A 55,430-nucleotide genomic window follows, 5' to 3' on the forward strand; every position below is an offset into this window, starting at 1 on the left:
GAGCGCTGCCACTATGAGGCCGGCACCTGTCGCGATCCTGCGTGGGGCGAGCAGTTCTGCATGACCGATCATGTGGTTTACCTGTCCAACTCGTCGGGCATCAAGGTTGGCATCACCCGTGCAACGCAACTGCCGACCCGCTGGATCGATCAGGGCGCGTGTCAGGCCTTGCCGATCATGCGCGTTTCGACGCGGCAGCAGTCGGGCTTCGTCGAAGATTTGTTCCGCAGCCAAGTGGCCGACAAAACCAACTGGCGTGCATTGCTCAAGGGCGATGCGGTGGCGGTCGATCTGGCGCAGGTGCGTGACCAGTTATTTGAAAGCTGCGCCGAAGGCCTGCAAGGCCTGCAAGAGCGATTCGGCCTGCAGGCGATTCAGACCATTGCCGATGTCGAACCGCTGGAAATCCGCTATCCGGTCGAGCAATACCCGGCCAAAATCGTCAGCTTCAACCTGGACAAGAACCCGATTGCCGAAGGCACGCTGCTGGGGATCAAGGGCCAGTACCTGATCTTCGATACCGGCGTGATCAATATTCGCAAGTACACGGCTTATCAGCTCGCCGTGCATCAATAAGGACGCCAGCATGCGCACCGAACAACCGAAGATGATTTACCTGAAGGACTATCAGGCGCCCGAGTACCTGATCGACGAAACACACCTGACCTTCGAGTTGTTCGAGGATCACAGCCTGGTGCACGCGCAGCTGGTCATGCGCCGCAACCCGGCGCGTGGCCCGGGCCTGCCGCCGCTGGTACTCGATGGCCAGCAGCTGGAATTGCTCTCGGTGACACTGGCCGATCAAGAACTGTCTGACGGCGATTACCAGGTCACCGAAAACCATCTGACTCTGCAGCCGACCACGGAAACGTTCACAGTCGACACCAGCGTCAAGATTCACCCGGAAACCAACACCGCACTGGAAGGCCTGTACAAGTCCGGCACGATGTTCTGCACCCAGTGCGAGGCCGAAGGTTTCCGCAAGATCACCTATTACCTCGACCGCCCGGACGTGATGAGCAAATTCACCACCACCGTGGTCGCCGAACAGCACAGCTATCCGGTATTGCTCTCCAACGGCAACCCGATTGCCTCGGGCCCGGGCGAAGACGGCCGGCACTGGGCAACCTGGGAAGACCCGTTCATGAAGCCGGCGTACCTGTTCGCGCTGGTGGCCGGTGACTTGTGGTGCGTCGAAGACACCTTCACCACCATGACCAACCGCAACGTCGCGCTGCGCATTTACGTCGAGCCGGAAAACATCGACAAGTGCCAGCACGCGATGACCAGCCTGAAGAAGTCGATGCGCTGGGACGAAGAGGTCTACGGTCGCGAGTACGATCTGGACATCTTCATGATCGTCGCCGTCAACGACTTCAACATGGGCGCGATGGAGAACAAAGGCCTCAACATCTTCAACTCCAGCGCCGTACTGGCCCGCGCCGAAACCGCCACCGACGCCGCGCACCAGCGCGTTGAAGCGATCGTCGCTCACGAATACTTCCACAACTGGTCGGGCAACCGCGTGACCTGCCGCGACTGGTTCCAGCTGTCGCTGAAGGAAGGCTTCACCGTGTTCCGTGATTCCGGCTTCTCGGCCGACATGAACTCGGCCACGGTCAAGCGCATTCAGGATGTGGCGTACCTGCGTACCCACCAGTTCGCCGAAGACGCCGGCCCGATGGCTCATGCCGTGCGCCCGGACAGCTTCATCGAAATCTCCAACTTCTACACCCTGACCGTTTATGAGAAGGGTTCGGAAGTGGTCGGCATGATCCATACCTTGCTCGGCGCTGAAGGTTTCCGTAAGGGCAGCGATCTGTACTTCGAGCGTCACGACGGTCAAGCGGTCACCTGCGACGATTTCATCAAAGCGATGGAAGATGCCAACGGCGTCGACCTGACCCAGTTCAAACGCTGGTACAGCCAGGCCGGTACGCCGCGTCTGGCCGTGAGCGAGTCGTACGACGCCGCCGCGAAAACCTACAGCCTGACCTTCCGCCAGAGCTGCCCGGAAACCCCGGACAAAGTTGAAAAACTGCCGTTCGTGATCCCGGTCGAACTCGGCCTGCTCAACAGCAAAGGTAACGAAATTGCCTTGCGTCTGAGCGGCGAAGCATCGGCGCAAGGCACCACCCGGGTGATCTCGGTGACCGAAGCTGAACAGACTTTCACCTTCGTCGACATCGCTGAACAGCCGCTGCCTTCGCTGCTGCGCGGTTTCTCAGCGCCGGTGAAACTGAGTTTCCCGTACAACCGCGATCAACTGATGTTCCTGATGCAGCACGACAGCGACGGTTTCAATCGTTGGGATGCCGGCCAGCAACTGTCGGTGCAAGTGCTGCAAGAACTGATCGGCCAGCAGCAGAAGGGCGAGAGCCTGAAGCTTGATCCGCGTCTGGTCTCGGCACTGCGCACGGTGCTGTCGGATGAGTCGCTGGATCAGGCGATGGTCGCGGAAATGCTCTCGTTGCCGGGTGAGGCGTACCTCACTGAAATCAGCGAAGTGGCGGATGTCGATGCGATCCATATCGCCCGTGAGTTCGCGCGTCAGCAACTGGCGGAAGGTTTGTTCGAGGCATTGTGGCTGCGTTATCAGGCCAACCGTGATCTGTCGAAGAAAACCCCGTACGTCGCCGAAGCCGAGCATTTCGCTCGTCGTGCGCTGCAGAACATTGCGCTGTCGTACCTGATGCTCAGCGGCAAGCCGGAAGTCCTGGCGGCGGCGCTGGAGCAGTTCGAAAGCGCCGACAACATGACCGAGCGCCTGACCGCGCTGGCGGTGCTGGTCAACTCGCCGTTCGAAGAGCAGAAAGCCTTGGCGCTGGCCAGTTTCGCCGAGCACTTCAAGGACAACCCGCTGGTTATGGATCAGTGGTTCAGCGTGCAGGCCGGCAGCACTCTGCCGGGCGGTCTGGAACGCGTGAAGGCGCTGATGCAGCATCCGGCGTTCAACATCAAGAACCCGAACAAGGTGCGTGCACTGGTCGGTGCGTTTGCCGGGCAGAACCTGATCAACTTCCATGCGGCGGACGGTTCCGGTTATCGCTTCCTCGCGGATCTGGTGATCGAGCTGAACGGCTTCAACCCGCAGATCGCTTCGCGTCAACTGGCGCCGCTGACCCGCTGGCGCAAGTACGACGGCGCTCGTCAGGCGTTGATGAAGGCTGAGCTGGAGCGGATTCGGGCGTCGGGGCAGTTGTCGAGTGATGTGTATGAGGTGGTGAGCAAAAGTCTGGCTTGATGGTGTATTGGCGTCGGTGTTCCAGCGGTGGACCGGCCCTCACCCTAACCCTCTCCCAGAGGGAGAGGGGACTGACCGAGGTGTCTTTGCGCCATACGCCGACCTGAAAGTCCGGAGTCGAACTCAGATTCTGAAACAGATCAAAAGCCCCTCACCCTAGCCCTCTCCCAGTGGGAGGGGACTGACCGGGGTGGATGTTCGAGTTACACCGACGTGAAAGTCCGGAGTCGAACTCAGGTTTTGAACAGCATGAAGATCGGCTCCCTTTCCCCCTCGCCCCCCTGGGGGAGAGGGCTGGGGTGAGGGGGTAAGATGTAAGCCTCAACACAAAGCCCAAGCCATATACATAAAAAACGCCGCATTAATCAATGCGGCGTTTTTTTTTGACTGAAAGTTACTTCACGTCAAACCGGTCCAGGTTGGTGACCTTCGTCCAAGCCGCGACAAAGTCCTTAACAAACTGCTCCTTCGCATCCGAACTGGCATACACCTCAGCCAACGCCCTTAATTGCGCGTTGGAACCAAACACCAGATCCACCCGCGTCGCCGTCCACTTCACGCTACCGGTTTTACGGTCGCGTCCTTCGAACTCATCCGCATCCCGTGACGTTGGCTTCCACTCCACGCCCATGTCCAGCAGGTTGGTGAAGAAGTCGTTGGTCAGCGCTTCAGTTTGCGAAGTGAACACACCATGCCGGGTCTGCCCGACGTTGGTGTTCAACACCCGCAAACCACCGAGCAGCACAGTCATTTCCGGCGCCGTGAGGGTCAGCAGTTGCGCCTTGTCGATCAGCAGCGCCTCGGCTGAGACGGTGTATTTGCCCTTGCTGTAGTTACGGAAACCATCGGCAATCGGTTCGAGGAAGCCGAACGAGTCGACATCGGTTTGCTCTTGGCTGGCATCGGTACGTCCCGGGGTGAACGGCACCGTGACGGAGTGGCCGGCGTTTTTCGCCGCTTGCTCGACCCCGGCATTCCCCGCCAACACGATCAGGTCTGCCAGCGAAACTTTCTTGCCAGCGCCGCCGCCATTGAACTCGCCCTGAATGCCCTCAAGGGTTTGCAGCACGTTGGCCAGTTGCTCTGGCTGGTTGGCTTGCCAGAACTTCTGCGGTGCCAGACGCAGACGACCGCCGTTGGCGCCGCCACGTTTGTCCGAACCCCGGAACGTCGAGGCTGCAGCCCAAGCGGTCGAGACCAGTTGCGACACTGAAAGCCCTGATGCGAGGATTTTGCCTTTCAGCGCAGTCGCGTCGCCGTCGTCGATCAGCGGGTGAGCGACAGCGGGAAGCGGATCCTGCCACAACAGTTCTTCGTTCGGCAGTTCCGGGCCGAGGTAGCGCGACAACGGGCCCATGTCGCGGTGGATCAGTTTGTACCAGGCACGGGCGAAGGCGTCGGCCAATTGATCCGGGTTGGCGAGGAAGCGCCGCGAGATCTGCTCGTAAGCCGGGTCGAAACGCAGCGCCAGGTCGGAGGTGAGCATGGTCGGCGAAAGCTTTTTGCTCGGATCATGGGCGTGGGGAACGGTACCGGCACCCGCGCCGTTTTTCGGAATCCACTGATGCGCACCGGCCGGGCTTTTGGTCAATTCCCACTCGAAGCCGAACAAGTTCTCCAGGTAGTTGTTGCTCCACTTCGTCGGCGTGATGGTCCAGGTCACTTCGAGGCCGCTGGTGATGGTGTCGCCACCCTTGCCGGTGCCGAACGCGTTGCGCCAGCCGAGGCCTTGTTCTTCGAGGCCGGCCGCTTCCGGCTCAGGCCCGACGTTATCTGCAGGGCCGGCGCCGTGGGTTTTTCCGAAGGCGTGACCGCCCGCGATCAACGCCACGGTTTCTTCATCGTTCATGGCCATGCGGCCAAAGGTTTCGCGGATATCGTGGGCTGAAGCGACCGGATCCGGATTGCCTTCCGGACCTTCCGGGTTCACGTAAATCAGGCCCATCTGCACTGCAGCGAGGGGATTTTCCAGATTGCGTTCGCCCTGATCGGTGCGGCTCTCTTCCTTGCCATGCAAATCCGGCTCGGCGACCAGCGTGCCGTCACCGGGCTCCTGCATGGCGGACTTGTCTTTGCCATAGCGGCTGTCGCCACCCAGCCATTCGTGCTCGGAGCCCCAATAGACGTCTTCGTCCGGCTCCCACACATCGGGACGGCCGCCGGAGAAACCGAAGGTTTTGAAACCCATGGATTCCAGCGCAACGTTACCGGTGAGAACGATCAGGTCAGCCCAGGAAATGTTGCGGCCATATTTCTGTTTGATCGGCCACAGCAGGCGGCGGGCCTTGTCGAGGCTGACGTTGTCCGGCCAGCTGTTCAGTGGCGCAAAACGTTGTTGACCGGAACCGGCGCCACCACGGCCATCGGCGGTGCGATAGGTGCCGGCGCTGTGCCAGGCCATGCGGATGAAGAGGGGGCCGTAGTGGCCAAAGTCGGCCGGCCACCAGTCCTGGGAGTCGGTCATCAGCGCATTGAGGTCTTGTTTCAGGGCTTGAAAGTCGAGGCTCTTGAAGGCTTTGGCGTAGTCGAAGTCCTTGCCCAACGGATCGGACTTGGGCGAGTGCTGACTCAGGATTTTCAGGTTGAGTTGATTCGGCCACCAGTCACGGTTCGTCGTACCACCACCGGCGGCGTGGTTGAACGGGCATTTCGATTCGTTTGCCATGTTCGGGTCCTTATCAGGTCTGCTACGGCCGGCTCGTGCCGACTTCGGACTAGTAAGGCTAGACCCGACTTGGAGAGTCAGCTAATAGGCCGACTATTGGAGGCTGATAGGCAAAGTCTTTCAGCGTTTTTCGGAGCACTTCACGGATCAGCCGATAGCGGCTGCCTGCTTGAAACAGGCGTTGTTGAGCCTCTGCAAAAAAACAAAAAGTGAAAATCGGGATGACAGGAAGAAATGTTATTGTATAACATAAAATTCGTTTCATTCTGTTTCTACCAGCGTTAAAGCAAAACGCTGGCAGCGATTCTCACTTTTCAGCGCATGGAAATTCTGCAATGCCTGCCCGTTCTAAACCCTTGCAACGACGCCTCAATCCGTTGGCCGCCGCGCTGCTTTTTGCATCCCCGGTGTTCGCCGCTGAAACCCTCGAACTGCAACCGCAAGTCATCACCGGCAATCCGCTCGGCAGCCAGACACTCGCTTCGCCCTCGACCGTTCTCAGCGGCGACGACCTCACCTTCCAACAGAAGGGCAGCCTCGGCGAAACCCTGAACAAGCAACCCGGCGTGTCCTCGTCGTACTTCGGGCCTGGGGCGAGCCGGCCGATCATTCGCGGTCAGGACGGTGATCGCATCCGTATCTTGCGCAATGGCGTCGGCGCGCTGGACGCCTCGTCGCTGTCTTACGATCACGCGGTGCCGCTGGACCCGGTCAACGTCGAGCGCGTGGAAATCGTCCGTGGTCCGGCAGCGCTGCTGTACGGCGGCAGTGCCATTGGCGGAGTGGTTAACACTTTTGATAACCGCATTCCGACCGAGGCTATCGACGGCATCCGTGGCGCCGGTGAGTTGCGCTACGGCGGTGCCGACACCACGCGCAGCAGTGCCGGCAAACTCGAGGCTGGCAACGGTCAATTCGCCTTGCATCTGGACGCCAGTGCCCGCGAGTTCAATGACCTGAAAATCCCCGGCTACGCGAAAACCAGCCGCGAACGCGCAAACGACGACGGTGATTCGAAAAAGCATCGTTTGGGCAACAGTGATGGTCGCCAGGACGGCGGCGCTGTCGGCGGGTCTTACACTTGGGATGACGGATACGCCGGCCTGTCCTACAGCAACTACGATTCCAACTACGGTTCGCCCGCTGAACAAGACGTGCGCATCCGCATGCAACAGGAGCACTACGCCTTCGCCTCGGAGATACGCAATCTCGATGGGCCGTTCAGTTCGATCAAGCTGGATGCGGGTTACACCGATTACGAGCATCGCGAAATCGAAGCTGGCGAGGTCGGCACGACGTTCAAGAACAAAGGTTACGAGGCGCGGGTCGAGGCGCGGCACCAGCCGTTGGGGCCGTTCAACGGCGTAATCGGTGCGCAGGTCAGCCGCAACGAATTCTCGGCACTCGGCGAGGAAGCGTTTGTACCGCAGACCGATACCGATGCCGCTGCGCTGTTCATTCTGGAAGAGTGGCAAGCCACCGACCGACTGCTGTTCACCCTCGGCGGACGCCTTGAGCACACCACGGTCGATCCGGACGCCAATGGTAACGAGCGCTTCGCCAGCGCCGATCGATCCAGCAGTTTCACCGCTGGCAGTCTGTCGTCCGGTGCGGTGTACACGCTGACGCCGATCTGGTCGGTGGCCGCGACGCTGGGCTACACCGAGCGCGCCCCGACGTTCTATGAGCTTTACGCCAACGGTGCCCACGTCGCGACCGGCACTTATGAAGTCGGCGATGCCGGGCTGTCGAAAGAAAAAGCCGTGTCCAGTGACCTTGCGCTGCGCTTCGACAATGGTACGCACAAGGGCAGTGTCGGTGTGTTTTACAGCCACTTCTCCAACTACATCGGCTTGCTCGGCACGGGCCGAACGCTGAATGACGAGGGCGAAGAGGACGCCGACGGCATCCCGGAATACACCTACTCCGGCGTGCGGGCGCGCTTCAGCGGCATTGAAGCCCAGGACCACTGGAAACTCGGCGAAAGCGCCTACGGCAAGTTTGCCTTGGAGTTGTCCGGCGATTACACCCGCGCGAAGAACCTCGACACTGGCGAAGATTTGCCGCGCATCGCGCCGCTGCGGCTCAACACCGGGCTGCTGTGGGAACTGGACAAGTGGCAGGCGCGCATCGATGTCGAACACGCCAGTTCACAACATCGCGTGCCGGACAATGAAAGCAGTACTGACGGCTACACCACACTGGGCGCCAATGTCGGGTATCACTTCGATGTCGGTCAGAGCCAATGGCTGGCCTTCGTCAATGCCGAGAACCTGACCAATCAAACCGTGCGTTATGCCAGTTCGATCCTGCGCGACATTGCGCCGGCAGAAGGGCGCAGCATTCAGGTCGGCTTGCGGACGACGTTCTGATAATCACTGAAGGCTGCGATCTTTTGATCTCTATTTTAAAAGCAAAAGATCGCAGTCTGCGGCAGCTCCGACACGGGCGTGATCAGGTGGATTGAGCGGTGTCATCCTCCGGCACGTCGTCAAGAATGTCCTCTTGCCCCGGCAGTTCGGTGATCACACTGAAGTCCGTCACTTCAACTGCGCCCAATCCATACCCCAGCAAATGGAAAGAAAACGCTTTGCGCTCTTGCGGGTTGTCGAAGCTGAAGTTCATTTCCAGTGGCTGCTCGGCGGTTGCGACCATCTCTTGCGGCAGACCGATCTGCACGTCCTGTTCAAACTCCTTGGCCTTGAGCTGAATGTACGCGGCCTGCTGTGGATCGACCGAGCGCACGGTCAGGCGTACGCGGGTGTGCGAGCCTTTGGGCATTTCCAGGTACTGCGCGCCGATCAGATTGTCGGCCCAGTCATCGTTGATCTGCGCTTGCAGCGGGATGACGTTGGTGCTGCCGAACTGATAGCGATGATTGAGCGGTGTACGCAGCAGTGACAGGTCGAGGGCATTGGCACGAGCGGCGATCTGCCGGGCCGGGTGGCCGCTGTAGTTGCCTTTGTACGTGGCGCTTTCGGCGATGAAACCGGCGCTTTCGTAGTAACGGCAGCGGCGCGGCATGTCGCACTCGGAGAAGATCCCCTGACCGTTGTGATAGCGCAGTTTGCCGTTGGTGAACGACATGATTTCGCGGCCGCTGTCGTAGTCGCGAAACAGCGAACGACCGCTCAGCGCGGAAGGCACCGGCAGATCGAAATAGTCGAGGATCGAGGTGCTCAGATCAACGTGGCCATACACGCCTTTGTTCAGTCGCGGCAGTTGTTCGTGCTCCGGCGCCAGGGTCAGATTGAAACCCCACGACGAGGCCAGGCGCACGCCGTCGATGCCGTGGGATTCGTCCGAGGTGATCACCACCAGCGTGTCTTTCAGAACGCCCTGACGCTCGAGGCCGTTGAGGAACTGTTGCAGCGCATCGTCGAGATAACCGACAGCGGCCTGTTTCGGCGTTTCGTAGCGCTCCAGATATTCCTCGGGCGCGGAGTAGGGCTGATGGGTGCCGACGGTCAGCAATGTCAGCATCCACGGCTTTTTCTGCTTTTTCAGTTGGCCGACGTAATCGAGCGCGCCCTCGAAGAAGGCCTTGTCATCCTTGCCCCACGGGAACTCCAGATAGTTGCTGTTGCTGAACCACTCCAGGCCATGAGTCGCATCGAAACCGATGTGCGGCATGATCTTGTCTTTGGCCATGAAGCGCAGGCCGGCACCTTGCAGATAGTGCGTGCTGAAGCCGTGCTCACGCAGTTGCGCCGGCAGGCAGGCTTGATTGCGCTCGTTGAGGGTGAGCATCTCCACGCCTTTGGGCGTGCCGTTGTTGAGTTTGTCGTAATCGCCGCAGAGCATCGCGTACAGACCGCGAATGGTCTGGTGCGTATGCAGTACATAATCCGGGGTGTTCATGCCGCGCTCGGCCCAGCGGCTGAGGTTGGGCATCAGGTCTTCCTGATAGTGGCTGCCGATCGCCTCGCGGTTGGCGCGAATGTAGGCACCGGGAATGCCTTCCAGGGCGATGATCAGCACATTTCGCGCTTGCCCCGGCGCGGCCAGCAGTTTTTGCCCGTTGAGGTCGACGTCGGTGAGTCCGGCCATGGCCGGCGCGGGTTCTTCGACATCGCCGTCCAGCCATTCCTCGGCCTGAATCTGCAAATCGGCGACTTCGGTGGCCAGCAACTGGTGCGGCAGGTTGTACTGGCGCCACGGATCCGCTTCGCTCGGCCACAGGTTTTGCGCGCCCCAGTGCGCGGCGAACAGTACCAGCGGCGCGACCCAGACCGCGCGGGGCAGGGTCGGACGCGGCATGCCACGGCCGGCAAATTGGGTCAGCAGCCAGAACACCAGAGCCAGCAGCAAAGTGATGCCCAGCGCCGGGTGCGCCAGCCCGCCACCCGTGGAGTTCTCCACGAACTGCGGATCGATCAGGTAATGAATATCCGAAGGCGTCGGCAGGCGCCCGACGGCGCTGACCAGTTCAGCGGTCGCCACGGCCAGCAAGCCCCAGAACACCAGCACCGGCAAGGCCAGCCACCAGGCACGACGATGCAGCAACACCACCAACAGGCTGCCAATAGCCAGGTCCGACAAATAACCCAACGGTGCCGACCAGCCCAGTGCTGCACGCAGGCACACCGGCACAATCAACACGAGAAAAATCAACGAAAAGAGGCGGGCATACGGCTGCCGCAACCAGTTAAAAAAAGCGCTCACAAAAAAAGACCTTCCAGCCATTAAATCGTCATAAAAGTGTGCGCGATGATACCAAGGGTAGGCTGTCTGATCGCCCTTTTAAACGCGCAACTGATGCGCTGGTGCGGTGGCCTCTGAAGGTGATGGAGTGTCTGCAGGCCTGACCGGCCCACGGGTCAAACGGCAATCGGCGATATTGTCAGCGATGGATTTATTGTTTCAGGCTGTTTAAGCCGCCAAGCCATCACCGGCATCCAATGTAGGCGCTGCGCAACGCTGCGATCTTTTTAAACCTCAGAATCAAAAGGCTCGCATCCTCATTCCGCTCAACAACCCGTGCTATAGATATGCGATAAAGATATTTAATTTCTGTTTTTTATATCTATAAAGTCAGGCCTTTCAGCGAACCACCCCATGCTGCGAGGTTGTCATGGCCACACCGTTCAAACGTTCCGCACTGACTCTGTTGGCCGCTTCTATGGCGGCGAGTGCGTTGTTCAGCACCGGCGCTCAGGCCGAAGGCAAGATCAGCATCGCCCAGCAATTCGGCATCGGTTACCTGATCCTCGATGTGGTGCGCGATCAGAACCTCATCGAAAAACACGGCAAGGAGCAGGGCCTCGACATCAAGGTCGACTGGAACAGCATTTCCGGCGCCACGGCGATGAACGAAGCGTTGCTCACCGGCTCGCTCGACGTGGTGTCTGCCGGTGTGCCGCCGATGCTCACGGTGTGGGATCGCACCAAAGGCAAACAGAACGTCAAAGCCATCGCCGCACTGGGTTCGATGCCCAACTATTTGTTGACCAATAACCCGAACATCAAAACGCTCAAGGATTTCACCGACAAGGATCGGATTGCCGTGCCGGCTGCCGGCGTGGGCTTCCAGTCACGCACCTTGCAGATCGAAACCGCCAAGGAGTTCGGTGACGCGCAATACAAAAAGTTCGACGACATCTCAGTCAGCCTGCCGCACCCCGATGCAACGGCGGCGCTGATTGCCGGCGGCTCGGAAATCAACTCGCACTTCTCCAGCCCGCCGTTCCAGTATCAGGCCCTGCAGAATCCCAACGTGCACAAAGTGTTGAGTTCCTACGACGTGCTCGGCGGCCAGGCGACGTTCAACGTGCTCTACACCACAGAAAAATTCCACGACGAAAACCCGAAGACCTACAAGGCGTTCTACGACGCTTTGGCTGAGGCTGAGAAAATCATCAAGGCCGACAAACCGGCGGCGGCTCAGGCGTACATTCGTGTCGAACAGTCGAAATTGCCGCTGGCCTTGGTCGAGCAAATCGTCAAGGACCCGGAAATCGATTTCACCGTGGTGCCGCAGCGCACCTTTATTTATGCCGAGAAATTGCAGGAACTGGGCGTACTGAAGAACAAGGCCGACAGCTGGAAGGATTATTTCTTTGAGGAAGCGCATGGTGGCGCGGGGAGCTGATAACGCCGGGTCAAGGAGGGAACGCCGTGGGTTGTTTCTGGACAGCGTAATAGCCACTCAGTAGCATTCGAGCCCAATGGATTATCCCTTCGCACGTCGTCCGACGTGGAACGCTCAAGGAATCGACATGCGCGACACCCCCATCGACCAAAAACGAACGGTCGTGACCCAGGTCAACGGCGAGATTCGCTATGAAACCCAGATCAGTTTCAGCTCGATGTCGCTCGTCGATGGCGAAATTCGGGTGCATCGTGCTGAAGGCAATCAGCTAGACATTCCGGTGGCCGGCGCGGACTTCGCTTGGCGCATTGATCTGGATGGCGTGCACAGAGTACCGGTGACGCAGGCAGCGATTGAACCGGTTGAATCGCTGCCTGCCGATGACAGTCTGAAGTTGTTCAACTCGAAAACCGTGTGGATCACACTGGCGCTGTGGTTTTTCGTCAGTTCGGTGTTCGGTTGGCTGGGGATTGTGGCGGCAGGCGGATATCTCGGTTACCAGTGGCGTCAGGTGGAAAAACGCAAGGAACAGTTGGCCAAGGCAACCGTCGTTGAAACCGTGACCCGTTCCGCCTCGGGGATGTCACGAGAAAGCGTGCGCAGGGCTTTGGCCCGCAAGCGTTAATGCATACCTAAAACAAAAAAGGGGCGGCCTGATCATCGATCAGGCCGCCCCTTTTTTATTGCCGCTCAGTCAGATCAGTGCATTTTGCTGTGATCGTGACCTTCCATGTTGGTCAGCGGGCGAACCGGCGCTTTGACCTCGATGGTTTCTTTCTCGCCCTTGGCGTTTTCCACGGTCAGGGTCAGCGGCACGCTTTCGCCTTCTTTGAGCTGACCGGTCAGGCCCATCAGCATCACGTGGTAGCCGTTCGGATCAAGCTTGACGGCTTTGCCGGCCGGCAGCTCGACGAACTTCACCGGGCCCATGCTCATGACGTCGTTCTTCATGGTCATTTCGTGAATCTGCACGTCTTTGGCCACGGGCGTCGCGACGCTGAGCAACTTGCTGTCGCTGTCGGCGGTGAGGGTCATGAACGCACCGCTGGCGGACTGGGTCGGCACGGTGGCACGCACCCAGGCGTCGTCGACTTTGGTCTGCGCCGATGCCTGGAACGCCAGGCCCAGCAGAGACAGACCGATAACAGCGCGTTTGATGTGGTTCAGAACAGGTTGCATCAGCAAACCTCCATAACAGTAAGCAAATCTTCAGTGCATTGTTCTGCCGAAAGCGAAGTGGACAGCCCCAGGCGCAAGCCGCCATTGGAGTCGTAAACGTAACTGGTGGCAGTGTGCGAGATGGTGTAGGTGTCGCCGGCCGGGACTTTCTCGTAGAACACGTCGAATTCCTTGGCCGTGGCCGCGGTTTCCTCAAGCGTGCCGTACAGCGCAACGAAGGTCGGGTCGAAGGCTTTCATGTAGGCGTCGAGGATTTCCGGCGTGTCACGCTCGGGATCGAGGCTGATGAAAATCACCTGCAAACGGTCGCCATCGGCGCCCATCAGCTTCTTGATTTTTGCCGCGCGGGCGAGGGTGGTCGGGCAGACTGCCGGGCACTGGGTGAAGCCGAAGAAGACCATCGGCATCATGCCGCGAAAGCTCGACAGCGTCATGGTTTCGCCGTCGGTGTTCTTCAGTTTGAAGGTGCGCCCCATGATCTTGTTACTCAGATCCTTGCCGTACTTGTACGACAGTTGGCCGCGGGTGTCGCAGCCGGCGAGCAGGCCTAGCCCGAGCACGCCCATTCCCGCAAGCACCTTGCGGCGAGTCAACAAAGCCGTCATCTAATACCGCCTTTTGCAGCCCGTCAGTCAGCAGGACTGGCGGGGGGTTAACCGTAAAAGCGGCGCATGATACCAAACTGCAGGCAGGCGCCGGCCACGGATCGCCGCACGGCACAGGATCGAGCGACAAAAGGTGTAAGAAAAAGTGACGATGGCTCACTGCACGCGTGACGCCTCAATGCTCCAGCCGCCGCCCAGCGCGGTGTATAGATTGACCTCGGCGACCAGTTGCGCGAGGCGATCGGTGATCAGACCCTGCTGCGAACTGAACAGCGAACGCTGCGCATCGAGGAACGTCAGGCTGCTGTCGACGCCGTTCTTGTAACGGTTCTGCGCGAGGTTGTAATAAGTCTGCGTGGCCTCGACCAGGTCGCGTTGCGCCTGCAATTGCTGCTGATACGTACTGCGCGCGGCGAGGCCGTCGGCGACTTCCTGAAACGCGGTTTGAATGGATTTTTCGTATTCGGCCACTGCGACGTCTTTCTGCAACTTCGAATAATCCAGGCTCGCGCGCAGGCTGCCGGCGTTGAAGATCGGCAGGCTGATCTGCGGCTGAAAGGTCCAGGCGCCAGAGCCGCCGCCGAACAATCCCGACAAATCGCGGCTCGACGTGCCGGCATTGGCGGTCAGGCTGACACTCGGGAAAAACGCCGCCCGCGCTGCGCCGATATTGGCGTTGGCCGCTTTCAGTCTGTACTCGGCCTGGAGAATGTCGGGGCGTCGTTGCAGCAGATCCGAAGGCAGCCCGGCGGGCAGTTGCTGCACCAGATCGCTGGCCAGCGGACGGGCGGGCAGGGCGTCCGGCACCGGTGCGCCGACCAGCAAGGTCAGGCTGTTCAAGTCTTGCGCGACCTGCCGCTGATAACGCGCCAGATTGGCCCGTGAGCTGTCGACGCTGGTCTTCGCTTGCGCCTGTTCCAGCGCTGACGATTTGCCGGCCTCGCGGTTGCGGGTGGTCAGGTGCAGGCTCTGCTCATCGGCGGCGAGGGTGTCGCGGGTCAGTTCCAGCAACTCCTGATCGGCGCGCCAGGTCAGGTAGGCGTTGGCGACATTGGCGACCAGACTCAGCTCGGCACTGCGCCGTGCTTCTTCCGTCGAGAGCCAGGTCTGCAAGGCCTCTTCGCTGAGGCTGCGCACGCGACCGAAGAAATCCAGCTCATAAGCGCTGATACCGAGGTTGACCGAGTACGTCGAGTTGATCAGCGCTTTGCCTTGGGTCACGCTCGGCGGCATGCGCTGGCGCAACTCGTTGGCGTTGGCCGACACCGCCGGGAACAGGTCGGCGCGCTGAATGCGGTATTGCGCCTGGAAGGCTTCGACGTTGAGTGCCGCCACGCGCAGGTCGCGGTTGTTGACCAGCGCGCTTTCAATCAGTTGTTGCAGCGCCGGGTCGGTGAACAGCGTGCGCCAGTCCTCGCTGTTCGTGGCCGCTTGCGTGGCTGTCGGATATTGCGCGGCACTGGGTGAAACGGGCCGCTGATACTCGGGAATCAATGAACAGCCGCCCATCAGCACCGCGATGGACAGCAGGGAAAGTCGCAACGTCAACATCGAACTGCCTCATGCATAAAAGAGCGTTGTGCTCAGGCCCCGGCCATCCATTTCGCCAGACCATGACGGCCACTGACGCCGAGTTTGGCTGTGGCGCGTTTCAGGTACGTCTCGATCGAGCTGTTTTTGACCCGCAGCTTTTCCGCCATTTGCGGCACGGTGCCGCCGGTCAACAGGCCGAGGCAGACTTCTTTTTCGCGCACCGACAGGGCGATGTCGCTGATCGCCAGGCGCTCATCGAACACCTGGGCCAACGGTGCCTGATCCAGGTCGGCCAAGGGCTGACGAGGTTGTCTGGCGAGGATTTGCCGGCTGATCTGCGCGTGGTGTTCGATCAGCGGCAGCAGGGTGTCGGACAGACGCTTGAGAAACGATAGTTCGGGCAGGGAAAACACCCGCTGGGTGCTCGGTCGATAAAAGGAAATGACGCAGCGGCGATTGGATGTGCGCGACACCAGATTGCATTGATGGGCGCTGTGTTGCGGGTGACGAGGCTGGAGCGAGGCTTTCAGTTGAATCAGCAACGAGTCGTTCATCTCGATCATTTTCTGCAACAACGGATGATCGTCGGGGCTTTCCAGCGGATCGGCCGGTGCACAGGTCTGCGTCAGACCGGCGCTGCCCAACGGCTTGATATCGACCACGCTCGCCTGACGCTCATCCAGCGTCCACTCACTGAGATCCACTCGATTGACCGGCACCAGCGTGTCGACCAACTGGAACATGTTCGTGGCGAAATGATCATCGCCGGTGCTTGCAATCAGCTCTCCCAGTTGCCAGTAAAAATGCGGGTTTTCCATATTGCGAATACTGCCGGTCAGATTCATATCCTTCATCCCTGGTTCAGAGCCATCACTGAATCGTCTGCCGTCTCTGTAAAAGCCGCCCACGCAGTCATTTCTCCTTGAACATGATCTGGAGCGGGATTTAAGCCTATGGATTTGTCCTACGTCTGTAGGGGAAAACGGGGACACAAAGTGCCACTATTTCTGATTGTTGGCGCCGGGGTTCTGACGGTGTTGATCGCCGGCGTAACGGCGAGAGTGACTGTTCAGTCACGCTCAAGCCCCGGAAAACCGGGTGATGGTGAATTCTGATCGGCAGCGCTCGGGCAAATGGCGGCGCTGGTGTGTGGTTTTTTTCCTACAAGCTTTTCAGTATTTCCTCTGCGAACTTTTAGACAAAGCTTGCGATAAACACGCCCTCAACGTCAGACAGGCGCGTACCCGCGTCGTGGTTGTCCGGGTTTCAGGTGTCATGTCGGTGGCGGGGCCGATGCTTGAATACCGGCAAAATTTCATGAGAAGGATCTTATGCAGCCTACTTCTGCCAACGTGGCGGACGATCTGTCCGTGCCTGTCGAGACATTCCCGCTGACCGCCGCGCAACGGGATATCTGGCTGGACCAACTGAGCCGTGGAGATTCGCCGCTGTATAACATTGGCGGTTACGTCGAACTGACCGGGCCGCTGGATCCGGCATTGCTGCAATCGGCGCTCGAGTCTCTGGTGGCAGCAAATGATGCCTTGCGCATTGTTCTGCTCTGCGACGTTGGTCACGACGGGCTGCCGTTGCAAGGGTTTGCGCAGGCGCTGCCGGTGGCCATGCCGCTGCTTGATCTCAGCGGGCAACCCGATCCACAGGCGGCGGCCCGGACGCTGGTAGAAGCGCAGATGGCGCAGGCCTTTGTATTGAACGGGCACGCGTTGTTCCGCTTCAGCCTGATTCGCCTCGATCAGCATCGCCACTGGCTGGCGGCGCAGGCCCACCACTTGATCATCGATGGCTGGGCATTCGCGCTGCTGTTCAAGTCGGTCGGCGACTTCTATAGCGCGTTGTGCCGTGGCGAGCGCCTGCGTGTGGCAGCACCGTCCTATGTCGGCTTTATCGAAGATGACGCGCGTTACCACCAGTCACCCCGCTATGAACTCGATCAACGCTACTGGCTGGACAAGTACCGCAGTATTCCCGAACCGTTGTTGACCCCCCGTCATCGCGAACCCCTCGACGCTGAAGCGGCGCCTGCTCGCATCCACGTCGAGGCTTTTCCAGCCCTGTTGCACGAGCGCATGAAAAACACTGCGCGGCAACTGCGCGCCTCGGCCTTTCATGTCTTGCTGGCGACGCTGCACGTGTATTTCAGTCGCACTGCCCAGCGTGATGAGTGGGTCGTTGGCTTGCCGATTCTCAATCGCTCCGGTGCCCGTTTCAAAAGCACCTTGGGGTTGTTCACCCAGGTCAGTGCGATGCGCATGAGCTTTGGTCGAGCCTTGTCATTTGGCGAGTTGATCAAGGCCATCGGCGATGGTCTGAAGCAGGATTTTCGTCATCAACGCTACCCGCTGAGCGAGATGAACCGCGCGCTGGGCCTGTTGCGAGAAGACCGCTCGCAACTGTTCGAGCTGTCGGTGTCGTACGAGCAGGACGACCATGACTACCGTTACGGTGAGGCGTCGGGACACTCGGTCAAGGTCTCCAACCAGCACGAGGCAACTCCGCTGGCCATTCACCTGCGCAGCAACCGTTACCACGACAAGGCCTGGCTGCATCTGGTGTATTCCCCGGCCTATTTCACGGCAGACGAGATCGCGTCGTTGACCGGGCGCTTGTTGCTGATACTGGAGCAAGGCCTGGAATGTCCGGACCTGGCGATCGCCGATTTCAACCTCAATAGTGCGGCAGAACTCGCCCGGCTCGACGCTTGGAACGACACCCGAGTCAGTTATGCGCAAGACCCGATGATTCATCAGCGCTTCGCGTCGCGGGTGGCTGAACAGCCGGACGCAGTGGTTGCAACTTATCAGAACCGCACGCTGACCTATGCCGAACTGAACCAGCAAGCCAATGCGTTGGCCCATCATCTGCTGAGCCTCAGTGTACGGCCGGATGACCGGGTGGCGATCGTCGCGCGCAGGGGCCTGGAAACATTGGTCGGGCTGCTGGCAATTCTCAAGGCTGGCGCCGCTTATGTGCCGATTGACCCGGCGCATCCGCCCGAGCGCCTGCGTTATTTGCTCGGCGACAGCGCGCCGGTGGCGCTGCTGACGCAAAGTGATTTGCGTGATCGCTTGCCCGCCACGACGCTGCCGGTTATCGAAGTTGATCGGCGTGAATGGTCGCTCGACGACTTGAGCGATCCCGACGTTGCACAGTTGAGCGCGGCCAATCTCGCTTATGTGATTTACACCTCCGGCTCAACCGGGTTGCCCAAGGGCGTAATGGTTGAACATCGCACGCTGGGCAATCTGGTCGACTGGCATTGCGCGGCGTTCGGTCTCGGTCCGGGGCAGCATACGTCGAGCCTTGCCGGCTTCGGTTTTGACGCGATGGCATGGGAGGTCTGGCCGGCGTTGTGTGCCGGGGCAACGCTGCATTTGTCGCCCGCCAGCGAAGGCAGCGAAGACATCGACGCGCTGCTCGACTGGTGGCGTGCCCAGCCGCTGGACGTCAGCTTCCTGCCAACGCCGATTGCCGAATACGCCTTCAGCAAACAACTCGATCACCCGACCTTGCGCACCTTGTTGATCGGCGGTGATCGTCTGCGCCAGTTCAACCGCGCGCCGGGTTTTGCGGTGATCAACAACTACGGCCCGACCGAGGCCACGGTGGTCGCCACGTCGGGGTTGATCACACCGGGGCAGGCGTTGCACATCGGCAAACCCGTCAGCAATGCCACGACTTACCTGCTCGATGATCAACAGCGCCCGGTGCCGATCGGCATCATTGGCGAGTTGTATGTGGGCGGCGCCGGGGTGGCCCGGGGTTATCTGAATCGTCCGGACCTGACCGCCGAACGCTTCCTCGACGACCCGTTCAGTGTGCAGCCGGATGCGCGCATGTACCGCACCGGCGATCTCGCACGGTGGCGCGCCGACGGCAACCTTGAGTACATCGGTCGTAATGATGACCAGGTGAAGGTGCGCGGTGTGCGTGTCGAACTGGGCGAAATCGAGGCCGCTCTTGCCAGCCATGATGCGGTGCAGGAAGCGGTTGTGCTGGTGCGCGACGGCCAACTGTTGGCATGGTTCACCGAGCGTGAAGCGCTGGACATCCTGCAACTGCACGCACACCTGTCATCGCGTTTGCCAGCCGCCATGCTGCCGGCCGCCTACATTCAAATGGCGAGCTTGCCGCTGACGGCCAACGGCAAACTCGACCGTCAAGCCTTGCCCGCGCCGGGCCCGGAGGCGCTGGTCCGTCGTCAGTACGAGGCGCCGCAAGGTGACGTCGAAATCGCCCTGGCGCAGATCTGGGCCGAGGTCTTGCAGGTTGAACGGGTAGGGCGTCACGACCACTTCTTTGAGCTGGGCGGGCACTCGTTGTTGGCAGTGGGCCTGATCGAGCGTATGCGCCAGATCGGCATGAGCAGCGACGTTCGCGTGCTGTTCAGCCAGCCGACACTGGCGGCGCTGGCAGCGGCGGAGGGTAGTGGTCGTGAAGTCGAGGTGCCGGCCAACCGCATTGCCGCCGATTGCACGCAGATCACCCCTGAACTGCTGCCGCTGGTGCAGCTGGATCAGGCAATGATCGAGCGCATCGTCGCAACCGTGCCGGGTGGTGCCGCCAATGTGCAGGACATCTACCCGTTGGCGCCGTTGCAGGAAGGCATTCTTTATCACCACATCACCGCCGCGCAGGGCGATCCGTACCTGCTGCAATCACTGCTGGCGTTCGACAGCTTCGAGCGGGTCGAGGCCTTCGCTGCTGCACTGCGTCAGGTCATGGCGCGGCACGACATCCTGCGTACGGCGGTGGTTTGGGAAGGGCTGACGTCACCGGTTCAGGTCGTTTGGCGCGAGGCGATTCTGCCGATGCAGGAAGTCGAACTTGACCCTGCTGGCGGCGCGATCATCGATCAATTACATCAGCGCTTCGACGCGCGGCGTTATCGCCTCGACGTCAGTCAGGCACCGCTGCTGCGCCTGATATATGCCCGCGATCCCGCGCATAACCGGGTGGTCGGCATCTTGCTGTTCCATCACCTGGCGATGGATCACATCGCGCTGGAGGCGATGCGCGAAGAAATCCACGCCTGCCTGTCCGGGAGCGCCGAACCGCTGGCGGCACCGGTGCCATACCGCAACTATGTGGCGCAGACGCGATTGGGTGTCAGTGAACAAGAGCATGAAGCGTTTTTCCGGCAGATGCTCGGCGACATCGAAGAGCCGACCTTGCCGTTCGCTTTGCAGAATGTGCAGGGTGATGGCAGCAACATCGAAGAAGCCGAGCAAACCCTGGCGCCTGAGCTCTATCCGCGCCTGCAGCAGCAGGCACGTCTGGCCGGTGTGAGTGTCGCCAGCCTGATCCACCTCGCCTGGGCGCAAGTGCTGGCGGCGACTTGCGGCCAGCAAAGCGTGGTGTTCGGCACGGTGCTGATGGGCCGCATGCAGGGCGGCGCGGGTGCCGACCGGGCACTGGGAGTGTTTATCAACACCTTGCCGCTGCGGGTCGATGTCGGCGAGGGTGCGCGCGCTGCGGTGAAGTCCACCCATGCACGCCTGACCGCTTTGCTCGCTCATGAGCACGCCTCGTTGGCGCTGGCGCAACGTTGCAGTGGCGTCGCCGCGCCGGCGCCGTTGTTCAGTGCCTTGCTCAACTATCGGCACAGCGATGATGTCGAGCAAAAAGCCTCCCGGCAAACCTGGCAGGGCATCGAGACCCTGGCCAACGAGGAGCGCACCAATTACCCGTTTACCCTGAGCGTCGACGATCTCGGCACAGGCTTGCGTCTGACCACCCGAACCGTGTCGAGCATTGGCGCGCAGCGGATTGGCGGCTACGTGCAAGCGGCCATCAGCGGCTTGATCGAGGCGCTGGAAACCACGCCGCAACGACCGTTGAACAGTCTGCCGTTGTTGCCTCAAGAAGAACTGCAACGGCTGCTGATCGAGTGCAACGATACGGCAGTCGATTGCCCGATGGATCAGCCGCTGCAGGCGCTGTTCGAACAACAGGTGCAGCGCAAACCGGATGCCATCGCCGTGCAATTCGCCGAGCAATGCTTGACCTATCGCGAGCTGAACGAGCAGGCCAACCGCTTGGCCCATCATCTGCGTGGGCTGGGCGTGCAGCCGGATTCGCGGGTGGCGATCTGCGTCGAGCGCGGGCCGGAATTGGTGATCGGTCTGCTGGGCATTCTCAAGGCTGGCGGTGCTTATGTGCCGCTCGATCCGGATTATCCGCTGCAACGCCTCAACTACATGTTGCAGGACAGCGCGCCGGTTGCGCTGCTGGTGCACGCCGCGACGCGCGATCTGCTTGGCGAACCCGGCGTGCCGCTGATCGATCTCGACCTCGGTGCATGGCGGGATCATCCGCACGACAATCCGCAGGTGCCGGATCTCGGCGCGGCGAATCTGGCCTACATGATCTACACCTCAGGCTCCACCGGCACGCCGAAGGGCGTGATGATCGAGCACCGCAGCGCCTGCAACATGGTGCACTGGGGCTCGCAACTGGCGCCGCCCGGCGAACACGGGGCATTGCTGCAAAAGGCCCCGTACAGTTTCGACAGTTCGGTGTGGGAGATTTTCTGGCCGCTGTGCTCGGGCATGCGCCTGGTGCTGGCGCGTGCCGATGGCAACCGCGACTCGGCGTATGTCACGCAAGTGATCCGCGAGCAGAACATTACCGTGGTCAAGTTCGTGCCGGCGTTGTTGCAGCAGTTTATCGAGCAGGACGATGTCAGCCAGTGCACCAGCCTGACCGATGTGCTCAACGGTGGCGGCGAGTTGACCGTTGCGCTGGCCCGGCAAGTGCGCGAGCGCCTGCCGTGGGTGCGCCTGCACAACGTCTATGGGCCGACCGAAACCACGGTCGACAGCAGCGGCTGGACGCTGGAACCCGGCGAGCCGGTACCGCCGACACTGGTGCCGATCGGCAAGGCGCTGAGTAACACGCGACTGTATGTGCTCGATGACGGCGATCAACCGGTGCCGTTTGGCGTCAGCGGGCATTTGCACATTGGCGGGGTGGGCGTGGCGCGCGGCTATCTGGGTTTGCCACAACTGCAGGCCGAACGCTTTATCGACAGTCCGTTCGTGGCCGGTGATCGCTTGTATCGCACCGGTGATCTGGTGCGCTACGGCGCCGATGGCAACCTCGAATTCCTCGGTCGCAATGACTTCCAGGTCAAGCTGCGCGGGGTGCGCCTTGAGCTGGGCGAAATTGAAGCGCGCCTGCTGGAGCATCCGGCGATCCGTGAGGCAGTGGTGCTGGTGCGCGATGAGCGGCTGGTGGCTTATTACACCCTGCGTGCCGAGCTGACTGCGCCAACGCTTGAAGCATTGCGAGCGCATGTATTGGCGCAGTTACCGGAGTTCATGGTGCCCGGTGCCTATGTGATGCTGGCGGCGCTGCCCCTGACGCCCAACGACAAAATCGACCGCAAGGCATTACCGGAGCCGGGGGCGGAGGCACTGCTCAGCCGTCCTTACGAGGCACCCGAAGGTGACGTGGAAAATGCCTTGGCGCAGATCTGGGCGCAGGTGCTCAAGGTCGAGCAGGTCGGGCGCCACGACAACTTCTTCGAACTGGGCGGGCATTCGCTGCTGGCGGTCAGTCTGGTCGCGCGCATGCGTCTGGCCGGGCTGCACGTCGACGCGCGCACGCTGTTCAGCCAGCCGACCCTGGCCGCGCTGGCGGCCCAGACCTCGCGGCAGGCCACGCACGTCGAGATCGCCCAGACCACCATCCCGAGCCTCAACCGCAAACGCCGGCTCTGACGGCGACCACAATCCCTGTAGGAGTGAGCCTGCTCGCGATTGCGGTGGGTCAGTCACGAACATATTGCCTGACCTGACACCATCGCGAGCAGGCTCACTCCTACAGGGGAGGTTGTGTGGCCCCTGTCCGGTATGGCTTGTCCCCGCTTCCCATGTCAGACACCCACGCCCCGATGTTTTAGTTTTTCCAGGCTGCGCGCCGCGTGCACGGACTCGCTGCTGCGCGCTCCTTTTTTCCGTATTTACAGCAGGTTACCTCATGCATTTCAGCGAACTGATGGCTGCCATTTCCACCCATGCGATCCGCCTTCAACAGGAAGATGAAGACCTGGTCATTCTGGGCAGCGACGACGCGCTGGATGACGCGTTGTGGGAAAGCCTCGCGGCGCACAAGGCGCAACTGCTGGAGCTGGTCGCCCAACATGGCGGCGACTGGCTGAGCCCGGCCTTTCGCATCACCCCGGACATGCTGCCGCTGGTGAATCTGCAGCAGGATGCCCTCGACCGCATCATCGCCACGGTGCCGGGCGGGGCTGCCAACGTGCAGGACATTTATCCGCTGTCGGCGTTGCAGGAAGGCATGCTCTATCACCACCTCTCGGCCGCTGCCGGTGACCCTTACATCTCGCAGGCGCGCTTCGTGTTCGACAGCCAGCAACGGTTGGACGCCTTCGCCGATGCGCTGCGTTGGGTGGTCAAACGTCACGACATCCTGCGCACTTCGTTCGTCTGGGAATACCTCGACGAAGCGGTGCAAGTGGTCTGGCGCGAGGCGCCGCTGGTGTGTGAGGAAGTCAGCGTCGACCACGGCGCCGATGTGCTGACGCAACTGCTCGCACTTCACGACCCGCAGCACTTTCGTCTCGACATGCAGCAAGCGCCGTTGCTGCGCATGGTCTATGCGCAGGATCCTGCGCAGGGCCGTGTCGTTGCGCTGTTGCTGTTTCATCACATGATCATGGATCACGTGGCGCTGGATGTGCTGCGCCGGGAAGTTCAGGCCTGCCTGCTCGGGCAGACTGCGCAAGTGCCAGCGGCGGTGCCCTATCGCGATCACCTGGCCAAGGCACGCGGTGCCGGCAACGAGCAGGCGCAGGAAGCATTTTTCCGCGAAATGCTCGCCGACATTGACGAGCCGACACTGCCATGCGGCTTGCAGGATGTGCAGGGCGATGGCCACGCCATCGAAGAAGCCTCGCTGATGCTCGACAGCCGCTTGAGCCGGCAGTTGCGCGAGCAGGCGCGGCAGCTCGGCGTGAGCGTTGCGAGCCTGACGCATCTGGCGCTGGCACGTGTTTTGGGGCAGTTGTCCGGGCGCACGGCGGTGGTGTTCGGCACCGTGCTGCTGGGGCGGATGGACGCGGGCGAGGGCGGCGAGCAAGCGCTGGGCATGTTCATCAACACCTTGCCGCTGCGCGTTGATGTCGGCGAGCAAAGCGTGCGCGCCGGGGTCCTGGCGACCCATCGGCGGCTGACCGCGTTGCTGGCGCACGAGCAAGCCTCGCTGGCTTTGGCGCAACGCTGCAGCGCCGTCGCGGTGCCGACGCCGCTGTTCAGCGCGATTCTCAACTACCGGCACAGCGGCGTCGAAGAAGTCGCTGACGTGGTCGACATTGCCCCCGGTGTGCAGGTGCTCGGCGCGCGCGAGCGCACCAACTATCCGCTGACGATCAACATTGATGACCTCGGCGTGGACTTGCGCATCACCGCGCTGGCGGATGTCGCGCTCGGTGCCGAGCGCGTGGCGGCGTATCTGAGCACAGCGCTGGAAAGTCTGGCGACGGCCCTGCAGACCAGCACCGATGTGGCATTGCAAAACCTGGCAATTCTCCCGGCCAGCGAACGTGAACAACTGCTGCGCGGCGTCAATTCGCCGCTGGCGCAGTTCCCTGTCACCGCGCTGATCCATCAGCAATTCGAAGCCCACGCGCAGGCCCGACCTGACGCCACAGCACTGATTTTCAACGGGCAAACCCTCAGCTACGGCGAGCTCAACCGGTGCGCCAATCAGGTCGCTCATCATCTGTTGGCGCTGAACATTCGTCCCGATGACCGCGTGGCAATTTGCGTCGAGCGCGGCCCGCAAATGATCATCGGCCTGCTCGGTGTGCTCAAGGCAGGCGCCGGTTACGTGCCGATCGATCCGGCCTATCCGCTCGACAGAATCAGCCTCACCTTGCAGGACAGCGCCCCGGCAGCGGTGCTGATGCAGGCGGCGACCCACGATCGCGTGGCCGCTCTCGAGGTGCCGCAGATCGACCTCGACAGCGCTCACCTCAAGGCCGAACTCGACAGCAATCCGCAGATCCCCGAGCTGACACCGACGCATCTGGCGTACGTGATCTACACCTCCGGTTCCACCGGTCTACCCAAAGGCGTGATGGTCGAGCACCGCAACTTGGCGCGGCTGTTTTCTGCCACCCATGACTGGTTCCAGTTCAACCAGCAAGACATCGGGGTGCTGTTCCATTCTTTCGCGTTCGACTTCTCGGTCTGGGAAATCTGGGCCGCGCTGGCGTTCGGCGGGCAATTGCTGCTGGTCCCGCAAGCCGTGAGCCGCTCGCCGGACGACTGCTATGCACTGCTCTGCGAAACCGGTGTGACCGTGCTCAACCAGACGCCGAGCGCGTTCCGCCAATTGATCGCCGCACAGGGCCGCAGCACCTTGCAGCACTCCTTGCGGGAAGTGGTTTTCGGCGGCGAAGCGCTGGAGCCGGGCTTGCTCAAACCGTGGTATGCGCGGGTCGGCAATGCCGGCACGCGGCTGGTCAACATGTACGGCATCACCGAAACCACGGTGCACGTGACGTATCGGCCGTTGCAGGCCGCCGACGCGCAGTTGCTGGGCGTCAGCCCGATTGGCGTGCGCATTCCCGACCTGCAACTGTATGTCCTCGATGCTCAGCGTGAACCGGTCCCGGTCGGTGTGATTGGCGAGTTGTACGTCGGCGGCGCCGGCGTGGCGCGCGGTTATCTGCATCGCGAAGCGCTGACGGCCGAACGTTTTATCAATGATCCGTTTGGCGCAAACGCCGAGGCGCGTTTGTATAAAACCGGCGACCTTGCGCGTTGGGCGGCGGACGGCAGCCTCGAATACCTCGGTCGCAATGACGATCAGGTGAAAATTCGCGGCTTCCGTATTGAGCTGGGCGAGATCGAGGCGCGGCTGTCTACTTGCGAAGGCGTGCGCGAAGCTGTGGTGATTGCTCGCGAAGACAGCCCCGGTGACCAGCGTCTGGTCGCTTACTGGCTGGCCGACGCCGGTGCCGCGCCGGATGTGGCGCAATTGCGTGATCATTTGCTGACGGTGCTGGCTGACTACATGGTGCCGAGCGCCTTCGTGCGTCTGGACGCTTTGCCGCTGACCACCCATGGCAAACTCGACCGCAAAGCCTTGCCGGCACCGGGCAGCGAAGCGTTTGCCCGACGGGGTTTCGAGGCGCCGGTCGGTGCGGTGGAACATCTGATTGCCGGGCTCTGGCGGGATTTGTTGGACGTCGAGCAGGTCGGTCGCCATGACAACTTCTTCGAACTCGGCGGTCATTCGTTGTTAGCGGTGAAGCTGATCGAACGCATGCGCCAACAGGATCTGCACTGTGATGTGCGCGTGCTGTTCGGTCAGCCGAGCGTGGCCGCGCTGGCGGCAACCTTGAGCAACGAGCGTGTGATTGTCGTTCCAGACAATCTGATCGAGCCAGGTTGCACGCGCATTACCCCGGCCATGTTGCCGCTGGCCAATCTCGATCACGCTGCGATCGACCGTGTCGTTGCAACTGTGCCGGGTGGCATCGCCAATGTGCAGGACATCTACGGGTTGGCGCCGCTGCAGGCGGGGATTCTCTATCACCATCTGGCGACGAGCGCTGGCGATCCGTATGTGTTGCAGGCGCAATTTGCCTTCGAGGGGCTGGCGCAGATCAAAACCTTCGTCCGCGCCTTGAACGGCGTGATCGCGCGGCATGACATTCTGCGCACCGGCATCTTCTGGGAGGGTCTTGAAGAAGCGGTGCAAGTGGTCTGCCGTGAGGCAACACTGGCGCTGGAACGCGTCGATGCCGACGAACTTGACGGCGATGTGCTCGAGCAGATGCAGGCGCGTTTCGATCCACGCCACTATCGCCTGGACCTCAATCGCGCACCGCTGATGCGCTTTGTCTACACCGAAGATCAGCCGCACAACCGTTGGATCGGCATTCTCCTGATGCACCATATCGTCCTCGATCACACCGCTCTGGAAGTGCTGGTTGCGGAAATGAACGACGTCATGCTCGGCCATAGCGTCGATCTGCCGCCGCCGGTGCAGTATCGTAACTTTGTCGCACAGGCGCGGCTCGGCGCCGATGATCAGGCCCACGAAGCGTTCTTCCGCGAGATGCTCGCCGACATCGACGAACCGACCGTGGCCTTCGGTTTGCAGGACGTGCACGGCGACGGCAGCGACATTCTCGACAGTCATGCGGAGCTGGACGTCGGCCTCGGCCAACGCCTGCGCGAGCAGGCGCGGCGGTTGGGTGTCAGCGTGGCCAGTCTGGTGCATCAGGCCTGGGCTCAGGTATTGGCGCAGGTGTCCGGTCAGCAAGACGTAGTGTTCGGCACGGTATTGCTCGGACGCATGCAAGGCGGCGAGGGCGCTGATCGGGCGTTGGGCATGTTCATCAACACCTTGCCGCTGCGCGTCAGTGTCGGGGCAGATTCGGTAGAAAGCGGCGTGCGTGCCACCCATGCGCGCCTGGCGCAGTTGCTCGGCCACGAACAAGCCTCGCTGGCGCTGGCCCAGCGTTGCAGCGGTGTCGCCGGTTCGCAGGCGCTGTTCAGCACCTTGCTTAACTACCGCCACAGTGCACCCGAGTCGGCCGCTGTCACGTGGGACGGCGTGCAGATTCTCAGCTCCCGCGAGCGCAGTAACTATCCGTTGGTGGTCAGCGTCGACGACCTCGGCGAAGGTTTCCGCTTGATCGTGCAAGCCGTGCCGCAGGTGGATGGCGCGCGGGTCTGCGACTTCTTGCAAACCGCGTTGCACAGCCTGGTCACGGCGCTCGAGTACACGCCGACCGCGCCGTTGCAGCAGCTATCGATCGTGTCGCCGGGCGAGCGGCAGCGTGTGCTGGTTGGTTTCAACATCAGCGGTCGTGAATACCCGTCCGCGCAGACAGTGCCGCGGCTCTTTGAAGCGCAAGTCTTGGCGCATCCCGAAGCATTGGCGGTGGTGCAGGGTGAGCAACAGTTCAGCTACCGCGAACTGAATCAGCGCGCCAATCGTCTCGCTCATCACTTGATTGGCCTCGGCGTGCAAACCGATGACCGCGTCGCGCTGTGCCTGCGTCGCGGCCCGAACATGCTTGTTGGAATGCTGGCGATTCTCAAGGCCGGCGCCGGTTATGTGCCGATTGATCCTGAATACCCGGCTGAACGCATCGCCTACCTGTTGCAGGACAGCGATCCGATCGCGGTGCTGGCGCAGGCCTCGACGCGCGACCTGCTTGGCGCTGTCCCCGTGATTGATCTGGGCACCAACGACTGGCGGCACTTGCCTGACCACAATCCGCAACTGCCGAAGTTGACCCCGGCGAATCTGGCCTACGTGATCTACACCTCGGGCTCTACCGGGCAGCCGAAAGGCGTGATGGTCGAGCACCGCACTCTGGAAAACCTCGTGCACTGGCACGCTGAAGCTTTCGATCTGCACGCCGGCAGCCACACCGCCAGCGTCGCCGGTTGCGGTTTCGATGCCATGGCCTGGGAAGTCTGGCCCGCGCTGTGCGTCGGCGCGACCGTGCACCTGCCACCGCCCGTGATCAGCAATGAACACCTCGATGAACTGCTTGAGTGGTGGCGCGCGCAGCCGTTGCAGGTGAGCTTTCTGCCGACCCCGGTCGCCGAATACGCATTCAGCCGTGAACTGGGCCATCCGACCTTGCGCACGCTGCTGATCGGTGGCGACAAGTTGCGCCAGTTCCCGCGTGATCAGACGTTCGATGTGATCAACAACTACGGCCCGACCGAAGCCACGGTGGTGGCGACGTCCGGGCGCATCGAGCCCGGGCGGGTTTTGCACATTGGCCGGCCGATTGCCAATGCCAAGGTCTATCTGCTGGACCGCCAGCAACAACCGGTGCCGACCGGTGTGCAGGGCGAGTTGTATGTCGGTGGCGCCGGGGTCGCACGCGGCTATCTGAATCGCCCGGAACTGACCGCTGAACAATTCCTCGACGACCCGTTCAGCGACGAGCCGCACGCGCGCATGTACCGCACCGGCGACCTCGCGCGCTGGCTGGCCGACGGCAATATCGAATACCTGGGACGAAACGACGATCAGGTGAAACTGCGCGGTGTACGCATTGAACTCGGCGAAATCGAAGCGGCGTTGAGCGCTCATGACGCGGTCCGCGAATGCGTGGTACTGGTGCGCGACGGGCGTCTGGTTGCGTGGTTCACTGACATCGAGCAGGTCGAGATCGGCGACTTGCACCGCCATCTGCAAGCGCGACTGCCGGACACTTTGGTGCCGGCCGCCTATGTGCGACTGGACAGCCTGCCGCTGACGGCTCACGGCAAACTCGACCGCAGGGCCTTGCCCGAGCCGGATCAGGACGCGTGGCTCAGCCGTGCATATGAAGCGCCGCAAGGCCCGGTCGAGATCACGTTGGCGCAGATCTGGGCCGACGTACTCAACATCGAACAGATCGGCCGCCACGACAACTTCTTCGAACTCGGCGGCCATTCGCTGTTGGCGGTGAGCCTGATCGAACGCATGCGTCAGTCCGGTTTGAACGCCGATGTACGGGTGCTGTTCAACCAGCCGAACCTGGCCGCCTTGGCGCGGGCCTTGGGCAGTGGCCGGGAAATCGCAGTGCCGGCCAATCTGATTGCGGCCGATTGCACGCACATCACCCCGGACATGCTGACCCTGACCACGCTGGATCAGGCCAGTATCGATCGTATCGTCGCCACGGTGCCGGGCGGTGCTGCGAATGTGCAGGATATCTATCCGCTGGCACCGCTGCAGGAAGGCATCCTTTATCACCATCTGAGCGCCGAGCAGGGCGATCCGTACCTGCTGCAATCACGTCTGGCCTTCGACAGCCTCGAGCGTTTACAAACCTTCGCCACGCATTTGCAGCAGGTTATCGCGCGTCACGACATTCTGCGCACCAGCGTGGTTTGGGAAGGCTTGCCCAACCCACAGCAAGTGGTCTGGCGGCAGGCGCAGATGGTCGTGCAGCCAGTGCCGCTTGATGCGCAGGACGGCGACATCCTCGAACAGTTGCACGCGCGTTTCGATGCCCGGCATTTCCGCCTCGACTTGAATCAGGCACCGCTGATCCGCATGGTCTACGCCGAGGATCCGGCGCAACAGCAAGTCGTCGCCATCGTGCTGTTCCATCACTCGATTCTCGACCACACCGCCATGGACGTGATCGGCCGGGAAATGCATGCGTTGATGTTCGACCAGCTCGACACGCTGGCGCCGCCGATGCCGTACCGCAATTATGTGGCGCAGGCGCGCTTGGGCGCCGATGCGCAGGAACATGAAGCGTTCTTCCGCGAGATGCTTGGCGATATCGACGAGCCGACCTTGCCCTTCGGTCTGCAGGATGTTCAGGGCGACGGACGTGGCATCGAAGAAGCGCTGCAAGCGGTCGATGCCGCGCTCAATCTGCGCCTGCGTGAACAGGCGCGGCAGTTGGGTGTCAGCCCGGCGAGCCTGATGCACATGGCCTGGGCGCAGGTGCTGGGCGTAGTCTCCGGGCGCCGCGATGTGGTGTTCGGCACTGTGTTGATGGGGCGGATGCAGGGTGGCGAGGGCGCCGATCGCACGCTGGGGGTGTTCATCAATACCTTGCCGCTGCGCGTCGATCTCGCTGAAAGCGTGCGCGCCGGGGTGAAGTCCACCCATGCGCGGCTGACGGCGCTGCTCGGCCACGAACACGCGTCACTGGCGCTGGCCCAACGGTGCAGTGCCATGACCGGTTCGGCGCCGCTGTTCAGCGCGTTGCTCAACTATCGCCACAGTGCCGCCGAGCAGCAGCCGCATGACGGCCAGGGTATCTGGCAGGGCGTGCGCATGCTGGGCGGCGAGGAACGCAGCAATTATCCGCTGACCTTGTCGGTGGATGATCTGGGCGAAGGTTTTGTCCTCGACGTGCTGGCGGTCGCCGAGATCGGTGCGCAACGGATTTGCAGTTACATGCACACCGCACTGGAACATCTGGTGACCGCACTGGAACAGGCACCGCAACGTCCGCTCAACCGTTTGCCGGTGCTTTCGGTGGCGGAATACGAGCGCTTGCTGGTCGACTTCAACCAGCACTCAGCGGCCTATCCGCGTGGCGCAACGATTCAGCGGTTGGTCGAGGCGCAGGCCGAGCAACAGCCGGACGCACTGGCGGTGGTTCAAGGCGCGCAGCAACTGACTTACGCTCAACTCAATCAGCGCGCCAACCGCCTGGCCCATCACTTGCTCGGGCTCGGCGTGCAGCCCGATGACCGCATCGCTGTGTGCCTGCGCCGTAGCCCGGACATGCTTGTGGCGTTGCTGGCGATCCTCAAGGCCGGCGCCGGTTATGTGCCGGTCGATCCGGCGTACCCGGCGGAACGCATCGCTTATCTGTTGCAGGACAGCGCGCCGATGGTGGTGCTGGCGCAGGCTGCGACGGCTGACTTGCTCGGAAACGTGCCGCTGATCGATCTGGACAATCCCGCTTGGCTACAACTGTCCGACAGCAATCCGCAACTCCCGGCGTTGACCCCGGCGCATCTGGCCTACGTGATCTACACCTCCGGCTCTACCGGCCAGCCAAAAGGCGTGATGGTCGAACACGCAACGCTGGAAAACCTTGTGCACTGGCATTGCGAGGCCTTCGACCTGCGCGCCGGCAGCCACACCTCGAGCGTCGCCGGCTTCGGTTTCGACGCCATGGCGTGGGAAGTCTGGCCGGCGCTGTGTATCGGCGCGACCCTGCACCTGCCGCCGCAAACGGTGAGCAACGAGCACCTCGATGGGTTGTTGGAATGGTGGCGCGCGCAGCCGTTGCAAGTGAGTTTCCTGCCGACGCCAGTCGCCGAATATGTGTTCAGTCGCGATCTCGGCCACCCGACCTTGCGCACGCTGTTGATCGGTGGCGATAAATTGCGTCAGTTCCCCCGCGAGCAGACCTTCGCGGTAATCAATAACTATGGCCCGACCGAAGCCACGGTGGTTGCCACCTCCGGCGCGGTCGAAGCCGGGCAGGTGCTGCACATCGGTCGGCCGATGACCAACGCGAAGATTTACCTGCTCGACGACCAGCAGCGCCCCGTCCCGGTCGGCGTCGCTGGTGAGTTGTATGTCGGCGGCGCCGGTGTGGCGCGCGGGTATCTGCATCGCCCCGAACTGACTGCCGAACGCTTCCTCGACGACCCGTTCAGTGACGAACCGCAGGCGCGCATGTACCGCACCGGCGATCTCGCGCGCTGGTTGGCTGACGGCACAATCGAGTATCTGGGGCGCAATGATGATCAGGTCAAACTGCGCGGCGTACGCATCGAGCTGGGTGAAATCGAAGCGGCGTTGAGCGGTCACGCGGCCGTGCAGGATTGCGTGGTGCTGGTGCGCGACGGCCAGTTGCTGGCGTGGTTTACCGAACGCCTGAACGTCGACATCGAGGATTTGCGCCGTCATCTGCAAGCGCAGTTGCCGCAAGCCTTGGTGCCGGCCGCTTACGTGCGCCTGCCAGCACTGCCGCTGACCGCCAACGGCAAACTCGACCGCAAGGCATTGCCGGAGCCGGATCAAACGGCGTGGCTGAGCCGCGAATATGCCGCGCCACAGGGTTCGGTGGAAATTGCGTTGGCGCAGATCTGGTCGGACGTCTTGAACGTTGAACAGGTCGGCCGTCACGATAACTTCTTCGAATTGGGCGGGCATTCGTTGCTGGCGGTGACGCTGATCGAACGCATGCGTCAGGTCGATCTGAGCACCGACGTGCGCGTGCTGTTCAGCCAGCCGACCCTGGCCGCACTGGCGGCAGCGGTGGGCAGTGGGCGCGAGGTTGCAGTGCCGGAGAATCTGATTCCCGCCGATTGCACACAGATCACCGCCGACATGCTGACACTGGTGCAACTGGATCAGGCCAGTATTGAGCGCATTGTCGCCACGGTGCCGGGCGGCGCGGCCAATGTGCAGGATATTTATCCGCTGGCGCCGTTGCAGGAAGGGATTCTGTATCACCATCTCAGCGCCGTGAAAGGCGATCCGTACCTGCTGCAATCGTGTCTGGCATTCGACAGTCTCGAGCGTTTCCAGGCGTTCGCTGCCGCGCTGCGCCAAGTCATGGCGCGCCACGACATCCTGCGCACTTCGATAGTCTGGCAAGGCCTTGCGGCGCCGGTGCAAGTGGTCTGGCGGCAGGCGGAGTTGCCGGTACAAGCTGTGGCGCTGGAACCTGCGCAGGGCGAAGCCATCGATCAGTTGCGTGCACGCTTTGATGCGCGACATTGCCGTCTGGAACTTGATCAGGCACCGCTGCTGCGTCTGGTGTACGCCCTTGATCCGGACCATCAGCGCGTGGTTGCCATGCTGTTGTTCCACCACATCGCCATGGACCACACCGCGCTGGCGGTGGTCAGCGAAGAAATGCAGGCGATTTTGCGCGGCGATGAACGATTGCCGGTAGAGGCTGTGCCGTACCGCAATTATGTCGCGCAAACCCGCCTTGGCGTCAGCGAGCAAGAGCACGAAGTGTTCTTCCGCGAAATGCTCGGCGACATCGACGAACCGACGCTGCCGTTCGGTTTGCAGGATGTGCACGGCGACGGCAATGACATCGAGGAAGTCTGCCAGGCGCTGCCCGCCTTGGTGGCGCAGCGTTTGCGCAGTCAGGCACGCTTGCTCGGCGTCAGCGTCGCCAGCCTGTTCCACCTCGCTTGGGCACAGGTGCTGGCGGCAACGTCCGCGCAGGAACGCGTGGTCTTCGGCACCGTGTTACTCGGGCGCATGCAGGGCGGTGCGGGCGCGGATCGCGGGTTGGGCATGTTCATCAACACCTTGCCATTGCGCGTGGATGTCGATGAAACCGACGTGCGCGCCGGGGTCAAGGCAACCCATGCGCGGCTCAGTGCGTTGTTGGCTCACGAACATGCTTCGCTGGCGCTGGCCCAGCGTTGCAGCGGTGTCGCGGCGCCGTCGCCACTGTTCAGCGCGATGCTCAACTATCGGCATAGCGACAGTGAAGCCCGACAAATAGACAAACGTGAGGCTTGGCAGGGCATCGAATCCCTTGCCGGCGAGGAACGCACCAATTACCCGTTGACCCTCAACGTCGATGATCTGGGCAGCGGTTTTGAACTGACCGTGATGACCCCGTCGCGCATTGGTGCGGCACGCCTCGGCCAGTACATGGAGAACGCGCTGACCGCGCTGGTTGAAGCCTTGGAGCACACCCCACAGCAAGCGTTGAATCGCCTGACGGTGTTGTCGGACGAAGAGCGGCAGGCGTTGCTGTTCGGCCTCAACGACACCGCCGTCGATTACGATTTGCAGCAGACGCTGCACGGCTTGTTCGAAGCGCAGGTGCGGCGTACGCCACAGGCTGTCGCCGTCGTCGCCGGCGAACAGGCATTGAGCTACACACAGTTGAACGAGCGCGCCAACCGCTTGGCCGGGCATTTGATCAGCCTTGGCGTGCAAGTGGATTCGCGGGTGGCGATCTGCGTCGAACGCAGTCTGGAAATGGTCATCGGTCTGCTGGCGATCAACAAGGCCGGCGCCGCTTATGTGCCGCTCGACCCGGCCTATCCGCCGGAGCGCTTGGCCTACATGCTCGAGGACAGCGCGCCGGCCGTGGTGCTGGTGCACGGGGCGACCCGCGCGCTATTGGGAGAGCTCTCGGCACCGGTAATCGACCTCGACCAGAACACCTGGCAATCCCTGTCTGCCGACAATCCGCAAGTCCCGGCGCTGACGCCACAGCACAGCGCTTACGTGATCTACACCTCCGGCTCCACCGGCCAACCGAAAGGCGTGGTCAACGAACACGCAGGTGTGGTCAACCGCTTGCTGTGGATGCAGGACGCCTATCGCCTGACCGCTGCCGATTCGGTATTGCAGAAAACCCCATTCAGTTTTGACGTCTCGGTGTGGGAGTTCTTCTGGCCGCTGATGACCGGCGCGCGACTGGTCATGGCGCGGCCAGACGGGCATAAGGACCCGCAATACCTGAGTGAAGTGATCAAGCGCGAGCACATCACCACGTTGCACTTTGTGCCGTCGATGCTCGACGTGTTCCTCGCCAACAGCGACACCACTCGCTGCGACAGCCTGCGTCAGGTGATGTGCAGCGGCGAGGCGTTGCCGGGCAGTCTGGTGCGGCGTTTCAAACTGCAATTGCCGGGCAGTGGTTTGCACAACCTGTACGGTCCGACTGAAGCCGCCGTCGATGTCACCGCGTGGGATTGCGCCGGGCCTGTCGAGCAGGTTCCGGACAACACGCCGATCGGCAAACCGATCGCCAACACTCGGATGTACATCCTCGATGCGCAACAGCAACCGGTGCCGCAAGGCGTGGTCGGCGAGTTGTACATCGCTGGCGTGCAGGTAGCGCGCGGGTATCTGAACCGACCTGAGCTGAGTGCCGAGCGCTTCCTCAACGATCCGTTCCAGCCTGGCGGGCGCATGTACCGTACCGGTGACGTCGCGCGCTATCTGGCGGACGGCAACATCGAATACCTGGGGCGCAACGATGATCAGGTGAAGATTCGCGGTCTGCGCATTGAACTGGGCGAAATTCAGGCGCGCCTGACCCAGATCGAAGGTGTGCAGGAGGCCGTGGTGGTGGCCCGTGAAGACGTGCCGGGCGACAAACGTCTGGTCGCGTATTACACCGGTGAACGCCTGGAAATCGACGTGCTGCGCAGTCATTTGCTCGAACACTTGCCGGACTACATGGTGCCCGCCGTGTTCGTGCATCTCGCCGCGTTGCCGCTAAGCCCCAACGGCAAACTCGACCGCAAGGCGTTGCCGGCGCCGGATCAGCAATCGCTGAAAACCCGTGAATACGAAGCCCCGGTCGGCGACGTCGAAATCACCCTGGCACGGCTCTGGGCCGAACTGCTCAACGTTGAGCGGGTAGGGCGTCACGATCACTTTTTTGAGCTGGGGGGGCACTCGCTGCTGGCGGTCAGTCTGATCGGCCGGTTGCGTCAGGAAGGCATGGAAGCCGATGTCAGGTCGCTGTTCGAACAGCCGACCCTGGCCGGCTACGCCGCAATTACCGAAAGAATGGAGATCGTCCTGTGAACGTGATCGAACTGTTGGCCACATTGAAGGCTAAAGACATCCAACTGGCGGTCACCGATGATCAGCTGCGGGTGAACGGCAACAAGCAGGCCTTGAGCGATCCGGCATTGCTGGCGCTGTTGCGCGAACATAAACCGGCGCTGATCGAACTGATCAAGGCCGGGCAATACTCGGCCACCAAGGCCGGTCAGGTCGAAGTGCCGGCCAACGGCATCGCGGCCGACGCCACGCAGATCACCCCGTCGATGCTGACCCTGGTCGAGCTGGATCAGGCCAGCATCGACCACCTCGTGGCGCAAGTGCCCGGCGGCGCGGCGAATGTGCAGGACATCTACCCGCTCGCGCCGTTGCAGGAAGGCATTCTTTACCACCACGTCAGTGCTGGTGAAGGCGATCCGTATGTCATGCAGTCGCAATTCTCCTTCGCCAGCCGCGAACGTTTTCAGGCGTTCGCGCAAGCGTTGCAAACGGTGATCGATCGCCATGACATTCTGCGCACTTCGGTGCACTGGCAAGGCCTGGACGCACCCGTGCAAGTGGTCTGGCGCCGCGCCGAGCTGCCCGTGGAAGAAGTCGTGGTGCCTGACGCTGACAGCGATGTGCTGGCGTACCTGCACGAACGGTTCGACGCCCGACACTTTCGCCTCGACGTCAGCCGCGCGCCGCTCATGCGCCTGGCCCATGCCTGGGATGACGCCGGGCAACAGGTGATTGCGACGTTGCTGTTCCATCACATGGCCCTCGACCACTCGGCCCTCGATGTGGTGCGGCATGAAATGCGCGCCTGCCTCAGCGGGCAGCGCGAGTTGTTGGGGCGGCCGGTGCCGTTCCGCAATTACGTGGCGCAGGCGCGTCTGGGTGTCAGCGAAGCCGAGCACGAGGCGTTTTTCCGCGACATGCTCGGCGACATCGACGAGCCGACGTTGCCGTACGGCTTACAAGACGTGCAGGGTGACGGCAGCGAGATTGTTGAATTGAGCCAGCCGATCGAGCCGCTGCTGGGCCAGCGCTTGCGTGCTCAGGCACGCCAGCTCGGGGTGAGTGCCGCGAGCCTGTTTCACCTCGGCTGGGCGCAGGTGCTGGCGGCGTTGACCGGCAAGCAGCAGGTGGTGTTCGGCACAGTGCTGATGGGGCGCATGCAGGGCGCCGAAGCCATTGACCGCGCGCTGGGGATCTTCATCAACACCTTGCCGTTGCGGGTGAATGTCGACAGCGCCGACGTGCGTGCCGCCGTCAACGCGACCCATGCGCGGCTGACCTCGCTGATGCGCCATGAATACGCGCCGCTGGCCTTGGCCCAGCGCTGCAGCAACGTGGTCGCGCCGACACCGCTGTTCAGCACACTGCTCAACTATCGCCACAGCCACAACGTCAGCACGGCCAGCGCTGAAACACTCGCAGCGTGGGAGGGCATTGCCACCCTGCACTCCGAGGAGCGCACCAACTATCCGCTGACCCTGAGCGTCGATGACCTCGGCGACGCGTTCAGTCTGACGTTGCTGGCGAGCACGCAAATCGACCCGCAGCGTATCTGCGCCTACATGCACTGCGCGCTGGAAAGTCTGCTGCTGGCACTGGAGCAGGCGCCGCAAACACCGGTCAATCAACTGCCGGTTCTGCCGGCCGCGGAGCTTGAGCAACTGCTGGTCGGCTTCAACGCTACGCAAATGAGTTTCCCGCCGGCCCAGACCCTTCAGCAACGCTTTGAAGCCCAGGTTGCCGAGCGGCCGGAAGCGCTGGCAGCAGTGTTTGCCGACGCACAATTGACCTACGCCGAGTTGAACCGTCACGCCAATGCCCTGGCGCATCATCTGATCGAGCGCGGGGTAAAACCCGACGACCGCGTGGCCATTGTCGCCCGCCGGGGTCTCGATACGCTGATCGGGCTGGTCGCGATTCTCAAGGCCGGTGCCGGTTACGTGCCTGTCGATCCGGCCCACCCGGCCGAGCGCTTGAACTATCTGCTCGGCGACAGCGCGCCGGTCGTCATCCTCACCCAAACCGATCTGCGTGAGCGCTTGCCGGCGCTGGACGTGCCGGTGATCGACCTCGACCGCTGCACCTGGCCACTGACCTGCACGCTCGACCCGCACGTGCCGGGCCTGACCGCCTCACATCTCGCGTATGTGATCTACACCTCCGGCTCCACCGGCCTGCCCAAAGGTGTGATGGTCGAGCATCACACCTTGAACAACCTGGTCGATTGGCACTGCACGGCCTTCGACCTGTGCGCCGGTCGCCACACTTCAAGCCTCGCCGGTTTCGGTTTCGACGCGATGGCTTGGGAAGTCTGGCCGGCGCTGTGCGCAGGTGCGACGCTGCACTTGGCGCCGACCCACAATGGCAATGAAGACATCGACGCGCTATTGGCGTGGTGGCAGGCGCAACCGCTGGACGTGAGCTTTCTGCCGACGCCAGTGGCCGAATACGCCTTCAGCCAGCACCTCGAACACCCGACCTTGCGCACGCTGCTGATCGGCGGCGACCGCTTGCGCCAGTTCAATCGCAACCAGCATTTTGACGTGATCAACAACTATGGCCCGACCGAGGCCACGGTGGTCGCGACCTCGGGACGGGTCGACAGCAGCGACGCGTTGCACATCGGTCAACCGGTGAGCAACGCCACGGTGTACCTGCTCGATGAGCAGCAACGCCCGGTGCCGATGGGCGTGGCGGGCGAACTGTATGTCGGCGGTGCCGGTGTCGCCCGTGGTTACCTCAATCGAGCGGAAATGACCGCCGAGCGCTTTCTGCGTGACCCGTTCAGCCGCTTGCCGGACGCGCGCATGTACCGCACCGGTGACCTTGCGCGCTGGCGCGAGGACGGCACCCTCGAATACCTGGGACGCAACGACGACCAGGTGAAAATCCGTGGCGTGCGCATTGAGTTGGGGGAAATCGAAACCTGCCTCAATCAGTTGCCGGGGATTCAGGAAGCCGTGCTCTTGGCCCGCGAAGATCAGCCCGGTCAGCCACGACTGGTGGCGTATTTCACCGAGCAGGCGCAGGTAGAAGCACTGCCGGTCGGCGAGTTGCGTGCGCAATTGTTAAGCCGATTGCCGGAGTACATGGTGCCGGTGGCCTTCGTCAAACTCGCCGCGTTGCCGTTGACCGCCAATGGCAAGGTCGACCGCAAAGCCTTGCCGGCGCCGGAGCTGTCGGCGTTGTTCACCCGCGAATACGCGGCGCCCGAAGGCGAGGTGGAAACCGCGCTGGCGCAGATCTGGGCCGATGTGCTGCAGGTCGAGCGGGTCGGTCGTCAGGATCACTTTTTCGAACTCGGCGGTCATTCGCTGCTGGCGATGCGCATGGTCTCGCAAGTGCGCCAACGACTCGGCGTCGAACTGGCACTGGCTGAGCTGTTTGCCAACGCCGAACTGGCGGCGGTCGCTGCGGTACTGAGCGAGGCGGGGCGCTGCACGCAGCCAGAGATTGTGCCGGTGCCGCGTGACGGCGCCTTGCCGCTGTCGTTCGCCCAGCAACGCCTGTGGTTTCTGGCGCAAATGGAAGGTGCCAACACCGCGTACAACATTCCTGTGGCCCTGCGTTTGCGTGGCCGCCTCGACGACGCTGCGCTCCAGCGTGCACTGGCGCGGATCGTTGCCCGCCATGAAACCCTGCGCAGCCGTTTCGCCCAGTACAACGACGACGCGCAAGTGCTGATCGCCCCGGTCGACAGCGGTCTGTTGCTGCGCCTCGAAGACTTGCGCCAACACCCGCAACCCGAGCAAGCCTTGCAGGCGCTGATTCAGGGCGAAGCCTCAGGGCCGTTCGATTTTCAGGACGATGCGCTGATTCGCGGTCGGTTGGTGCGTCTGGCCAACGATCATCACGTGCTGTTGCTGACGATGCACCACATCATTTCTGATGGTTGGTCGATGGGCGTTTTGACCCGCGAACTGATGGCGCTGTATCAGGCGTTCAGCCAGGGTCAGGCGGATCCGCTGCCGCCGCTGACGCTGCAATACACCGATTACGCGGTGTGGCAGCGGCGTTGGCTCAGCGGTGAGGTGTTGCAGCGTCAGAGTGAGTTCTGGCGGCAGAACCTCGCGGGGGCACCGGCGCTGTTGCTGTTGCCGACCGATCGCGTGCGGCCGGCGCAGCAGGACTATGCCGGCAGCAGTGTCGACGTGGTGCTCGATGAACGTTTGAGTGCCGGCCTCAGGGCGCTGGGCCAGCGCCATGGCGTGACGCTGTACATGACGCTGATGAGCGCTTGGGCCATGCTGCTCAGTCGTTTGTCCGGTCAGTCTGAGGTGGTGATCGGCTCGCCCGTGGCCAACCGCACCCGCGCCGAGATCGAAGGTTTGATCGGCATGTTCGTCAACACCCTGGCCTTGCGCATCGACACCTCGGGCGAACTCAGCGTCGAAGCGCTGCTGGCCCGAGTCAAGGCGCTGACGCTGGCGGTGCAGGCGCATCAGGATCTGCCGTTCGAGCAAGTGGTGGAAATCACCCGACCATTGCGCAGCCTGGCGCACAGCCCGGTGTTCCAGACGTTGCTCAGTTGGGATGGCCTGCAAAGCCCGGCGCTGGCCCTCGGTGATTTGACCCTGGAAGGCGTGGCGGAGCCGAGCCACTTCGCCAAGTTTGATCTGTCGCTGAACCTGGCCGAGTCCAACGGTGTGATTCGTGGTTCGCTGGAGTACGCCACGGCGCTGTTCGACGAGGCGACGGTGCTGCGTTTTGCCGGCTATTTCCAGCGTCTGTTGCAGGCGATGGTCGCCAATGATCAAACGGTGCTGGAACATGCACCGCTCCTGGCGGAGGACGAACAACAGCGCCTGCTGAATGAGTTCAATGCCACGGCAGTGGATTACAACCTTGAGCAGACCCTCCATGGTCTGTTCGAGGCGCAAGTGGTGCGTACGCCACAGGCTCCGGCGGTGCTCGCCGGTGAACAGCGCCTGACCTATGCCGAGCTGGACGCCAAGGCCAACCAACTGGCGCAGCACCTGCGTGGCTTGGGTGTGCAGGCGGATTCGCGGGTGGCGATCTGTGTCGAACGCGGTCTGGACATGGTTGTTGGTCTGCTGGCGATCCTCAAGGCCGGCGGTGGGTACGTGCCGCTGGACCCGGCGTATCCGCTGGAACGTCTGGTCTACATGCTGGACGACAGCGCGCCGCTGGCGGTGCTGGTGCAAGGTTCCACTCGCGGGCTGCTCGGCGAGGTCACCGTGCCGCTGATTGATCTCGATCAACCGCACTGGCATTCGCTGCCGAGCGACCCTCTGTCCACCGCCGAGTTGACTCCGCAACACATGGCGTACGTGATCTACACCTCCGGTTCGACCGGCCAGCCAAAAGGCGTGATCAACGAACATACCGCAGTGGTCAACCGCTTGCTGTGGATGCAGGACGCCTATCCACTGACAGCAGCGGACACGGTGTTGCAGAAGACGCCGTTCAGTTTCGACGTGTCGGTGTGGGAGTTTTTCTGGCCGCTGATGACCGGCGCACGTTTGGTCATGGCGCAGCCCGGTGGTCACAAGGACCCGCTGTATCTCAGCGAAATCATCAAGCAAGAACGGATTACCACGCTGCACTTCGTGCCATCGATGCTCGACGTGTTCCTTGCCCATGGCGACACCGAGCGTTGCTCGGAGCTGCGTCAGGTGATGTGCAGCGGCGAAGCGTTGCCGGGCAGTCTGGTGCGGCGCTTCAAACGGCAATTGCCGGGCACTGCGTTGCACAATCTCTACGGCCCGACTGAAGCCGCCGTCGACGTGACTGCGTGGAATTGCGCCGGGCCGCTGGAGCAAACCCCGGACAACACACCGATCGGCAAACCGATCGCCAACACCCGCATGTACATCCTCGACGCCCAGCAACAACCGGTGCCGCAAGGCGTTGTCGGTGAGTTGTACATCGGCGGCGTGCAAGTGGCCCGTGGTTACCTCAATCGACCTGAACTGAGTGCCGAGCGCTTTCTTGATGATCCGTTCCAGGCCAATGGCCGTATGTACCGCACTGGCGACGTCGCCCGCTATCTGGCCGACGGCAATATCGAATACCTGGGCCGCAACGACGATCAGGTGAAAATCCGCGGCTTGCGCATCGAACTGGGTGAAATCCAGGCGCGCCTGACCCAGATCGAGGGGGTGCAGGAAGCCGTGGTGCTGGCCCGCGAAGACGTGCCCGGCGACAAGCGTCTGGTTGCGTATTACACCGGGGAACGGCTGGACATCGAAACGCTGCGCAATGATCTGCTGGAGCATCTACCGGACTACATGGTGCCTGCGCTGTTTCTGCACCTCGATGCGCTGCCACTGAGCCCGAACGGCAAACTCGACCGCAAGGCATTGCCGGCGCCGGATCTGGCGGCGCTGGTCGCGCGTGAATACGAGGCGCCGGTTGGCGAAGTGGAAACTCTCCTCGCCGCGCTCTGGGCCGAATTGCTCAATGTCGAGCGGGTAGGGCGCCACGACCACTTCTTTGAGCTGGGTGGTCACTCACTGATGGCGGTGAATCTGGTGGCGAAAATGCGTCGTGCCGGTCTGAGCGCCGACATCCGCGTGCTGTTCAACCAGCCGACACTCGCCGCGCTGGCTGCCGCCGTGGGTGGTGAGCCGGAGGCCGAAGTACCGGTCAATCGCATCACTGCCGATTGCACGCGCATCACCCCGGATCTGCTGCCGCTGGTGACGCTCGATCAAAAGACCCTTGACCGCATCGTCGCCAGCATCCCCGGTGGCGTGGCCAATGTGCAGGATATTTACCCGCTGGCGCCGCTGCAGACGGGTATTCTGTTCCATCACCTGTCGGCCGCTCAGGGCGACCCCTACGTGTTGCTGGCACAGTTTGCGTTCGCCGATGAACAGCGTCTGAACACCTTCACTGAAGCTCTGCAGAAGGTCATCCAACGCCACGACATTCTGCGCACCTCGCTGTTCTGGGAAGGCCTCGCAGACCCGGTGCAAGTGGTTTGGCGCCAGGCGTCGCTGGCCTGCGAAGGTATTGCGCTGGAGGACGTGAGCGGCGATGCACTGGCGCAGTTGCGCGCTCGCTTCGATGCCGGCCATTACCGCATGGCCGTCAATCAGGCGCCGCTGATGCGCGTGGTTCACGCGTGGGACGCGGTCCATCAGCGGGTTGTCGCGTTGCTGCTGTTCCACCATCTGGTGATGGACCACGTCGCGCTGGAGGTGCTGCAACACGAAATGCAGGCCTTCCTCAGCGGCCAGCCACAACGTCTGGCCGAGCCGGTGCCGTATCGCAATTACGTGGCGCAGACCTTGACCGGGATGAGCGATCAGCAGCATGAAAGCTTCTTCCGCGACATGCTCGGCGATGTCGACGAGCCAACCCTGCCTTACGGCCAGACCCCGGCACAGGAAGGGCTGGCTGAGCAGGCGCGATTGACCCTCGACCTCGGTCTGAGCCGCGATATTCGCCAGCAGGCGCGGCGCCTGGGTGTCAGCGCCGCGAGCCTGATGCACCTGGCCTGGGCGCAGGTGCTCGGGCAGTTGTCGGGCCGCGACGACGTGGTGTTCGGCACGGTATTGCTTGGCCGCTTGCACGGCGGCGAGGGTGCCGAGCGTGCACTCGGGGTGTTTATCAATACCTTGCCGCTGCGCATTGATCTGACCGCGCACAGCGTCAAAGGCGCGGCCCTGGCCACCCATCAACGGCTGAGCCAATTGCTCCAGCACGAACACGCGCAACTGGCGCGCATCCAGCATTGCAGCGCGATGGCGCCGACCACGCCGCTGTTTAGCACTTTGTTTAATTATCGTCACGGGGCTTCGGCGTCGTCGAGTTCGGCCGAGGCTGCGGTGGCCTGGCACGGCATGCAATTGCTGGAAGCCGAGGAACACAGCAACTATCGCCTGACCCTTAGCGTCGACGACCTCGGCGAAGGCTTCAGTTTTAGCGCATTGGCCGGTGCCGGCATCGACGCGCGGCGTACTTGCGACTATCTGCAATGTGCCTTGCACAGCCTTGTGCAGGCACTGGAACATGCACCGCATCAAGGCTTCGAACGCTTGTCGATCCTGCCGGCCGCAGAGCGCGAGCAGCTATTGATCGGCTTTAATGCCACCCACGCCGATTTCCCTCAGGGGCTGACGATCGGCCAGCGTTTCGAGCAGCAAGTGGCTGAGCGAGCGCACGCGACGGCGGCGATTTTTGCTGGCGCGCGTCTGAGTTACGCCGAACTCGACCGCCAGGCCAACGCTTTGGCGCATCACCTGATCGAAGCGGGTGTGCGGCCTGATGATCGTGTGGCCATCGTTGCCCGTCGCGGGCTCGATACGCTGGTCGGACTGGTGGCGATTCTCAAGGCGGGCGCCGGTTATGTGCCGGTGGATCCGGCGCATCCAACGGAGCGCCTGAACTATCTGCTGGAAGACAGCGCACCGGTTGCGGTGTTGACCCAAAGCACACTGCGCGCACGCCTGCCGGTGCTGCAAGTGCCGCTGATCGACCTCGATCTGCGCCAGTGGCCAAGCATCAGAATCGACACGCCGTCAGTGCCCGCGCTGACGCCGCAACACTTGGCGTATGTGATTTACACCTCTGGCTCCACCGGGCTGCCCAAAGGCGTGATGGTCGAGCATCGCACCCTGAGCAATCTGGTCGACTGGCATTGTGCGGCGTTCGATCTGCGCGCCGGCAGCCACACCTCAAGCCTCGCCGGCTTCGGTTTCGACGCCATGGCCTGGGAAGTCTGGCCGGCGTTGTGCGTCGGCGCGACCCTGCATCTGGCGCCGGCCCACGACGGCAACGAAGACATCGATGCGCTGCTCGACTGGTGGCGCGCGCAGCCGCTGGACGTGAGCTTCCTGCCGACGCCGGTGGCCGAGTACGCCTTCAGCCAGGAGCAGGCGCATCCAACCTTGAAAACCTTGCTGATCGGCGGCGATCGTCTGCGTCAGTTCAACCGCAACCAGTCCTTCAAGGTGATCAACAACTACGGTCCGACCGAGGCCACGGTGGTTGCCACGTCCGGGTTGATCGAGGCCGGGCAAGTGCTGCACATCGGCAAACCGCTGAGCAATGCCAGTGTTTACCTGCTCGATGAACAGCAGCGTCCGGTGCCACTAGGAGTGATGGGCGAGTTATACGTTGGCGGTGCCGGCGTCGCCCGTGGCTACTTGAACCGCCCGCAAATGACCGCCGAGCGCTTTCTGCGCGACCCGTTCAGCCGCTTGCCGAACGCGCGGATGTACCGCACCGGTGACCTTGCGCGCTGGCGCGAGGACGGCACGCTCGACTACCTGGGGCGCAATGACGATCAGGTGAAAATCCGTGGCGTGCGCATCGAACTCGGGGAAATCGAGACCTGCCTCAATCAGGTGCCGGGGATTCAGGACGCCGTGCTGCTGGCCCGTGAAGATCAGCCCGGCCAGCCGCGACTGGTGGCGTATTTCACTGAAGCTGCGCAAGGCGAAGCGCTGAACGTCGGCGAGCTGCGTGCGCATCTGCTGGGGCAACTGCCGGAGTACATGGTGCCGGCGGCTTTTGTCCGGCTTGACGCTTTGCCGCTGACGGCCAACGGTAAAGTTGACCGCAAGGCGTTGCCGAAACCGGATCTGGCCGCGTTGTTCACCCGTGAATACGCCGCGCCGCAGGGCGAGACCGAAACTACGCTGGCGAAGATCTGGGCCGAGGTGCTGCAGGTCGAACGGGTGGGGCGCCATGATCATTTCTTCGAACTCGGCGGGCATTCATTGTTGGCGATGCGCATGGTTGCGCAGGTCCGGCAACAGTTGGGGTTGGAGCTGGCGTTGGCGGATCTGTTCGCCAATGCCGAACTGGCGGCAGTCGCTGAGTGCCTGGCGGGTGCCGAGCGCAGCACCCAGCCGTCGATTGTGCCGGTAACGCGTGACGGCACCTTGTCCTTCGCCCAGCAACGCCTGTGGTTCCTCGCGCAAATGGCGGGCGGCAACTCGGCGTACAACATCCCCATCGCCCTGCGCCTGCGTGGTCGGCTCGACATCGATGCGCTGCAAGCGGCGCTGGCGCGCATCGTGGTCCGCCACGAAACCCTGCGCAGCCGCTTCATCAGTCGCGATGACACTGCGCAGGTGGCGATTGCGCCGGTCGACAGCGGCCTGCTGCTGCGTGTGGAAGATTTGCGCCAAGAGCCTCAGGCCGAGGACACCTTGCAGAGGTTGATGACGCAGGAAGCCTCGACGGCGTTTGATCTGCGGAACGACCCGTTGATTCGCGGACAGTTGCTGCGTCTGGCCGACGATCACCATGTGCTGTTGCTGACCGTGCACCACATCATCGCCGACGGTTGGTCGATGGGCGTGCTGACCCGCGAATTGATGGCGTTGTATCAGGCGTTCAGCCAGGGCCAGCCCGATCCGCTGCCAGCGCTGGCGCTGCAATACGGCGACTATGCGGTGTGGCAACGGCGCTGGCTCAGCGGTGACGTGCTGCAACGGCAAAGCGAATACTGGCAACAGACCCTCGACGGTGCGCCGGCGTTGTTGACGCTGCCCACCGATCGCCCGCGCCCGGCGCATCAGGATTATGCCGGCAGCAACCTCGAAGTCGTGGTGGACCCACATCTGAGTGCCGGACTCAAAGTCCTGAGCCAGCGGCATGGCGTGACCCTGTTCATGACCCTGACGAGTGCCTGGGCATTGCTGATGAGTCGTCTATCCGGGCAGGCCGATGTGGTGATCGGCTCGCCGGTGGCCAACCGCAGCCGCGCTGAAGTCGAAGGCTTGATCGGCATGTTCGTCAATACGCTGGCCGTGCGCATCGACACCTCGGGCGCACCGAGCGTTGAAGCGCTGCTGGCGCGGGTAAAGGCGCGGACACTGGAGGCGCAGGCGCATCAGGACTTGCCGTTCGAACAGGTGGTGGAAATCGCCCGACCGTCGCGCAGCCTGGCGCACAGCCCGCTGTTCCAGACCACATTGAGCTGGGACAGTCACGGCGGCCCGCAACTGGCGCTGGGCGAGCTGACACTGGAAGCGGTGGCCGGCACGGACGAGGTTGCCAAGTTCGACCTGACGCTGACCCTGGGCGAGGTCAACGGTGTGATTCGCGGCTCGCTGAACTACGCCTCGGCGCTGTTTGACGAATCGACCATCCGCCGCTTTGTCGGCTATTTCCAGCGGCTGTTGCAGGCGATGGTCAGCGATGATCGCGCGGTGCTCGAACACCTGCCGTTACTGGCGGCGGATGAGCGTCAGCGCTTGCTCGTCGACTTCAACGCCACCGCACGCGATTACCCGCAGACCCTGACCGTGCACGGGATTTTCCAGCAACAAGCGGCGGCGCATCCAAAGGCTGTGGCGGCGGTGCATGGCGCGCAATCGCTGAGCTATTTCGAACTGAACGCGCAGGCCAATCGCCTGGCTCATCACCTGATCGGCCAAGGTGTGCAACCGGGGGATCACGTGGCGATTCTGCTGCCACGTTCGCTGGAACTGCTGGTGGCGCAACTGGCGATTGCCAAGTGCGCGGCGGCCTATGTGCCGCTGGACATCCATGCGCCGAGCGAACGTCAGGCGTTCATGATCGAGGACTGTCGGGCGGCCGCGCTGCTGACCCTGAGCGGCGAAGTCATCGATTACGCCGCGCCGCGTATCGATCTGGACAGGCTGAAACTCAGCGATCAACCCACGCATAACCCTAACCTGCTGCAGTCTTCCGAGTCGCTGGCGTACATCATGTACACCTCGGGTTCCACCGGCACGCCGAAAGGGGTGATGGTGCCGCACCGGGGCATCGGCCGCTTGGTGATCAACAACGGTTACGCTGATTTCAATGCGCAGGATCGCGTGGTCTTCGCCTCGAACCCGGCATTCGATGCCAGCACCATGGACATTTGGGGGCCGCTGCTCAATGGCGGTCGCGTGGTGATCATTGACCATCAAACCTTGCTCGATCCGAATGCCTTCGGTCGCGAACTGAATGCCAGTGGCGCGACGATCCTGTTCGTCACCACGGCGTTGTTCAACCAGTACGTGCAACTCATCCCGCAAGCCCTCAAAGGCCTGCGCATTCTGCTGTGTGGTGGCGAGCGCGGTGATCCGGCGGCGTTCCGCACGCTGCTGGCCGAGGCGCCGCAACTGCGCATCGTGCATTGCTACGGCCCGACCGAAACCACCACCTACGCCACGACGTTCGAAGTGCAAGCGGTGGCGGAAAACGCCGAGAGCGTGCCGATCGGTGGACCGATTGCCAATACTCAGGTCTATGTGCTCGATGCGCATCAGCAACCAGTGCCGATGGGCGTGACCGGCGAACTGTATATCGGCGGGCAGGGCGTGGCGCTGGTTTATCTGAACCGAGCCGATCTGACCGCCGAGAAATTCCTCCGCGATCCGTTCAGCGATAAACCCGGCGCGTTGCTGTATCGCACCGGCGACCTCGCGCGCTGGCTGGCACCGGGGCAACTCGATTGCGTCGGGCGCAACGACGATCAGGTAAAAATCCGTGGTTTCCGCATCGAACTGGGGGAGATCGAAAGCCGCCTGCTCAACTGCGCGGGGATCAAGGAAGCTGTGGTGCTGGCGCGCCGCGACGCTCAGGAGGCCACGCGTCTGGTCGCCTATTACACCGCGCACGCGGGGCAACTCGACAGCGTTGAGCTGCACGCGCAACTGTCGGCGCGCTTGCCGGAGTACATGGTGCCGACGGCGTGGGTGCAACTGGAAGCGTTGCCGCTGAACAACAACGGCAAGATCGACCGCAAGGCATTGCCGGCACCGACCCAGACCGCCATGCTCAGCCGGGTCTATGTGGCGCCGGTCACGGCGCTGGAGGAAAACCTGGCGCGCATCTGGGCCGGGTTGTTGCAGGTCGAGCAGGTGGGACGACACGATAATTTCTTCGAGTTGGGCGGTCATTCATTGCTGGCGATGCGCATGCTGTCGCAGGTTCGCCAACAGCTGGATGTGGAGCTGACATTGGCCGAGCTGTTCGCCAATCCTGAGTTGGCGGCCGTGGCGCAGGTGTTGAGCCGGGCCGCGCGCAGCACGTTGCCGGAGATTGTGCGGGCAGCGCGAGAGCAAGCGCTGCCGCTGTCGTTTGCGCAACAGCGCCTGTGGTTCCTGGCGCAAATGGACGGCGGCAACACGGCGTACAACATTCCGCTGGGCCTGCGTCTGCGCGGGCGGCTGGATGAAGACGCGCTGCAACGGGCACTCGCGCGCATTGTCGAGCGCCACGAAACCCTGCGCAGCCGCTTCACCCAGATCGACGATCAAGCGCAGGTGCTGATCGTGCCGGCCGAGGCCGCGCTGTTGCTACAGGTTGAAGATTTGCGCCAGCACCCGCAGGCCGATAACGCCTTGCGTGGGCTGATCGAGGAGCAAGCCAGCGCACCGTTCAATCTTGCTCGCGATTCGCTGATTCGCGGACGTCTGGTGCGTCTGGCCGACGATCACCATGTGCTGTTGCTGACGCTGCACCACATCATCTCCGATGGCTGGTCGATGGGTGTGCTGACCCGCGAGTTGGCGGCGTTGTATCAAGCGTTCAGCCATGACCAGCAAGACCCGCTGCCCGCGCTGGCGCTGCAGTACAGCGATTACGCGGTGTGGCAACGCCGCTGGCTCAGTGGTGAGGTGCTGCAACGGCAGAGCGATTACTGGCAGCAAACCCTGGCCGGTGCTCCGGCGTTACTGACGCTGCCGACCGATCGCCCGCGTCCGGCGCAACAGGACTTCGCCGGCAGCCATGTCGATGTGGTGCTGGGCGCGCCGCTGAGTCGCGGACTCAAAGCGCTGTGCCAACGTCGCGCGGTGACGCCGTACATGGTGATCCTCAGCGCCTGGGCGATGTTGCTCAGTCGCTTGTCCGGGCAGACCGACGTGGTCATCGGCTCGCCGGTGGCCAACCGTACCCGCGCCGAGATCGAAGGCTTGATCGGCATGTTCGTCAACACCTTGGCCCTGCGCATCGACACCTCTGGCGCACTCAGCGGCGAAGCGTTGCTGGCGCGGGTCAAGGCGCAAACCCTGGCGGCGCAAGCGCATCAGGATCTGCCGTTCGAGCACGTGGTGGAGATCAGCAAACCGCTGCGCAGTCTGGCTCACAGTGCGTTGTTCCAGACCCTGCTCAGTTGGGACAACAATGACGGCCCGAGCCTGCAACTCGGCGACCTGACGCTGGAAGGCGTGGCGGGGGAAAGCCACTTTGTGAAGTTCGACCTGTCGCTGAGTCTCGGCGACAGCGCCGATGGTGTTCGCGGTTCGCTGCGTTATGCCACGGCGTTGTTCGATGAGTCGACGGTGCGGCGTTTTGTCGGTTACTTCCAGCGCTTGCTGGCGGCGTTGGTCAGCGATGAACAAACGCTGCTGGAGCAGGTGCCGTTGCTGGCGCAGGACGAACGTCAGCGCCTGTTGCACGACTTCAACGCCAGCGAAGTCGATTGCCCACTGGAACAGCCGTTGCACTGCTTGTTTGAAGCGCAGGTGCGGATTAAGCCCGAGGCCATCGCCGTACAGTCCGAATCCGGGTGCCTCACCTATCGCGAACTCAATGCGCGGGCCAATCAACTGGCGCATCACTTGCGCGAACAGGGCGTGCAGCCGGATTCACGCGTGGCGATTTGCGTCGAGCGCGGGCTGGATCTGGTGGTCGGTCTGCTCGGCATTCTCAAAGCGGGCGGGGCCTATGTGCCGCTGGATCCGGGGTATCCGGCGGAACGTCTGGCCTACATGCTCAAGGACAGCGCGCCGGTCGCGGTGTTGGTGCAAGCAGCGACGCGTTCGCTGTTCGACTCGCCTGCAACGACTTTGATCGACCTCGATCAAGGTCATTGGCAACAGTTGCCTGATCATGATCCACAGGTGCCTGGCCTGAGCGCCGCGAACCTGGCCTACATGATCTACACCTCCGGCTCCACCGGTCTGCCGAAAGGCGTGATGATCGAGCATCGCAGCGCCTGCAACATGGTGCATTGGGGCTCGCAGATCAGTGCGCCGACCGAGCATGGTGCGTTGCTGCAAAAGGCCCCGTTCAGCTTCGACAGTTCAGTGTGGGAGATTTTCTGGCCGCTGTGTTCCGGCCTGCGCCTGGTATTGGCGCGGCCGGATGGCAACCGCGATTCGGCTTATGTGGTGCGGGCGATTCGTGAGCAGCAAGTGACGGTGGTCAAGTTCGTGCCGGCGCTGTTGCAGGACTTCATCGAACAGGCCGATGTCAGCCAGTGCACCAGCCTCACCGATGTGCTCAACGGTGGCGGTGAACTCAGCGCGGCGCTGGCGCGGCAGGTGCGCGATCGCCTGCCGTGGGTGCGTTTGCACAACGTTTACGGCCCGACCGAAACCACGGTCGACAGCACCGGCTGGACCCTTGAACCGGATCAGCCGGTGCCGCACAGCGTGGTGCCGATCGGCCAGGCGCTGAGCAACACGCGCTTGTATGTCCTCGATGCTTACGATCAACCGGTGCCGCAGGGTGTCAGCGGCCAGTTGCACATTGGCGGTGTGGGTGTGGCGCGCGGTTATCACGGACTGCCGGAGATGCAGGCTGAGCGTTTCATCGACAGCCCGTTCGTGGCCGGTGATCGGCTGTACCGCACCGGCGATCTGGCGCGCTACAACAACGACGGTCACCTCGAATTCCTCGGGCGCAATGACTTCCAGATCAAGCTACGCGGCTTGCGTCTGGAACCGGGCGAAATCGAAGCGCGGCTGATCGAACATCCGGCGATCCGCGAAGCGGTGGTCATGGTCCGCGATGAACGCTTGGTGGCCTGGTACACGTTGCGTGCAGGGATCGAAACGCCAAACCTGGAGGTTTTGCGTGCCCATGTGCTGGAACGCCTGCCGGAATACATGGTGCCCGGCGCCTATGTGCTACTCGACGCATTGCCGCTGACCCCCAACGACAAGGTTGATCGCAAGGCCTTGCCGGCGCCGGGCGCCGACGCCGTCATCAACCGTCCTTATGTGGCGCCGCAAGGCGAGGTGGAAACCGCGATGGCGCGGATCTGGGCCGAAGTGCTCAACGTTGAGCAGGTCGGACGGCACGACAATTTCTTCGAATTGGGTGGGCATTCGTTGCTCGCGGTGCGGCTGGTCAATCTGCTGCAACGCGGCGGAATGCAGGTGTCACTGGCCGAGTTGTTCCAGCATCCGAGCATCGAGTCAGCGGCGGCTTTGCTCGCTCAGGACGAAATGGCCGGACTGCCGGAGGGGCTGGTCGTGGTGCGTGCCGGGGAGCGCGGCACGCCGCTGTTCCTGGTGCATGAGTTCAGTGGCCGCGACGTGTATTTCCCGACGCTGGCGCAGCACATTGGCGGTGAATTTGCGATTTATGGTCTGCCCGGCGTGCCGCTGGGCCAGCCACAGCTGCGCACAATCGAATGCATGGCTACGCGGATGGTCGGGATCATCCGATCGGTGCAGCCACACGGGCCATATCGTCTGGCGGGCTGGTCGTTCGGCGGGGTGCTGGCCCATGAAGTTGCCCAGCAATTGCTGGGTCAGGATCAACCGGTGGACTTCATCGGCATGCTCGACAGCTACGCACCCAACTCGCTCGCCCAGGACAAGGCGATGTGGAGCGGCAAGGATCTCGACAAGCGCCAGTTGCTCGGGCATTGCCGGGGGCGTGCGCTGATGCTCGGTGCTGAGGGGGCCGCCGCGTTGGCATCGGTCGAGGCACTGGAAGCCGAGGTGGAGCAGTTGGACTTCCATACGCTGTTCCAGCGTTGCCAGGTGCAGCAACTGACCGATCCGGAACTGGCCACAGTCAGCGCGGCCGATGCCTGGCATTACTTCGATCGCGAGGCGGCGCATCGCTTGGCCTTGGCGCATTACCGGGTCAGCCCGGCGAGCCAGACGATTCATCTGTTCCGCGCGCAGGCGCTGATGGACGGGCAGTCTGTGCCAAGTCCGACACGCGGTTGGGAAGCGCGTTTCGACAGCCGTCTGTTGCAGTGCGTCGATATCCCGGGGGATCACCGCAGCATGATGAAAAATCCGCATATTCAGGCGTTGGGGCAGGCCATCACTCAGGCACTTGAGGCCTTGGTCGCGCCCGCCACCGCGGTGTATCAGCCGCTGCTGACGATACAGAGCGGGCACCTTGGGCATGCGCCGATTTTCTGTGTGCCGGGGGCAGGTGACAGCGTCACCGGGTTCATCCATCTGACCGAAGCGATTGGCCCGGAGTGGCCGATCATCGGCCTGCAACCGCGCGGCCTGGACGGCAGCAGTGTGCCGCACAGTCAGGTCGAGGCCGCCGCCGCGTTTTATCTGCAGGCGATCGCGCAGGCTTACCCGCAAGGCCCGGTGCATTTGATCGGCCATTCCTTCGGCGGTTGGGTGGCGCATGCCATGGCGGCGCAGTTGCAAGCGGCCGGACGCGAGGTGGCATCGTTGACGTTGATCGACAGCGAAGCGCCGGGCGGCAACGGCACGGCAGGCAAACCGTACACCGGTACAGCGGCGCTGGAACGCTTGATCGACACCCTGCAACTGTCCAGTGGCAAGTCGCTGGAGATTGATCCGCAGGTGTTCGCCGACGCTGATGACGCTACGCAAATGCGTTTGCTGCATGCCGGGATGGTGCGCGCCGGTGTGCTGTCGGAGCGCGCCGCACAGGATGCGATGCACGGTCCGGTCCGCACCTTCGCCACAGCCTTGCGCACGGTTTACCAACCGCAACTGGCCTACACCGGACCGGTGCGGCTGGCGCTGGTCGATGACCCGACGCTGGATGCGTGGGGCAATCAGCGCGAGCAAGCGGCGATGGTCGAAGGCTGGCAGCGCCAGGTGGCGGATCTGGCGGTGTGGTACGGGCCGGGCAATCACTTCACGATTCTCAAGGCGCCCAACGTCTTCAGTTTCGCAGCGTGGTGGCATGACGGCCTGAAAGTGCCGGCCGGCCAAGTGCTGTCCTGATTGTTGTTTATCTACCAGAGCCCGGCCGCTGGCCGGGCTCACCCCTGAACGGACTTGTGGTTATTTATGGAAAAGTCGAAGTTGCGCAAAGTCGGTATGGGTTTGGCGTTGGTGGCAGTAGCGGGATTGGCGTTCTACGCGGTGCAGGCACCGGCCGAGGCGCCGCAGTACCTGACCGCGCCGGTTGAACGCAGTGACATCGAAAACGCGGTGCTGGCCACCGGGTTGCTCGAAGGCATCAAGCAAGTGGACGTCGGCGCACAGGTGTCCGGGCAATTGAAGTCGCTCAAGGTCAAGGTCGGCGACAAGGTGAAGAAGGGCCAATGGCTGGCGGAAATCGATCCGCTGGTATTGCAGAACACCCTGCGTCAGGCCCAGGTTGATGAGGAAAACCTGCAAGCGCAGAAACGCGCCACGCAAGCCCAGCTCAGGCAAACCAAGGCAATCTATGAGCGCTACAAGAATTTGCAGGACGACGCGTCGATCTCGCGCCAGGATTTCGAAAATGCCGAGTCGGATTATCAGGTGCAGCAGGCCAATCTGATGTCGCTGGATGCGCAGATCAAAAGCGCACACATCCAGATCGACACGGCCAAGGTCAATCTGGCGTATACGCGCATCGTCGCGCCAATCGATGGCGACGTGGTCGGCGTGGTGACACAGGAAGGGCAAACGGTGATCGCCAGTCAACTGGCGCCGGTCCTGCTGAAACTGGCGGATCTGGACACCATGACGGTCAAGGCGCAGGTGTCCGAGGCCGATGTGATCCACATTGCGCCGGGGCAAGAGGTGTATTTCACCATTCTTGGCGAGGACAAACGCTACTACGCGAAACTGCGCGGCACGGACCCGGCGCCACAGAACTTTCTTGAAACGCCGCCCGCCGGTACACCGAAGCAAAGCAGCGCGGTGTTCTACAACGCCTTGTTCGAGGTGCCGAACCCCGACCATCGTTTGCGCATCTCGATGACCGCGCAGGTGCGCATTATCCTCGACACCGCCAAGGCAGTGCTGACCGTGCCGGTGGCGGCGCTCGGCCCGCGCAATGCAGATGGCAGCTTCCCCGTGCGCGTGCTCGACGCCAAGGGCCACGCGCAGTCGCGCAATGTGCAGACCGGGATCAACAACAACGTCAAAGTGCAGATCAATGGCGGTCTGGCTGAAGGTGATCGCGTGGTCATCGGTGATCCGCTGACGAATGTGGCGGGGGGGCGGGCACGGACCAGCCACTTCTTGCACCCCACCGCCTCCCCCCCCCATTCCCCCCCCG

General features: G+C 62.3%; 15 protein-coding genes (1 of these 15 running past the window's edge). 9 read left to right on the forward strand and 6 right to left on the reverse strand.

Features of this window, described 5'->3' with window-relative positions:
* Together ACWR1S_RS11745 and pepN are read left to right on the forward strand one after the other, a co-directional pair.
* Nucleotides 1-576, forward strand: partial view of a DUF2797 domain-containing protein gene (locus ACWR1S_RS11745; protein WP_454563592.1) — the 3' portion only. The gene continues 255 nt to the left of window position 1, outside the view; only the last 576 of its 831 coding nucleotides appear in the window; its start codon lies beyond the left edge, outside the window; it ends in the stop codon at nucleotides 574-576.
* Between the two features lie 10 nt (nucleotides 577-586).
* Nucleotides 587-3,244 carry an aminopeptidase N gene (gene pepN, locus ACWR1S_RS11750; protein WP_454563593.1) on the forward strand — a complete coding sequence of 886 codons (2,658 nt, stop codon included), beginning with the start codon at nucleotides 587-589 and terminating at the stop codon, nucleotides 3,242-3,244.
* Between the two features lie 394 nt (nucleotides 3,245-3,638).
* Here the strand turns inward: pepN and katG are convergent, their stop codons facing one another.
* Entirely contained in the window at nucleotides 3,639-5,909 is a 2,271-nt protein-coding gene (gene katG / locus ACWR1S_RS11755) for a catalase/peroxidase HPI (protein ID WP_454563594.1), read from the reverse strand.
* 335 nt (nucleotides 5,910-6,244) lie between these two features.
* Here katG and ACWR1S_RS11760 point away from each other — a divergent pair, with 335 nt between their 5' ends.
* Nucleotides 6,245-8,281, forward strand: coding sequence for a TonB-dependent receptor (locus ACWR1S_RS11760; RefSeq protein WP_454563595.1), 2,037 nt, complete (start codon nucleotides 6,245-6,247; stop codon nucleotides 8,279-8,281).
* An 82-nt stretch (nucleotides 8,282-8,363) separates the two neighbouring features.
* Here the strand turns inward: ACWR1S_RS11760 and ACWR1S_RS11765 are convergent, their stop codons facing one another.
* On the reverse strand, nucleotides 8,364-10,574 hold the full coding sequence (locus tag ACWR1S_RS11765; protein WP_454563596.1) for an LTA synthase family protein: 2,211 nt from the start codon (nucleotides 10,572-10,574) through the stop codon (nucleotides 8,364-8,366).
* Between the two features lie 409 nt (nucleotides 10,575-10,983).
* Between ACWR1S_RS11765 and ACWR1S_RS11770 the strand changes: the two genes are divergently transcribed.
* Together ACWR1S_RS11770 and ACWR1S_RS11775 are read left to right on the forward strand one after the other, a co-directional pair.
* Nucleotides 10,984-12,000 carry an ABC transporter substrate-binding protein gene (locus ACWR1S_RS11770; RefSeq protein WP_454563597.1) on the forward strand — a complete coding sequence of 339 codons (1,017 nt, stop codon included), beginning with the start codon at nucleotides 10,984-10,986 and terminating at the stop codon, nucleotides 11,998-12,000.
* A gap of 127 nt (nucleotides 12,001-12,127) precedes the next feature.
* Nucleotides 12,128-12,625 carry a hypothetical protein gene (locus ACWR1S_RS11775; protein ID WP_454563598.1) on the forward strand — a complete coding sequence of 166 codons (498 nt, stop codon included), beginning with the start codon at nucleotides 12,128-12,130 and terminating at the stop codon, nucleotides 12,623-12,625.
* Between the two features lie 74 nt (nucleotides 12,626-12,699).
* On the opposite strand, the gene ACWR1S_RS11780 is transcribed toward ACWR1S_RS11775, so the two are convergent.
* From ACWR1S_RS11780 to ACWR1S_RS11795, 4 genes are all read right to left on the reverse strand, one after another.
* A complete protein-coding gene (locus ACWR1S_RS11780) occupies nucleotides 12,700-13,179 on the reverse strand; it encodes a copper chaperone PCu(A)C (protein ID WP_454563599.1) in 480 nt (159 codons plus the stop codon).
* Nucleotides 13,179-13,784: an SCO family protein gene (locus ACWR1S_RS11785; protein ID WP_008079652.1), complete on the reverse strand. Its 606-nt coding sequence runs from the start codon at nucleotides 13,782-13,784 to the stop codon at nucleotides 13,179-13,181. The genes ACWR1S_RS11780 and ACWR1S_RS11785 overlap by 1 nt, the downstream gene beginning before the upstream one ends.
* 156 nt (nucleotides 13,785-13,940) lie before the next feature.
* Nucleotides 13,941-15,335, reverse strand: a complete 1,395-nt coding sequence (locus ACWR1S_RS11790) for an efflux transporter outer membrane subunit (RefSeq protein ID WP_454563600.1) — start codon at nucleotides 15,333-15,335, stop codon at nucleotides 13,941-13,943.
* A 32-nt stretch (nucleotides 15,336-15,367) separates the two neighbouring features.
* Nucleotides 15,368-16,162, reverse strand: coding sequence for a helix-turn-helix transcriptional regulator (locus ACWR1S_RS11795; protein ID WP_454563601.1), 795 nt, complete (start codon nucleotides 16,160-16,162; stop codon nucleotides 15,368-15,370).
* A 486-nt stretch (nucleotides 16,163-16,648) separates the two neighbouring features.
* Between ACWR1S_RS11795 and ACWR1S_RS11800 the strand changes: the two genes are divergently transcribed.
* The 4 genes from ACWR1S_RS11800 to macA all read left to right on the forward strand — a co-directional run.
* Nucleotides 16,649-23,059, forward strand: coding sequence for an amino acid adenylation domain-containing protein (locus ACWR1S_RS11800; protein WP_454563602.1), 6,411 nt, complete (start codon nucleotides 16,649-16,651; stop codon nucleotides 23,057-23,059).
* A gap of 259 nt (nucleotides 23,060-23,318) precedes the next feature.
* Nucleotides 23,319-36,335 (forward strand): amino acid adenylation domain-containing protein, encoded by a 13,017-nt coding sequence (locus ACWR1S_RS11805; protein WP_454563603.1) that lies wholly within the window; start codon nucleotides 23,319-23,321, stop codon nucleotides 36,333-36,335.
* Nucleotides 36,332-54,160, forward strand: coding sequence for a non-ribosomal peptide synthase/polyketide synthase (locus ACWR1S_RS11810; RefSeq protein WP_454563604.1), 17,829 nt, complete (start codon nucleotides 36,332-36,334; stop codon nucleotides 54,158-54,160). Before ACWR1S_RS11805 ends, ACWR1S_RS11810 begins: the two co-directional genes overlap by 4 nt.
* A gap of 66 nt (nucleotides 54,161-54,226) precedes the next feature.
* On the forward strand, nucleotides 54,227-55,430 hold a 1,204-nt coding region (gene macA, locus ACWR1S_RS11815), incomplete at its 3' end, for a macrolide transporter subunit MacA (RefSeq protein WP_454563605.1).

This window comes from Pseudomonas sp. AIG, assembly GCF_977020205.1.

Excerpts from the sequence above, each read along its gene's own strand:
- ACWR1S_RS11805 (WP_454563603.1), top strand. The coding sequence starts at position 23,319 with ATGCATTTCAGCGAACTGATGGCTGCCATTTCCACCCATGCGATCCGC.
- katG (WP_454563594.1), bottom strand. The coding sequence starts at position 5,909 with ATGGCAAACGAATCGAAATGCCCGTTCAACCACGCCGCCGGTGGTGGT.
- ACWR1S_RS11790 (WP_454563600.1), bottom strand. The coding sequence starts at position 15,335 with ATGTTGACGTTGCGACTTTCCCTGCTGTCCATCGCGGTGCTGATGGGC.
- ACWR1S_RS11785 (WP_008079652.1), bottom strand. The coding sequence starts at position 13,784 with ATGACGGCTTTGTTGACTCGCCGCAAGGTGCTTGCGGGAATGGGCGTG.
- ACWR1S_RS11780 (WP_454563599.1), bottom strand. The coding sequence starts at position 13,179 with ATGCAACCTGTTCTGAACCACATCAAACGCGCTGTTATCGGTCTGTCT.
- pepN (WP_454563593.1), top strand. The coding sequence starts at position 587 with ATGCGCACCGAACAACCGAAGATGATTTACCTGAAGGACTATCAGGCG.
- ACWR1S_RS11795 (WP_454563601.1), bottom strand. The coding sequence starts at position 16,162 with ATGAATCTGACCGGCAGTATTCGCAATATGGAAAACCCGCATTTTTAC.
- ACWR1S_RS11760 (WP_454563595.1), top strand. The coding sequence starts at position 6,245 with ATGCCTGCCCGTTCTAAACCCTTGCAACGACGCCTCAATCCGTTGGCC.
- ACWR1S_RS11775 (WP_454563598.1), top strand. The coding sequence starts at position 12,128 with ATGCGCGACACCCCCATCGACCAAAAACGAACGGTCGTGACCCAGGTC.
- ACWR1S_RS11800 (WP_454563602.1), top strand. The coding sequence starts at position 16,649 with ATGCAGCCTACTTCTGCCAACGTGGCGGACGATCTGTCCGTGCCTGTC.
- ACWR1S_RS11770 (WP_454563597.1), top strand. The coding sequence starts at position 10,984 with ATGGCCACACCGTTCAAACGTTCCGCACTGACTCTGTTGGCCGCTTCT.